This window comes from Polaribacter sp. WD7, assembly GCF_003335085.1.
GTDB lineage: Bacteria > Bacteroidota > Bacteroidia > Flavobacteriales > Flavobacteriaceae > Polaribacter.
In genome coordinates this window covers 346,027-403,697 of the sequence record NZ_QPEJ01000018.1, presented here as the reverse complement: position 1 = coordinate 403,697, position 57,671 = coordinate 346,027, and the positions used below count along the sequence as shown (strand labels likewise).

Annotated in this window: 49 protein-coding genes (2 of these 49 only partly in view); 15 read left to right on the top strand and 34 right to left on the bottom strand. The window is 31.2% G+C overall.

Annotated elements, in window-relative coordinates:
- Together DUT90_RS11035 and uvrC are read right to left on the bottom strand one after the other, a co-directional pair.
- On the bottom strand, window positions 1-595 hold the 5' end (the start) of the coding sequence (locus tag DUT90_RS11035) for a patatin-like phospholipase family protein (protein WP_114427244.1). Its footprint begins 1,616 nt before the window's first position; 595 of the gene's 2,211 nt are visible here — the first part of the coding sequence; its start codon is at window positions 593-595; its stop codon lies off the left edge, out of view.
- Window positions 592-2,391 (bottom strand): excinuclease ABC subunit UvrC, encoded by a 1,800-nt coding sequence (uvrC, locus tag DUT90_RS11030; protein WP_114427243.1) that lies wholly within the window; start codon window positions 2,389-2,391, stop codon window positions 592-594. Before uvrC ends, DUT90_RS11035 begins: the two co-directional genes overlap by 4 nt.
- 173 nt (window positions 2,392-2,564) lie before the next feature.
- On the opposite strand from uvrC, the gene DUT90_RS11025 reads away from it, so the two are divergent.
- From DUT90_RS11025 to DUT90_RS13400, 8 genes are all read left to right on the top strand, one after another.
- Window positions 2,565-2,972 carry a hypothetical protein gene (locus DUT90_RS11025; RefSeq protein WP_114427242.1) on the top strand — a complete coding sequence of 136 codons (408 nt, stop codon included), beginning with the start codon at window positions 2,565-2,567 and terminating at the stop codon, window positions 2,970-2,972.
- Window positions 2,973-3,191: 219 nt separating this feature from the next.
- Window positions 3,192-3,641, top strand: a complete 450-nt coding sequence (locus DUT90_RS11020; RefSeq protein WP_114427241.1) for a hypothetical protein — start codon at window positions 3,192-3,194, stop codon at window positions 3,639-3,641.
- Between the two features lie 92 nt (window positions 3,642-3,733).
- Window positions 3,734-4,537 (top strand): sensor histidine kinase, encoded by an 804-nt coding sequence (locus tag DUT90_RS11015; protein WP_114427240.1) that lies wholly within the window; start codon window positions 3,734-3,736, stop codon window positions 4,535-4,537.
- A 2-nt stretch (window positions 4,538-4,539) separates the two neighbouring features.
- A complete protein-coding gene (locus tag DUT90_RS11010) occupies window positions 4,540-5,220 on the top strand; it encodes a response regulator transcription factor (RefSeq protein ID WP_114427239.1) in 681 nt (226 codons plus the stop codon).
- A 144-nt stretch (window positions 5,221-5,364) separates the two neighbouring features.
- Window positions 5,365-5,718: a hypothetical protein gene (locus tag DUT90_RS11005; RefSeq protein ID WP_114427238.1), complete on the top strand. Its 354-nt coding sequence runs from the start codon at window positions 5,365-5,367 to the stop codon at window positions 5,716-5,718.
- 18 nt (window positions 5,719-5,736) lie between these two features.
- Complete coding sequence (locus tag DUT90_RS11000) at window positions 5,737-6,324, top strand: phage tail protein (protein ID WP_114427237.1); 588 nt, start codon at window positions 5,737-5,739, stop codon at window positions 6,322-6,324.
- A 95-nt stretch (window positions 6,325-6,419) separates the two neighbouring features.
- Complete coding sequence (locus DUT90_RS10995) at window positions 6,420-8,774, top strand: T9SS type A sorting domain-containing protein (protein ID WP_114427236.1); 2,355 nt, start codon at window positions 6,420-6,422, stop codon at window positions 8,772-8,774.
- 18 nt (window positions 8,775-8,792) lie between these two features.
- Window positions 8,793-8,960 (top strand): hypothetical protein, encoded by a 168-nt coding sequence (locus DUT90_RS13400; protein ID WP_181858193.1) that lies wholly within the window; start codon window positions 8,793-8,795, stop codon window positions 8,958-8,960.
- Between the two features lie 41 nt (window positions 8,961-9,001).
- Here the strand turns inward: DUT90_RS13400 and DUT90_RS10990 are convergent, their stop codons facing one another.
- From DUT90_RS10990 to DUT90_RS10955, 8 genes are all read right to left on the bottom strand, one after another.
- Window positions 9,002-9,601 (bottom strand): DUF4230 domain-containing protein, encoded by a 600-nt coding sequence (locus DUT90_RS10990; protein WP_114427235.1) that lies wholly within the window; start codon window positions 9,599-9,601, stop codon window positions 9,002-9,004.
- A gap of 25 nt (window positions 9,602-9,626) precedes the next feature.
- Window positions 9,627-10,241 carry a lipoprotein signal peptidase gene (locus DUT90_RS10985; protein WP_114427234.1) on the bottom strand — a complete coding sequence of 205 codons (615 nt, stop codon included), beginning with the start codon at window positions 10,239-10,241 and terminating at the stop codon, window positions 9,627-9,629.
- Between the two features lie 45 nt (window positions 10,242-10,286).
- A complete protein-coding gene (locus tag DUT90_RS10980) occupies window positions 10,287-10,931 on the bottom strand; it encodes a hypothetical protein (protein ID WP_147266213.1) in 645 nt (214 codons plus the stop codon).
- Window positions 10,932-10,938: 7 nt separating this feature from the next.
- Window positions 10,939-14,973 carry a T9SS type A sorting domain-containing protein gene (locus DUT90_RS10975; RefSeq protein ID WP_114427232.1) on the bottom strand — a complete coding sequence of 1,345 codons (4,035 nt, stop codon included), beginning with the start codon at window positions 14,971-14,973 and terminating at the stop codon, window positions 10,939-10,941.
- Window positions 14,974-15,077: 104 nt separating this feature from the next.
- Entirely contained in the window at window positions 15,078-15,455 is a 378-nt protein-coding gene (locus DUT90_RS10970; protein ID WP_114427231.1) for a TraR/DksA C4-type zinc finger protein, read from the bottom strand.
- Between the two features lie 4 nt (window positions 15,456-15,459).
- On the bottom strand, window positions 15,460-18,864 hold the full coding sequence (ileS, locus tag DUT90_RS10965; protein ID WP_114427230.1) for an isoleucine--tRNA ligase: 3,405 nt from the start codon (window positions 18,862-18,864) through the stop codon (window positions 15,460-15,462).
- 95 nt (window positions 18,865-18,959) lie between these two features.
- Window positions 18,960-20,183, bottom strand: a complete 1,224-nt coding sequence (locus DUT90_RS10960) for an NAD(P)/FAD-dependent oxidoreductase (protein ID WP_114427229.1) — start codon at window positions 20,181-20,183, stop codon at window positions 18,960-18,962.
- Window positions 20,184-20,193: 10 nt separating this feature from the next.
- Window positions 20,194-20,940, bottom strand: coding sequence for a TerB family tellurite resistance protein (locus DUT90_RS10955; protein ID WP_114427228.1), 747 nt, complete (start codon window positions 20,938-20,940; stop codon window positions 20,194-20,196).
- Between the two features lie 318 nt (window positions 20,941-21,258).
- Here DUT90_RS10955 and DUT90_RS10950 point away from each other — a divergent pair, with 318 nt between their 5' ends.
- The 3 genes from DUT90_RS10950 to DUT90_RS10940 all read left to right on the top strand — a co-directional run bounded on the left by DUT90_RS10950 (window position 21,259) and on the right by DUT90_RS10940 (window position 22,709).
- Entirely contained in the window at window positions 21,259-21,669 is a 411-nt protein-coding gene (locus tag DUT90_RS10950; RefSeq protein ID WP_114427227.1) for a BrxA/BrxB family bacilliredoxin, read from the top strand.
- Between the two features lie 63 nt (window positions 21,670-21,732).
- Window positions 21,733-21,972, top strand: coding sequence for a hypothetical protein (locus tag DUT90_RS10945; protein WP_114427226.1), 240 nt, complete (start codon window positions 21,733-21,735; stop codon window positions 21,970-21,972).
- A gap of 77 nt (window positions 21,973-22,049) precedes the next feature.
- The gene (locus DUT90_RS10940; RefSeq protein WP_114427225.1) at window positions 22,050-22,709 is read left to right on the top strand and encodes an HD domain-containing protein; all 660 of its coding nucleotides are present in this window, start codon (window positions 22,050-22,052) and stop codon (window positions 22,707-22,709) included.
- A 124-nt stretch (window positions 22,710-22,833) separates the two neighbouring features.
- On the opposite strand, the gene DUT90_RS10935 is transcribed toward DUT90_RS10940, so the two are convergent.
- On the bottom strand, window positions 22,834-23,706 hold the full coding sequence (locus DUT90_RS10935) for an AraC family transcriptional regulator (protein ID WP_114427224.1): 873 nt from the start codon (window positions 23,704-23,706) through the stop codon (window positions 22,834-22,836).
- Between the two features lie 542 nt (window positions 23,707-24,248).
- Here DUT90_RS10935 and DUT90_RS10930 point away from each other — a divergent pair.
- Together DUT90_RS10930 and DUT90_RS10925 are read left to right on the top strand one after the other, a co-directional pair.
- Window positions 24,249-24,830, top strand: coding sequence for a hypothetical protein (locus DUT90_RS10930; protein ID WP_114427223.1), 582 nt, complete (start codon window positions 24,249-24,251; stop codon window positions 24,828-24,830).
- A gap of 258 nt (window positions 24,831-25,088) precedes the next feature.
- Entirely contained in the window at window positions 25,089-25,670 is a 582-nt protein-coding gene (locus DUT90_RS10925; RefSeq protein ID WP_114427222.1) for a hypothetical protein, read from the top strand.
- Window positions 25,671-25,771: 101 nt separating this feature from the next.
- On the opposite strand, the gene DUT90_RS10920 is transcribed toward DUT90_RS10925, so the two are convergent.
- The 8 genes from DUT90_RS10920 to rimP form a co-directional block, all read right to left on the bottom strand.
- Entirely contained in the window at window positions 25,772-26,548 is a 777-nt protein-coding gene (locus tag DUT90_RS10920) for an enoyl-CoA hydratase/isomerase family protein (RefSeq protein ID WP_114427221.1), read from the bottom strand.
- 12 nt (window positions 26,549-26,560) lie between these two features.
- Complete coding sequence (locus DUT90_RS10915) at window positions 26,561-27,970, bottom strand: ATP-binding protein (RefSeq protein WP_114427220.1); 1,410 nt, start codon at window positions 27,968-27,970, stop codon at window positions 26,561-26,563.
- 49 nt (window positions 27,971-28,019) lie between these two features.
- A complete protein-coding gene (locus DUT90_RS10910; RefSeq protein WP_114427219.1) occupies window positions 28,020-28,484 on the bottom strand; it encodes a hypothetical protein in 465 nt (154 codons plus the stop codon).
- A gap of 93 nt (window positions 28,485-28,577) precedes the next feature.
- The gene (locus DUT90_RS10905) at window positions 28,578-28,832 is read right to left on the bottom strand and encodes a SemiSWEET family sugar transporter (RefSeq protein WP_114427218.1); all 255 of its coding nucleotides are present in this window, start codon (window positions 28,830-28,832) and stop codon (window positions 28,578-28,580) included.
- A gap of 60 nt (window positions 28,833-28,892) precedes the next feature.
- Window positions 28,893-31,871, bottom strand: a complete 2,979-nt coding sequence (locus DUT90_RS10900) for a leucine--tRNA ligase (protein WP_114427217.1) — start codon at window positions 31,869-31,871, stop codon at window positions 28,893-28,895.
- A 136-nt stretch (window positions 31,872-32,007) separates the two neighbouring features.
- On the bottom strand, window positions 32,008-34,839 hold the full coding sequence (infB, locus tag DUT90_RS10895; protein WP_114427216.1) for a translation initiation factor IF-2: 2,832 nt from the start codon (window positions 34,837-34,839) through the stop codon (window positions 32,008-32,010).
- 61 nt (window positions 34,840-34,900) lie between these two features.
- Window positions 34,901-36,157 (bottom strand): transcription termination factor NusA, encoded by a 1,257-nt coding sequence (gene nusA, locus DUT90_RS10890; protein WP_114427215.1) that lies wholly within the window; start codon window positions 36,155-36,157, stop codon window positions 34,901-34,903.
- A gap of 12 nt (window positions 36,158-36,169) precedes the next feature.
- Entirely contained in the window at window positions 36,170-36,631 is a 462-nt protein-coding gene (gene rimP / locus DUT90_RS10885) for a ribosome assembly cofactor RimP (protein WP_114427214.1), read from the bottom strand.
- 176 nt (window positions 36,632-36,807) lie between these two features.
- Between rimP and DUT90_RS10880 the strand changes: the two genes are divergently transcribed.
- The gene (locus DUT90_RS10880) at window positions 36,808-37,635 is read left to right on the top strand and encodes a universal stress protein (protein ID WP_114427213.1); all 828 of its coding nucleotides are present in this window, start codon (window positions 36,808-36,810) and stop codon (window positions 37,633-37,635) included.
- A gap of 70 nt (window positions 37,636-37,705) precedes the next feature.
- Here the strand turns inward: DUT90_RS10880 and DUT90_RS10875 are convergent, their stop codons facing one another.
- The 11 genes from DUT90_RS10875 to DUT90_RS10825 all read right to left on the bottom strand — a co-directional run bounded on the left by DUT90_RS10875 (window position 37,706) and on the right by DUT90_RS10825 (window position 53,549).
- Window positions 37,706-39,112 (bottom strand): rhodanese-like domain-containing protein, encoded by a 1,407-nt coding sequence (locus DUT90_RS10875; RefSeq protein ID WP_114427212.1) that lies wholly within the window; start codon window positions 39,110-39,112, stop codon window positions 37,706-37,708.
- A 60-nt stretch (window positions 39,113-39,172) separates the two neighbouring features.
- Window positions 39,173-40,897 (bottom strand): SulP family inorganic anion transporter, encoded by a 1,725-nt coding sequence (locus DUT90_RS10870; protein ID WP_114427211.1) that lies wholly within the window; start codon window positions 40,895-40,897, stop codon window positions 39,173-39,175.
- 57 nt (window positions 40,898-40,954) lie between these two features.
- Window positions 40,955-41,977, bottom strand: a complete 1,023-nt coding sequence (ruvB, locus tag DUT90_RS10865; protein WP_114427210.1) for a Holliday junction branch migration DNA helicase RuvB — start codon at window positions 41,975-41,977, stop codon at window positions 40,955-40,957.
- Between the two features lie 203 nt (window positions 41,978-42,180).
- The gene (locus DUT90_RS10860; RefSeq protein WP_114427209.1) at window positions 42,181-43,962 is read right to left on the bottom strand and encodes a cbb3-type cytochrome c oxidase subunit I; all 1,782 of its coding nucleotides are present in this window, start codon (window positions 43,960-43,962) and stop codon (window positions 42,181-42,183) included.
- A gap of 35 nt (window positions 43,963-43,997) precedes the next feature.
- The gene (locus DUT90_RS10855; protein WP_114427208.1) at window positions 43,998-45,005 is read right to left on the bottom strand and encodes a cytochrome c oxidase subunit II; all 1,008 of its coding nucleotides are present in this window, start codon (window positions 45,003-45,005) and stop codon (window positions 43,998-44,000) included.
- A gap of 36 nt (window positions 45,006-45,041) precedes the next feature.
- Window positions 45,042-46,487, bottom strand: a complete 1,446-nt coding sequence (locus DUT90_RS10850; RefSeq protein WP_114427207.1) for a quinol:cytochrome C oxidoreductase — start codon at window positions 46,485-46,487, stop codon at window positions 45,042-45,044.
- Between the two features lie 26 nt (window positions 46,488-46,513).
- Window positions 46,514-47,062: a cytochrome c gene (locus DUT90_RS10845; RefSeq protein WP_181858192.1), complete on the bottom strand. Its 549-nt coding sequence runs from the start codon at window positions 47,060-47,062 to the stop codon at window positions 46,514-46,516.
- 10 nt (window positions 47,063-47,072) lie between these two features.
- Window positions 47,073-47,600, bottom strand: a complete 528-nt coding sequence (locus DUT90_RS10840) for a DUF3341 domain-containing protein (RefSeq protein ID WP_114427206.1) — start codon at window positions 47,598-47,600, stop codon at window positions 47,073-47,075.
- Window positions 47,601-47,602: 2 nt separating this feature from the next.
- A complete protein-coding gene (gene nrfD, locus DUT90_RS10835) occupies window positions 47,603-49,060 on the bottom strand; it encodes an NrfD/PsrC family molybdoenzyme membrane anchor subunit (protein ID WP_114427205.1) in 1,458 nt (485 codons plus the stop codon).
- A 57-nt stretch (window positions 49,061-49,117) separates the two neighbouring features.
- Entirely contained in the window at window positions 49,118-52,174 is a 3,057-nt protein-coding gene (locus DUT90_RS10830; protein WP_114427204.1) for a TAT-variant-translocated molybdopterin oxidoreductase, read from the bottom strand.
- Window positions 52,175-52,238: 64 nt separating this feature from the next.
- The gene (locus tag DUT90_RS10825; RefSeq protein WP_114427663.1) at window positions 52,239-53,549 is read right to left on the bottom strand and encodes a c-type cytochrome; all 1,311 of its coding nucleotides are present in this window, start codon (window positions 53,547-53,549) and stop codon (window positions 52,239-52,241) included.
- 194 nt (window positions 53,550-53,743) lie between these two features.
- On the opposite strand from DUT90_RS10825, the gene DUT90_RS10820 reads away from it, so the two are divergent.
- Entirely contained in the window at window positions 53,744-54,112 is a 369-nt protein-coding gene (locus DUT90_RS10820) for an SPOR domain-containing protein (RefSeq protein WP_114427203.1), read from the top strand.
- Window positions 54,113-54,136: 24 nt separating this feature from the next.
- On the opposite strand, the gene DUT90_RS10815 is transcribed toward DUT90_RS10820, so the two are convergent.
- The 4 genes from DUT90_RS10815 to DUT90_RS10795 form a co-directional block, all read right to left on the bottom strand.
- Entirely contained in the window at window positions 54,137-54,697 is a 561-nt protein-coding gene (locus tag DUT90_RS10815) for a DUF2911 domain-containing protein (protein WP_114427202.1), read from the bottom strand.
- Between the two features lie 226 nt (window positions 54,698-54,923).
- Window positions 54,924-57,035: a ferrous iron transport protein B gene (gene feoB, locus DUT90_RS10805; protein WP_114427200.1), complete on the bottom strand. Its 2,112-nt coding sequence runs from the start codon at window positions 57,033-57,035 to the stop codon at window positions 54,924-54,926.
- Window positions 57,035-57,265 carry a FeoA family protein gene (locus tag DUT90_RS10800; protein ID WP_114427199.1) on the bottom strand — a complete coding sequence of 77 codons (231 nt, stop codon included), beginning with the start codon at window positions 57,263-57,265 and terminating at the stop codon, window positions 57,035-57,037. The genes feoB and DUT90_RS10800 overlap by 1 nt, the downstream gene beginning before the upstream one ends.
- A gap of 52 nt (window positions 57,266-57,317) precedes the next feature.
- Window positions 57,318-57,671, bottom strand: partial view of an SCO family protein gene (locus tag DUT90_RS10795; protein WP_114427198.1) — the 3' portion only. It continues 327 nt past the right edge of the window; the window shows 354 of its 681 coding nt (coding positions 328-681); its start codon lies off the right edge, out of view; the stop codon is at window positions 57,318-57,320.

The window sequence follows — 57,671 nt, the reverse complement described above, 5'->3', positions numbered from 1 at the left end:
CATTAATTTCTACTGGAATTAACAAGGTTGGAAAAGACGCACTTGCTCTTATAGAAAGTGGTAAGTCTCCTTTTTCTAAAATTACCTCTCTTCCTGTTTCAACATCTGTGGCTATGCAAAAAAAAGGAATTTCTAGTTTTGCAAAGTCATTTGCCCCTTCTACAGAGGCAAACAATTCTGTTAGCAAATTTAGAATGTTTTGTCCTTTAGAAACTGCTCTAGGTAGACTTGCTTTACCTTTTTTTACAGGTAGCGTTATTACAGTTTTTTCTCCGGTTTCTTTTTCAAAAAAAGGTTTTGTATTACGTGTAAGTTTATCTCTTAATACTGCTTCAAAATCTGTATTTAGTATTATCTGTTCTATGTCGTTACCAGAATAACCAATAGCGTACAAACCACCTATAACAGCACCCATGCTAGTACCGGCTATATAATCTATTTGTAAACCTGCTTTATCTATCTCTTTTAAAATACCAACATGAGCAAAACCTTTTGCACCACCACCACTTAAAACCAATCCAATTTTTGGTTGTTTTTCTTGACTATATAAAAGTGTAGAAATTAATGCAAAAAGTAAGATTAAAAGTTTTTTCATTCTTTAGATTCTGGATGATAGTATTGATATACTTTTACGGCTCTAGAGTTACCAATAACCTCTTTTATACTCTCAAAAGAAGCTTCTTTTACTCTTTTTGCCGATTTAAATTTACGTAATAAAGTTGTAATAGTTTGTTTACCAATGTCTGGTATTTGTTCTAATTCAGATTGTATTGCACTTTTACTACGCTTGTTTCTATGAAATGTTATACCAAATCGGTGAGCCTCATTTCGTAAATATTGCGTTATTTTAAGAGTTTCTGACTTTTTATCTAAATACAATGGAATAGGGTCATCTGGATAATATATTTCTTCTAATCGTTTGGCAATACCAATAATGGCAATTTTTCCTCGAAGACCCAAAATATCTAAACTCTTTAAAGCAGACGATAATTGCCCTTTACCTCCGTCAATTATGATTAACTGTGGTAAAGATTCTCCTTCAGAAAGTAATCGTTTGTATCTTCTGTAAACCACCTCTTCCATAGACGCAAAATCATCTGGCCCTTCAACGGTTTTTATGTTGTAATGCCTATATTCTTTTTTACTTGGTTTACCGTCTCTAAAAACTACACAAGCTGCTACCGGGTTGGTTCCTTGTATGTTAGAGTTGTCAAAACACTCTATATGTCTTGGCTCTTCTTTTAAACGCAAATCTTTTTTCATTTGCGCCATAATACGTTTTACATGTCTATCTGGATCTACAATTTTAATTTGTTTAAACTGTTCTTGTCTGTAATATTTTGCATTTCTTTCAGAAAGCTCTACAATACGTTTTTTATCACCCAATTTTGGGATAGTTACTTTTACACTTTCACCTAAATCTACTTGAAAGGGAACATAGATTTCTGGGGCTTGAGAGTTGAAACGCTGTCTAATTTCTACAATAAACAATTCTAGTAATTCTTGGTCTGTCTCTTCTAATTTTTTTTTGATTTCTGTAGTGTGCGATTGTATAATAGAACCATTAGATAATTTTAAAAAATTTGCATAACCGTGAGTTTCATCAGAAATAATAGAAAAAACATCCACGTTATTAATAGTAGGATTAACTACAGTACTTTTTGCTTGATAATTGCTGAGTCTATCTATTTTTTCTTTTATGTTTTGCGCTTTTTCAAACTCCATTTTTTCAGCAAAATCAAGCATTAAGGTATTTAACCTGTCTAAACTTTCTCTAAAATTACCTTTAATAATGTTTTTAATTTCTTTTATTGAGTTGTTGTAATGTGTTTCTGTTTCCAGAGCTTCACAAGGCCCTAAACAATTGCCTAAATGATATTCTAAACAGACTTTATATTTACCTGTATTAATTTTTTCTGCGCTTAAATCATACTTGCATGTTCGTAATGGGTATAACTCTTTTATCAAATCTAGCAAAGTCCTTACTGTTTTTACAGAAGTATAAGGACCAAAATATTCTGAGCCGTCTTTAATTACCCTACGTGTTAAAAAAACTCTAGGAAAGCGTTCTTTTTTAATACACAACCATGGATAACTTTTATCATCCTTTAGTAGTACATTGTAGCGTGGTTTGTATTTTTTGATGAGATTGTTTTCTAATAAAAGAGCGTCGGTTTCTGTATGAACAACAATGTGCTTGATTGATTCTATTTTCTTTACTAAAACTCTTGTTTTTCCACTATCATGATTTTTGGTAAAATAAGAACTTACTCTTCTTTTTAAGTTTTTTGCTTTGCCAACATAAATAATTATCTGATTTTTATCAAAATATTGATACACTCCTGGTGATTCTGGTAACGTTTTTATTTGTAAATCTAAAGCGGCTGTCATACCACGAAAATACGTTTTTTTAAAGAGTTCTAAAATGAAAGCATCAGTTATTCATATTTAAAATTTCAAGTAATAATACCTGTTTTTTTATCAATTTATAATCATTTAATCTACTTTAGTTCATTTTATATATCTTTAAGGTCTAAACAAATTAATTTAAAAACTTTACTATTATGAGTACAAAAAAACCAAGTGGTGGCCCTAAACCAAATCCTAGAAATACAATTAGTTTAAAAACTGCAAAAAAATGGGCCAAAGAATGGAGAGATGATGAAGCTTCTTACAACAAATATTTTGAATGCAGAGCTTTTAACATTCCTAAAAAAGACCTTATAGAAGTATTGCAAGAAGATAATGTAGCAAGTATTAGAGCTTATATTGGTGTAGAAAAATTAAAAGTTGAAGGAGAAAAAGTGTTTATTGAAAAGTTAATGATAGTAGGAGTTGACAAAAATGGTAAAGACATGTTAACTTTATCATCTGAAGATGAAGATGTGTTAGACCCAATTGGTGGAAGTATTTATGATTTTACAGACCCTTGCCCTGATAATTGTGATAACAGTAGTCCTTTAAATGGTTAAAACTTGGAAAAATCAATTATTTATATAGGCAATTTTATACTCCTTGTTAATACAATCTTATTTTTTAAAAGCTATCGAAGAAATTCGATAGCTTTTAAAATTTTAAACTACTACTTATTTCTATCTTTATCTATCCAGTTAATATCCAGCTATTTAAATCATTCTAAAGTTAATAACTTGTATATTTCTCATTACTATTTTGTTGGTCAATTTATTTTTATGAGCTTGTTTTACTCTAAAATACTTAAGGGAAAAAGATTGGTTGCCGTTATTCAAAAAATACTCATTTTAATCATTATTTTAGTAATTGGATATTATAGTTTATACCCTAAAGATTATTATAAGTGGAATGTTTTTGAAATAGCGATAACTTCTGTACCACTATTAGTCTATAGTTTTTTGTTTTTTACTCAGAAAATAGAAACTAAAACAGGCAATTCTTATATCTATTTTATCTCTGGTTTTTTTATTTACCTATTATCTAGTACACTATTATTTACCCTTGGTAATATAGGGTTAGGAGATTCTACAGTAAAACCCCTTAAACAATTAGTTTGGAAAATAAATAGTATTCTTTATTTAATATATCAAATCTTAGTATTTATAGAATGGTACAAAAACTTTAGAAAACCTCAATCAATAAAAAATAATATAAGTATAAATACCTGATTTATATTTTAGGTTTTTTAATTCTTCTTACATCTACTATCTTTATATAAAAAATTTTTCCGTAATTTCGTTTTGACTTTTCAAAACCCTTGATGGAAGAATTTTTAAGAAAAGATAACCAATTGATAGCTATAGTTTTAACAGGAGTTTTATTACTTCTTTTAATGAGTGCAGCATTATTGTTATTTTTCTTTTTTTCTCGTAAAAAAATAATTGAAAAAGAATTAGAGAAGAAGAATTTACAAATTCATCATCAAAAAGAAATCATACAATCTATAATTGTTACACAAGAAAAAGAACGTAAACGTATTGCACAAGATTTGCATGACGATATTAGTTCTAAACTGAACGTAATAAATTTAAATGCAAACTTACTAAAAGACGGAGATTTAAAACCTCACGAATATTATCAGGTAAATAATACCATATTGTCAGCAACAGACGAAACGTTACAAAGCGCTCGTAAAATTGCTCATAACCTCTTGCCTCCAATCTTAGAGAGGTTTGGTTTAAAAGCAGCCATTGAAGAGCTTGCTGATGCTTTTAGCAATAGCAAAAAAATTAATATAGAATACAGTTTAAATTACTCGAAAAAATATTTATCAGAACAAAATGAACTACATCTTTTTAGAATTGTACAAGAGTTAATTAACAATTCTATTAGACACGGAAAAGCAAAAAATAGTACTATCAATATTGATTGTAAAGACAAACATTTGCTTTTTTATTATACTGATAATGGCATAGGTTTCAACTACAACAACCAAGACCATCAAAAAGGTTTGGGAATGAAAAATATAGATAGTAGAGTAGCATTACTTAACGGCAACTATAAAATAGAAAGTAAAGAAAACAATGGTTTTACTATAAAAATATCCATTATAAATCCCTCATAATTATGGAAAAAATTAATATTGCAATTGCAGATGATGAACAACTGTTTCGAAAAGGAATTCGGTTTTTGTTAGAAAGAGAAGCCAATTTTAATGTCATTTTTGAAGCAGAAAACGGGCAAGAACTTATCGATTTTGTTACCCATACAGAAGAGTTTCCTGATGTTATTTTGATGGATTTAAAAATGCCAGAAGTTAACGGTGTAGAAGCTACAAAAATAATTCATAAAACACATCCTGACATTAAAATTATTGCACTAACCAGTTATGGAGGTAAATCTTTTATTACCAACATGATAGATGTTGGTGCTTCTTCTTATTTATTAAAAAATGCAAGTCCCAAAACTGTAGTAAATACCATAAATGAGGTGTATGATAAAGGTTTTTTTTATGATGAAATTGTATTGAAAATAATTCATGAAAACATTATTTCCTCTAGCGGAAAACGTATAAAAAGCGATTTAGACAAAAAATTATTATCTAAAAGAGAAATAGATGTTTTAGAATTGATTTGCGAACAACTTACTACCGCAGAAATTGCAGACAAACTATTTATTAGTCCTAGAACCGTAGAAGGCCACAGAAACAATCTTTTGCTTAAAACCCAATCTAAAAATGTAGCAGGTTTGGTCATTTATGGCATTCAAAAAAAACTCATAGAAATTACTCCTGATTTTAATCTTTAAAAGTTAGAATAATTTATATAAGATTATGATTATAAAATAGACAAGTATTAACACCTCCTTTTTTTTTCAGTATTTACTACTCTTAAGTACATTATTTTTTATCTATAGTTTTGAATATGTTTAATTAAAACTATAACTAATTTTATGTATACATTAACTGTAAAAAACAACTACGTTTATGATATTGGAGCTTCTAATGGAGTAACCATAAAAACCGGTACTCAACACGTTTTTAATAATAAAGGAAGTATCTATTTTACCTTACCTGGTAGTGGAGAAATCAACTTTATAGACTTAGGAAATAAAAAAATTGAAGGCTATCCAATACCAACAGAAACCTGGGGTGTTTTGGTTAGAATTCATACTACAGAAGCTTATTATAGATATGAAGGTGATGGAGAACTAACTGCCATAATAGATCAATATGGCTCTTTACAACTAACTACATCTAATGGTACTATGATACTAATTAGTCTAGAAGAACTTACTTTAAATTAAATCTTAATCTTATAAACTATGAATGATGAGTATTTAGGAGTTGTAAAAATTTTCGCAGGAAATTTTGCTCCATTAAACTTTGTTTTTTGTCACGGACAATTAATGTCAATTGCACAAAACCAGGCACTTTTTTCACTTTTAGGAACAACCTATGGTGGTGATGGTAGAACTACTTTTGCTGTACCAGATTTAAGAGGTGCTGCACCAATAGGATCAGGAACTGGACCAGGACTTACTCCAAGAAGTGCAGGTCAGAGATTTGGAACTGAAAGAACATCCTTAAATATAGGTAATTTACCATCTCACAACCATATTATAACTGTTAGCGAAACTGCTGGTACAATAGATATACCCGTTAATACAGAAGAAGGTAGTGAAGATGAATCCAACCCTGGTACTGGTTTTTTAGCTAATACAGGTACCGAAAATTTTGTTAGTGAAGCAACCACAGGACAAAAATATGGTGGGCAAAGTATACCTGTAAACGTTGCTGCTACTGCTACGGCTTCTAATACAGGAAATGGTAATTACTTTAATAATATGCAACCATCTTCAGTTGTAAATTATATTATTTGCATACAAGGATTGTATCCATCAAGAAGCTAATAAGAATTAATCTTCCATTAAAAAAAGAGGTATATACACCTGTTTTTTTCTTTGATTATGTTGTTAATTTTGTAATCTAACTAACCAAACAAGTAATGAAAAAAATCAATTTATTAAAAGAAAAAATATTTTTTTTATTATTACTTACATTTCAAGTAATAGTATCTCAAAATAATAATGGTAGTATTGATGTTATGGGAGATATAGCTATCATTGCAGTGAATAGAATTTCTACTCCTTCTTCTCAGTCAGATTATGCTTTTGTTTTACTTGATGATTGTTTAGCAGGTACTAAAATTTACTTTGATGATGATGACTGGACTGGCTCCGCTTTTAGCTCTCTAACAGGAGAAGGAGTTAGTGAATGGACTAACAATACAAATAAAACACTAGGAGCTGGTACTGTAATAAGGGTCAACTTTGCTAATAATAATGGTACTACATCCACAACTAACATTGGAATAACAAATGAAATAAATGGGGGGTTTAATTTAGCCGCTGGAGATCAACTATATGCATATTTAGGTGCCGAAAGAGCTCCTACTGTATTCTTATCTTTTTGGGGAGAAACAAATGCTATAAATGGATCGGAGACTGCTGTTTTAACAGGAACAAAACTTTCAAATGGAGGGCTTGACCTTACAAATGGAACTACTGCAAGGGTAACTGCTAATATAGGTTATTACAACGGCTCGACAGATTGTAATGGTAGCATTTCTGATTGTGCTGCTATGATTAATGGCGGAACAATTGTTAGTGGTTCTTTTACATGGCCTACTGGAGTTAAAACGGCTTTTAAAGGTAGTGCTTTACCAAACAAATTTTTTGGCACTACAAACACAAATTGGAGTACAGCTACAAACTGGGGTTACAAAACTGTTCCTTCTGCTAGTGACCATGTGAGAATACTCAATGTTACTAACAACCCTGTTATTAATTCTAGTACTAGTGGGGTTAGTAACAATATTTTAGTTGATGCAAGTTCAACCCTAACCATTAATGCTGGAGGCTCTTTAACCATTAGTGGAAACCTCACTCAAAATGGAACATTTAACATACTATCTAACGCTTCTACAAACGGATCTTTAATAGTACAAGGTACCTCTACAGGTAATGTGTCTTACTTAAGACATGTTAGTACAAATTGGCATTTAATTGGTGCTCCTGTAGAAGGACAAAGCATAAATAGTTTGTCTGGTGAAGTGGAAACTAACGGGAATAATTTTGCAATAGCTCCTTATCTTAATTCAACTACCTCTCTGTTAAGATGGAATTATTATACTACTAATGCAGGAACTAATGATATTGCTTCATCTGGTAATTTTTTAGCAGCCAAAGGATACACTTTTAAAAAGAAAACTGTTGCAGGAACTGTAACTTTTACAGGTACTATAAATACAGAAGATCAACCAATTTCTATTACTGATGGCGGAGACAATCCTTCAGGAAATAGATGGAATTTAGTTGCAAACCCATACACAGCGGCTTTAAATGCTACTAATGCTGCAGACGCAACTAATAATTTTTTAAAGGTAAATATAGACGCTGGAAATTTAGATCCAACAAAAGCAGGTTTATACCTTTGGACAGGAGCTACTCCTTATGATGTAAAATCTGTTGATGATGCCGCATTTTATATTGCACCTGGACAAGCATTTTTTGTTCACGCTCCAGACGGAGGAGGAACATCGGTATCTTTTACTGAAGCAATGCAAAGTCATCAAACAGGAAATATCTTTTTAAAGAATACTACTTCATATCCAGAAATTATTTTAAATCTTTCTGGTGGTAAATCAAAATCTCTAACAAAGATTAGGTACATACAAGGAAAAACAACTGGTTTAGATGTTGGTTCTGATGTAGGTACATTTACAGGAACAGGTAAAAGCAATTTTGAGGTATATTCTCATTTAGTGAATAGCAAATTTGAAGATGATTTTGCAATACAAGCCTTACCTAATAGTAATTTTGAAGAAATGATAGTTCCTATTGGAGTTTCAGCAAAATCTGGACAAGAAATATCTTTTTCTGCTGCCCTATCTAATCTACCTGTTGGTTTGAGTGTATTCTTAGAAGATAAAGAAAACAATACATTAACTGAGTTGAGTGATGCAGATAGAAACTACTCGATTGCGTTAAACAAAGATTTGAACGGAACTGGAAGATTCTATATACACACAACTTCTAATGCTTTAAGTATAGATAACAATGATGATTTACAGAATATTAATATTTATACGATAAATACATCAACCTTAAGAATTACTGGGTTATCGGTTGAAAAAAATGAGATTGTTATCTTTAATATGTTAGGAAAACAAGTGTTTAGTACTTCTTTTATTGCAAATAATGTAAAAGATATCAATTTACTTAACCTTTCCGCAGGTATTTATTTTGTTCAACTACAAAATAATAGTGGCAAATTAACCAAGAAAATCATCTTAGAATAACAGTAAAGACAGAAGATCATGAAAAAAAATATAGAAAATAACTCCACTATTAGCAGAAAAGAAGCTTTAACTAAAATAGGAAATTACAGTAAGTATGCTGCATTAACTGCTTTAAGCACTTACCTTATTTTAAATCCTCAGAAAACACAGGCACAAAGTCCTGAGGCCCCAGGAACCGGGTTTTAAGTACTTTACATTACGAAGCGAAACGTTTTGTTTCGCTTTTTTTAATCTTTAATGTTTCTTAACAAAAATGAATTGGTTGCATCTATTACTTGCCACCTGTAAATAGAAGAAAGTTGATATATTCTAGACAGTTCTTGTAACAATCTATTTTTTGACTTTTCTTTTAAATTGTCAACTACCATAGAATTTTTTATTTTAGCAATGCTTTTTGAAGTAATTTTATTCAACTCTTCTTTAGAGAAAGAATTAAAACTACTTTGTTGCAAATCAAAATATTTAATATTTGGAGATATTACAATTTCTTCTTCAGGAATCTTAAGAATAATAATTTGTTTAGCAAGAGTATCTACTTCAATTTTTAATTTTGACAAGTCATAGCCCACTTCTACATCAGCATTAACAGATACTATTGCCTTTTTATCAAAAGATATATAATCGTAAAAGTATTTTTTTGAATCTGTATAATTGTAAATTTCTGACAAGCTCCCCTTAGAAACTACGAGTTTATTAAGGTTTTGAATAGAATTTAAAACCACTTGTATTTCTTCTTTTTGATGATTTATTTCTTTTGGCTGATACCAAAATTTAGCTATAAAAAAACCAAACAAAAAAATAAGTAAATAGGCAAGAAAGTGTCTCATACAAATACTTTCTTTAAAGATACGGTTATTCTGCTATTTCTTCTTCTTTAGGAAAAGCTTGTTTGCTAAAAATAAAAAGCAATGCAACTCCTATAGAAATAAAAGCATCTGCAGGATTAAAAATGTATTGAAAAAAAGTATAGGATTCTCCGCCTACAAAAGGGAACCATTCTGGTAATATACCTTCCCAAATTGGGAAATAAAACATATCTACCACTTTACCAAAAAACAATTTACCATCTGTAGTTTCTGGAAAAAGCGTAGCCACCTCGTGCCTTGGATGATTAAATATAACTCCGTAAAAAATAGAATCTATAATGTTACCTACTGCTCCAGAAAATATTAATGAAATGGCAACTATAACGGCATTATGTACTTTTTTCTTTATATTTTGTATTAACCAATAAATTATAGCTCCAACAGCAACTATTCTAAATAACGTTAAAAACAATTTTCCTGCATTACCTCCAAACTCAAAGCCCATTGCCATACCATTGTTCTCAGTAAAATGAATTCTAAACCAATCAAAAACGACAACTTCTTCTCCTAAAATAAAGTTAGTTTTTACATAAATTTTTATAATTTGATCTACTACAATTGCGATAAGAATAGTTGCTATTGCAAGGGTCTTTTTGGACATGTTTTTTGAATATTTTAATACACAAAAATACTAATATTATTGTGTTTATTTAGTAGTTAAGAAAATATTAGCTTTTATACTGTGTACATCTATTTTTTTTGTGAACACCGGTGTTTTTGTTAGATATTTTTTTTTACAAATAGCACTATCAATAAGAATTTTACCCAGGTTAGAAATAATCTTAACATCTGTTTTTTTAGCAGTTGCATATACATTACCAGCGTACAATTTTACAATTGTATTAGCCTTGATTGTATGCAGCTTTACAATTCCGTTATCTATATAAATTGATAAGTTATTGTTGATACTTTTAGATTCAATATCAACATTTTCTCCAAAAACATACACCTGTTTATTTTTCGGAATTTTTACAATTGCGTTTGCTTTCTGTAGTCGTTTTGTAATAAATTTTCTAAAAATAACTTCTCTGGTTTCTGTACCTCTAAAATCAAATTTTACATTTGCCCTCTCTGTGGTATTTTCTATTTCAATTAATTGATCGTCGTAACTTTCTGCACTCAAAAATACCTCTATTAGATCAGAATTTGAATTCTCAATTTGTAAATTATCCAAACCTTTTGTGTAAATATTAATCTCTTTAGATAAACTTTTGAAGGTTTTACTAATTTTCTTTTGTGAAAAAGTAACCCCAAAAATTAGCAGAAAAATAAACCCAAAACTTTTTTTCATAGATGATTTATTCAATAACTATTTTTTGACTGATATTCCCTTTTTCTGTAGCTAAACGCACTATATAATTGCCTTTTACTAAGTTTTTAATAATTATAAAATTGCTAGTTTCTATGTTGCTTTTATGTACTAATTTTCCTAAGATAGAAAAAATTTTAACTGATTTTTTCCCTTCGGGTAAGTTTAAAAATTTTAGTTTATCATCACTTAAAAAGATGTTTATTTTCGATAAAAATTTTTCTTTATTAGTTTGCAATGTTTGGGAAGTAGTGTGTAAAAAAAATCGTCCAGAACCATTAAGGGCAGTACTTGTTGTAAACGTATAAAATGCATTATCATCATTTAACAGTGTAAATACCCCTGTGTCTCTATCTTCTAAATATACATCGTATGTTTCATCTAAGTTTTTAGCATCTATACTTATCTTAAATTCATTATTAGCACTTGCAATTATACCAATAGGTATCACAGGTGATGCATCTTTAGGAATAGATTGTATGGCTAAATGCATCTCTTTTTCTTGATTTATTAATGTGGTATAAATTTCAAAATTATTAGAAAAACCTGTATATACAGAACTATCATAACCATTATCAAAATCCTCAGTGGCTTCATCATTATAAAAAATACTTGTATGTTTTTTTTCTTTTCCTTTACGTAAGATCACTTTAATTTCTGGTCTAAGTTCTTTGTTTTTTAAAAAACTACTATTTTGGTGATTTTGCATTTCTTTAGTAAAAGAAATTATACCTCCCTCTGGTTTTGTATGCACAAAAAAACTTTGTCCTGGAGCAATAAATTGACTTGGTGTAACATGGTTTACGGCCGTATACGAAGAACCGTTCCAAAGCCAAATTGTAAGTTCACTTAACGCATTAACGTTTGTATCTAAAAAATTATTAACTGCATCTGCACCATTATTTAACGGAATATAAGAGGTATACGTATTACCTACTAAATTAAAAGCATTGCTAGTTCCTTTGGTTACACTTTTTGTAGTATTTGTAGTTACAAGTTGCCCTGTAAAACTTAAATTTCCTGAAGAAGTTTTTAATAGAGAATATCCAGTTCCTTTTTTAAAGACTCCAGAATCTCCAGCCGTCATATATTGCCAAGAACCACTGCTATTACTGTAAGTAGCTATACCTCTTAAATTAGGGTTTACAATTCCTGATGCAATGGCATTTACAGAAACCCAATCATCATTATATACTTGATCTGTTACTGGTGCATTTACCAAGTGCCAATTATCTGTTACAAATCTATTATAAGTAATGTTTCCTGTTGATGAACCTTCTACAATTAAACTTCCGGAATTTAATAGTGTACTATTTATAATTAGAGATCCGTTATTGGTTAAGTTATCTTTGATTGTTAATCCTGATGATTCGTTTAATATTAGTTCTGCATCCTTTTCTATTGATAAATTATTTACTGTAACACTACTGTTTAAAATGGGGTTTTTGGAAGTATTGGGTATGTTAACATCTGTATTTATTGTTGGCAAACCATTAGACCAATTGCCTGTGTTTGTCCAATCAGAATTAATATTTCCTGTCCAAATTGTAAGTGAATTTCCTTTAAATTTTCCCGTGTACATTCCTCTTCCAAAAGTAGTGGCCAAAACGGTATTATCTACTTTTCTTAAACTTAAAGACGTTACTGCAACATTAGACATACCATTATAAGCATGTTGCCAATTTGGTGAAGCATCTCTAAAATTTTGAGTAGACCAAACTCCTAACTCTGTACCTATAATAACCTCGCTTGAATTTAACGGATTCATTAAAATACAACGCACAGTAGTATCAGGAAAATTACCTTCTTTATTTTGCCATGTTACTCCTCCATCAGTTGTAAACCAAATATTCTCTACACCAAAATTATAAAAAGTAACCATAATTTCGCTTTCACTAGCACCAAATTCTACTGATGAAATACTACCTAAAAAATTTGCTCCAGAAATATCTGTTATCAGTTGATTTTCTGTTTCGGCATTTTCAATTTTTACTAGCTTTCCTCTTCGTGTACCAGCAAAAACTTTTGATGAAGTTGTTGTAAATGGAGATACTTTAATAGCAGTTATATCATTTAATAAAGCATCTGTAATGTTTGTTCTTAAGGGTGAACTTGTCGTAATATCTGTAAAGCGTGCTAAATGTGAACTTCCGTTGGTGTATAAAATATCTAAATTATCATCCAATGCCATTGCATTGATAAAACTACCTGTAGTACCATCAGAAACAATAGTAATACTATTTCCAGTATAGGGTAAATCAAACCTTCTAATTCTGTTAAATGTAGTGGTAACTATCATGTAAGAATTATCTTTATCTATATAACATTGACCTCCGTCACCACCCAACACCTTTGTTGACGAATTAATTCCGCTAGAAGGATTATTAAGTAAGTGTGAACCATTGTCTTGAGAACCGGCTAAAAAATATGTTGGAGCTTCTGTTTGAGAAATTGAACCGTTATAAAATTGAGCAGTATTGTAATCTTTATTTCTTGAATTGATAGAAATATCTGTAGAAACATCAGAAAGATTTGATGAATAATATACCCCCCCATCATTTCCAAAAATTGCAACATCATTATTTGTTGGATGAAATACCATTGTATGCTGATCTGAATGCACTAAAGAAACATCTAAAGCTGCTAAATTATTATTGTTAGACCATTTGGATATTTGTGTCCAATTTGCACCACTATCTATTGTTTCAAACAAATCTATACCTCCAACATACACTGTTGCATCATTAGTTGGATGAGATTCAATCATTAAATCATAAAACGCTTGACCTCTAGTAAAATCATTTGCAGGTATGCCATTATCAGCATCATTAGGTAAAGCTAGTGATGTTGGTGGCGTTGCAAATGCATCAGTAGTTTTTAAAATAGAAACAAATGGTGCAATTAATTGATTAGAAGGGTTTACATTGTATAATCTTGCTAAAGTGTAAACAGTATTTGCATTTTGTTTAGATAGCGAAATTTCTGTTCTTCTTCCGTTTGCAATGGTATGTTTTAACGTAAAATTTATTCCATCTGAACTACTGTAAATTCTACCTCCACCATCTCCATAAACATTTCTAGTTGTAGCTAACCAAAGCGTATTGTCTAAACCAATTTCAAAATCATTGGGTGCAATGCTATTTCCATTAACATCTAAAGTTACTTGATTCCAAGTATTGCCTTCATCTGTAGATTTAAAAATTCCATAGTCATTAATTCCCACAAAGGTATTTATTGGATTACTTGTATAAAATGAGGCCCCAATACTTGCAAAAACTTCAGAGTCATTAGTTGTATTGGTATCTCCATCCTTATCTCTAACAACAATATCGGTAATATAGTAGGTTCCTGGTACAAAACCATTTGAGGTAGTGCCTCTTGTTCTGTATACGTTAGTCCAAGTATTTCCGCCATCTGTAGATTTCCAAATACCATTACCTAATGCTTGTTGAGGCACATATAATTCTCCTGTACCTAAATACATTATTTGAGTATTATTAGGGTCTACAGCCATACAGGTTACAGATAAATTGTCATCTATACCTACTTGAGTCCAAGAAGAATTAGCATCGGTAATATCATCGTTTACCCAAAGACCTCCGCTAACACCACCTGCAAAAACACGCTTTTGAGAAGCATCGTTTGGATCAAATAACACTACTCTTGTTCTTCCACCAACATTGTTAGGACCTCTTTCTTCCCATTGATTGTCTATAGCGTCTCCTGGTGTTCTTCTATACAGTTTTTTTTGTTCTTTTAACTTTTGTTGAATTTTATAGGTTTCTTCTGGATGTGTTCTACCTGTATGTGGATTCATTTCTAACAAATATTTTTCTTCGTAATATTTGTTTGGTGGTAAATTATAAGCTAATCTTTCTTGATTTGTAAGTTGGAGAAAATAATGGAGCGGATGTTTGTGTAAACGATTATTTTCTACGACATCTTTATTCCTATTTTTAAAAAGTTTTAGTAATAAAATTGTACTAACAACTAAAAAGACAAAACCTAATGTACTCTTCTTCATAATTGTAAAAATAATGCAATTATCTCATTTAAAGCAATTAAAAAAGGCTTTCAAGTGTATTTTACTTAAAAGCCTTTAATTTTATCAAAGATTATGTACGCATTTTATTGTTTGCGTTTTGCCTCAATACTTAAGGTTGCATGAGGTACCAATTTTAAACGTTCTTTTTGAATTAATTTACCAGTTACTCTACACACACCGTAAGTTCCGTTTTCTATACGTAATAATGCATTTTTTAAATCTCTAATAAATTTTTCTTGACGGATGGCCAATTGCACGTTTGCTTCTTTGTTCATTACATCAGAACCTTCATCAAAAGATTTAAATGACGGTGAAGTATCATCTGTACCGTTATTTGCATCATTTTTATATGCGCTTCTTAATATTGCTAAATCTTCTTCTGCTCTTGCTATTTTCTTATCAATAATTGCTCTAAATTCTTGTAAGTCTTCTTCTGAATATTTTACCTTGATATCTGACATATTCTTACATTTTTTCTATTAATATTCTACTTTTTATGGCGTCAAATTCTATTTCTGTACCATTGGTTAATTGATCTACAAAAACCAAATCTTTGGTTAATGTTTCACTCATAATGTAGTCTTTATTATCAATAATAGATTGCTGTAAGTTTTCATAATTTAAAACCGTAAGCTTAATTTTATCTGTTACCTCTAAGCCTGTGTCTTTACGTGCGTTCTGAATTCTATTTACCAATTCTCTGGCTATTCCTTCTTTACGTAAATCTTCTGTTATCGTAACATCTAAAGCAACCGTTAACGATCCTTCATTGGCAACCAACCAGCCTTCAATATCTTTTGATGATATCTCTACATCTGCGCGTTCTAAAATAATATTTTTTCCATTAATTGCAATAGAAATGTTACCTTCTTTTTCTATTTTGTTAATATCTTCTTGGGTAAATTTCTGAACCTCTGCGGCTACAAAACGCATCTCTTTTCCAAATTTAGGCCCCAACGCTTTAAAATTAGGTTTAATTTGTTTGATTAAGATATCTGAAGCATCTTCTAACAATTGAATTTCTTTAATATTTACCTCATGTTTAATTAAGTTAGAAACTGCTATTATTTCTTCTTTTTGTTGTTGATTATCAACAGGAATCATTATTTTTTGCAAAGGTTGGCGCACCTTAATTTTTTCTTTAGCTCTTAGTGATAATACTAAGGAAGATATAATTTGTGCACTTTCCATTTTACGCTCTAAACTTTGATTTACAACGCTTTCGTTAAACTTTGGAAACTCTGATAAATGGATGCTTTCTGATGTTTCTTTACCAGTCACCGAGTTTAAATCTTGATACAGCCTTTCCATAAAAAAAGGAGCAATTGGAGCACCCAGTTTTGCAATGGTTACCATACAGGTGTATAAAGTTTGATATGCAGAAATTTTGTCGGTTTGATAATCTCCTTTCCAAAAACGTCTTCTGCTCAAACGCACATACCAATTGCTTAAATATTCTTGGGTAAAATCTGAAATTGCTCTTGCTGCTCTGGTTGGTTCGTAATCTGAATAGAATTTATCAACTTTATGAATTAAGGTGTGTAATTCTGATAAAATCCACCTGTCTAATTCTGGTCTTTCTTCTAAAGCAATATCTGCTTCACTGTATGAAAAACCATCAATATTAGTATACAAAGAAAAGAATGAATATGTGTTGTATAATGTTCCGAAAAACTTACGCTTAACCTCTTCAATTCCTTCCAAATCAAACTTTAAATTGTCCCAAGGATTGGCATTAGAAATCATATACCAACGTGTGGCATCTGCACCATATTTTCCTAAAGTTTCAAAAGGGTCTACAGCATTTCCTAGACGTTTAGACATTTTTTGTCCGTTTTTGTCTAAAACCAAACCATTAGACACTACATTTTTATAGGCAACAGAATCAAAAACCATAGTTGCTATAGCATGCAATGTATAAAACCACCCGCGTGTTTGGTCTACACCTTCTGCAATAAAGTCTGCAGGATATGATTTATGATTGTCAATTTTTTCTTTGTTTTCAAACGGATAATGCCATTGTGCATATGGCATAGAACCAGAATCAAACCAAACATCAATCAAATCAGACTCTCGTTTCATTGGTTTTCCTGATGCAGATACTAGCGTAATTTCATCAACAATATTCTTATGCAAATCTATTTTTGCATAGTTTTCGTCAGAATTGTTTCCAACTTCAAAGCTTGAGAATATGTCTTTGCTCATTATACCTGCGTCTACGGCACGTAGCATTTCTGCTTTTAATTCTTCTACAGAACCTATACAGGTTTCTTCTTTACCATCTTCTGTTCTCCAAATAGGTAACGGAATTCCCCAGTATCTTGAGCGTGATAAATTCCAATCATTGGCATTTGCTAACCAATTTCCAAAACGACCTTCTCCCGTAGATTTTGGTTTCCAGTTAATGGTTTTGTTTAGCTCATGCATTCTGTCTTTAACATCAGTAACTTTGATGAACCAAGAATCTAATGGATAATATAAAATTGGCTTATCTGTACGCCAACAATTTGGATAACTGTGCTTGTATTTTTCTACCTTAAAGGCTTTATTTTCTATCTTTAATTTAATAGCAATTTCTACATCTACCGATTTTTCTGGTGCTTCTCCTTCTGAATAATATTCATTTTTTACATATTTACCTGCAAAATCTGTAACTTCTGGTCTAAACCTACCTTGTAAATCTACTAACGGAACCAAATTATCGTTCTCATCTTTGACCAACATTGGCGGAATTTCTGGTATTGCTTGTTTTGCAACCAAAGCATCATCTGCTCCAAAAGTTGGTGATGTATGTACAATACCTGTACCGTCTTCTGTAGTAACAAAATCACCAGATATTACTCTAAATGCATCTTGAGGATTGTCATTTGGTAAAACATAATCTAATAATTGTTCATATTTTATTCCAACTAAATCTGTTCCTTTACATTCATCAACAATTAAAAAAGGAATTTTTTTATCTTCTTTAACATAACTACTCAATTCTTCTGCTTTTTCTACTGCAACATATTTTCCTGAGAATTGTTTACCTACTAAATTTTTGGCTAAAATAACATGAATTGGCTCAAAAGTATATTGATTGTAAGTGGCTACGACTACATAGTCTATCTTTGGGCCAACTGTTAATGCTGTATTACTTGGCAACGTCCAAGGTGTTGTTGTCCAAGCAATAAAATTTAAATGGTCGTATTTTTGCAAAAATGCTGGCAACGAATTTTCAATTGCTTTAAATTGAGCTACAATTGTAGTATCTGTTACGTCTTGGTAAGTTCCTGGTTGGTTTAGCTCATGAGAACTTAAACCAGTACCTGCTTTTGGTGAGTAGGGTTGAATTGTATAGCCCTTGTATAATAATTCTTTATTATAAATCTGTTTTAACAACCACCAAACAGACTCCATATATTTAGGTTCATAGGTTATATATGGGTCATCCATATCTACCCAATAGCCCATTTTTTGTGTTAAATCATTCCAAATATCTGTATAACGCATTACTGCTTTTCTACAAGCTGCATTGTATTCTTCTACAGAAATTTTTTGACCAATGTCTTCTTTAGTAATTCCTAACTCTTTCTCAACACCTAATTCTATTGGCAAACCATGAGTATCCCACCCAGCTTTTCGTTTTACTTGATAGCCTTTCATCGTTTTATAACGAGGAAAAATATCTTTAATAGCTCTTGCTAAAACATGGTGAACTCCAGGTAGACCATTTGCAGATGGTGGCCCTTCAAAAAACACATACGGTTTTGCACCTTCTCTAGTAGTAACACTTTTTTCAAAAATGTTATTTTCTTGCCAATACTGTAAGATTTCGTCTGCAACTTTTGGTAAGTCAAGTCCTTTATATTCAGGAAATTTAGCGCTCATTTTCGATCTTTTCTAATAAGGATGCGAAATTAAGGAATTTCTTTAAAAAATAGACATATAGGTATATTTAAAATGAAGTATTCGTATTTGTATACCTAAAATTTTTCTTTTTTAAATAGAAATTGAATTTTTAAGAAGCTGTACTGAAAAATTCGAGTAAAAAGTTTGTTGTATTTAAAATTGAATAGGCTGTCTATCATATCATCAATCGTAAAGTTTTTTCTAAAAAATTTTACTCTATTTTCTATTTGATTATCTGTATATCTGCTATACATTCTTCTTCCAGAGTATTCGCTTAATTTCCATTTTAATAATGTTTTCTTTCGCCATTTTTTTTGATATTCATCAAAATTTTCTTTCCCTGTAGTTAGGTATTCTACAATGTAATTAGACACTAATTCTCCTGTTTGCATTGCATACCTAATACCTTCTCCTCCTCTTGGGTTTATAGCAGATACAGCATCACCAACGGCAACTACTTTATTGTTGTAAAATGTATCTTTTAACCCAATACTGTATCGTAAAATACCTCCGTGTTTGTCTATAATTTTATAATTTGTAGTCTTGATGTATTCTGAGATAATTTTCTCAGTAATTTTTCTTGTTGTTTTATTAGTTTTTTCTTGATCTTTAGATTTGATGTGTGTTTTTCCTGCACCCACTTTTAGCACTCTATTTTGCATGGGGAAAATCCAGGAATATCCTTTAATAGCCCATTTATGTCCTAAAAAGAACAACAATTTGTCTTTAAATTTATCGTAAACTTCTTGTTCCACCTCTATTTCATATTCTGTACCACTTCCTAAAACCATTTCTGGTTGTGTTTCGTTGGCATCGTACATTACTTTTCTTAAAGGCCCTGTTGCATCTACTAATAATTTGGTTTCAATTTTTAAAGATTTTGATTTGTCTGAGTGAGAAAGTAAAACCGTTACCTGATTACCTTGTATTTCTTTACTTTCGTATTTATAGCCCATTAAAACTTTTCCTCCGTGTTTTGTTGTTTCGTCTGCTAAAAATTCTCGTAATTTTTTAAAATCTAACACTACTCCCTTTTTAGTGTTTCCTTGCCAAGTATAGGCTTCTTTTGTGCATTGAATAACCAAATCTTTCCAGTAAGCCCCTACAACACTCTCTGGAATATTGAACTCATCTATAGGTTCTAGGGTCATGCCTGCACTAGAAAAATTGTTTAATGAAAAGTTTTCGTGTTTTTCAACTAATACGACGCTTACACCTTTTTTTGCCAAACTTCTAGCCGTTTGTCCTCCTGCAGGACCTGCACCAATTACTACAACATCAAATCTTTCTACTGTCATTTGGTTTTATTTATATTCCTCTTTCGTTTTTAATTTTCTCGTATGCTTCTTGTATACTTTGAAACTTTTCTTTGGCTCCTTTTATGTGTTCTTCACCCAAATCTCTCAATTTATCTGGATGATATTTTTTAACCATTTTTCTATATGCAGTTTTAATTTCGCTATTGGAAGCAGATTTTTCGATTTCTAAAATTTTGTACGCATTGTCTGTTGCATCGTAAAACATTGCTTTAATAGAGTCAAAATCTCTTTGGTTTATATACAAATAACCCGCTATTTTCTTAATCTCATCTACTTCTGCAGCCACTACAAATTCGTCTGCCTTTGCTATTCCAAAAAGAAAATGTACCAATTGCAAACGAGAGGCATGAGACATATTTTGTCTTATTTGAATACAAACTTGACGCGCAGAAATTTTCTTTTTTACGATTCCTTTAAATAGTTTAAAGGCGTTGTTTGCTCTTTGTTTGCCATACATACTTAAAAATTGTGTACGCACAAAATCTAGTTCGCGTTTGTCTACCTTACCATCAGCTTTTATAACTATTGATGCCAATACCAACAAACTCATTTCAAAATCTCCAGATTGGGTGTCTACAGTCCTTTTATTATTTTGATAGGTTTGTCTTTCTTCTTTTAAGTCATCATCAGAAAAACCATCTACAAAACTACCTAAAGCAAAACCTATTGCTGCTCCTATAGGACCTCCTAAAGTAAATCCTAAGCCTGCGCCTAACCATTTGGAAAAATTCCCCATACAAATATCTATATTAATTTTTCAAAGATAAGGAATCATCAAGATGTGTTAATTTATTTAGTTTTTAAAAATTCATTTTTTTAGCAACTTTACTTAAACACAAAATCTCATTAAAGAGATTTTTTTTTGATTATGCCTTACAATACTATTTTGTACTGTAGTACTTAAAATAAGGAGAACTTACACCTTTAGCGTAACACTTAAAACTTAAAAATTATTATTCTTTATAGTACTATCTAAATTGTTGTTAGTTTGTTATTTATAGTTAACAGTAAATTAATTAAATTTGCACTATTAAAAATCTAAATATTTAGAATTATGTATCCAGAAGAATTAGTAAAACCAATGCGTGACGAATTGATCAATGCAGGTTTTGAAGCATTATATACAAGTGAAGATGTTGAAAAAGCGATGTCTAAAGAAGGAACTACATTGGTAATGGTAAATTCTGTGTGTGGTTGTGCAGCAGGTACTGCTAGACCAGGAGCTATAGCTTCTTTGGGAGCAGATAAAACTCCAACTAATTTAACTACTGTTTTTGCAGGTGTTGAAAAAGAATCTACACAAAAAGCACGTGAATTTATGATTCCTTTTCCTCCATCATCTCCAGCTATTGCTTTGTTTAAAGATGGTAACTTAGTACACATGTTAGAACGTCATCATATAGAAGGAAGATCTGCTCAAATGATTGCTCAAAATTTAGCGCAAGCTTACGAAGAGTATTGTTAAAATTGACTAAAATGAAATCCACGTAAATTACGTGGATTTATTTTTTTTACAAAAAACCAAAATATGCCAACACATTTTACTTCTTACACCACAGAAGAGCTTTCTAAAAAGTTAAAAAAACAAAAAGTAATGGTATTTATTAAAGCTATCGTTGTTATTTTGATGATTGTATTTTCTGTTTTTGTAACGCTAGAAAAAGGCATTTCTTTTCAGACTTTTTTACCTTTATTTTTTTTACCTATGTGGCTTGTTATGGTTTTTGAATTGAAAAAAATTAAACAAGAATTAATTTCTAGAAAATAAATTATTTTATTTTATATACCTATTAATGACATATTTAATATAACCAAAACCTGAGACGCATTTAAAAATAATTGATTATGACTCATGAAAAATTGATAGACACCACAATAGCCTTTGTAAAAGAAGAGTTAAAAAATGCCGAAGGTGGTCATGATTGGTTTCACATAGAACGTGTTTTTAAAAATGCTATATTAATTTCTAGAGAAGAAAAAGTAGATATTTTGGTAGTTTCTTTGGCGGCTTTATTACATGACATTGCAGATCCTAAATTTTATGGAGGAGATGAAGAAATAGGTCCAAAAAAAGCTTCTGAATTTTTACACGCTATAAACGTTGACAACGGAATTATTGCACATGTTATCAATATCATTAAAAACATGTCTTTTAAAAACTCTTTTGAAAAAGATAGTATACCTATAAATTCTAAAGAATTTCAAGTAGTACAAGATGCAGATAGGCTAGACGCCATTGGTGCTATTGGTATTGCTAGGTGTTTTAATTATGGAGGATTTAAGAATAGACCTTTATATGACCCTTCAATTTTACCAAATTTAAATATGTCTAAAGAAGAGTATAAAAACACTAAAGCACCAACCATAAATCATTTTTACGAAAAACTCCTATTGCTAAAAGACAAAATGAATACACAAACTGCAAAACAAATTGCTACTGAAAGACATGTGTATATGGAAAGTTTTTTAAATCAATTTTATGAGGAATGGAATGGTGTGAAATGATATTAGCATTTTAATAAGCTAATAGTGATTTACTTTTTTCTTGTAAACGCAACTCTTTACCTAATTGAATAATTAATTGCTTACTTTAAAATTATCATACTCTAAAGCGTTATCTATATGATAATTATTGAATTAAATTCATCATTTCGTTTCTATATTTAGAAGCTGATTTTCCAGTAAATTCTTTAAACAATTTATTAAAGTGAGAGAAATTATTAAAACCGCATTCAAAACAAATATCTGTAATACTCATTTTACTTTCTGATAGCAATTTTGTAGCGTGTACAACTCTATATTCATTGACCAATTTGGTAAATGTTTTTCCTGTAGTTTTCTTAAAAAAACGGCAAAAAGCAGGTACAGTCATACTTACTAAGTCAGCAATTTCATCTAGACTAATATGTTTATCAAAATTCTCGTTTATAAATTTATAAATTACATCTATCTTAGAACTATCTTGAGGTTGCGCTTCAAAGGCAAAACCATCTGCATTTAATAAAGTATAATCTTCAGATTTAGATAATGTATGTAAAATTTCTAATAACAGTAAAATTTGTTTGAAACCCTTTTTTTCTGCAATTTTTTCAATTTTAGGTCCTAATTTTTGCTTGGTTTTAACTCCAAAAAGAATTCCTTTCTTAGCTTTTTCAAACAATATATGAATGGGTTTCATCTCTGGAACAGAAAAAAAATCATCACCTAAAAAATCTGGTTTAAATTGTATTAATGTCTCAGAACCGTTTGTAGTTAATCTATCTGTAAAACCATTATGAGGTAAATTAGAGCCCAACAATAAAAGTTGACTATTGTTAAAGTAAGACAAATGATTACCAATATGTCTTTTTCCTTTTCCTTTGTTAACGTATACAAGCTCTATTTCTGGATGAAAATGCCAGAAAGCTTTTATTTGTTTTAAAAACTCTGTATGTTTTTTAACCAATATAGAGCTTCCAAAATCTGGACTTATCTTTTCTAATGTAGGTTTTACCTTCAAAATTTCTATTTTGTTACAAATTTACAACACAGTATTGGAATAAAATATATAATATTAACAAAAATATATCCTATTTTAACCTACTTGCATTTTAACATTAGTTAATTTGATAATTTAGCATACAAACTAGCCAATTTAGATGTGTTTCATGTTGTAAAACCAATATATATTTGTAATGTATTTAATAGGAGTATTAAATATATTTGAAAAAAGCAAATAGTAAATTCTTATTTAAATTATTTATTATAGTAAATAGAATTTTATATAGAGTTTTCAATTCAAAATTTAGTTAATTGTTTCATCGAGCTTACTGTAAGTTAGATGTAAAAAGCGAGTCTTTTACGACTCGCTTTTTTGTTGTTTACACTTTACACAAAAAACGATACTCTTAAAAATTAACACATATATATACTAAATTAACACACATTAATGCATTCAACATTAATACCTGTTAAAATGAGACATTTATATGATAAATCTGTTGTTTTTTTAACTCTATAACCTCTTTAACTTTGTAGCGTTATTAATCATTAAATGAGAAAAAAATGAGAACAACAGTAAAAACAATCCTATTAGTAACCTTAATGTTTGGAACATTAATAAGTTACGCGACAGAAATCACTAAACCTATTAAAATAGGCGGAAAGAGAGTTAAAGTACAGTTTAATGCCGTTAAAAAGGGGCAAGCTTTAACTATTAAAGATGTAAACGGAGTTATCATTTATAAACAAGACATTCAAGAGTCTGGTGTCTATTCTAAAATATTTGATTTATCATTATTAAAAGATGGTTATTATACTACAGAATTAGAAAAAGATTTTGAAATAATTATTCAAAAAATCAAAGTAGAAAAAAATACGGTTACTTTATTTAAACAAGAAACAACTAAAGTTTTTAAACCTGTGGTTAGAAATGAAGGTAATATGTTATTAGTTTCTAAAATTGCTTTTAAAAAACAACCAGTTAAAGTAATGCTTTATTACAATAACGATATGATTTTTTCTGAGACATTAGAAGGTAAAAAACTAATTGAAAGAGTTTACAAATTATCGAAATCAGAAAAAGGAAACTATAAATTGGTTTTAGGTACAGACGGAAGAATGTATACAAAAGAGTTTACAATATAATTTAGTTAATTGTTTATAGAGACTTTTATAAGTTGAATGATGAAAGCGAGTCAATTAAGACTCGCTTTTTTTATTTGAAAAAATTTGATAAAGATGTTAGTTACATAATTAACATCTTTATATTCTATTTTAACATAAGTTAAAATTAAACATAATTATATTGATTAAAATAACATACAAAGTTGATAATTCAGTTGTTTTAAGAACTCTATCAGGTCTATATCTTTGTAGTGTTATTAATCATTAAATGAGAAAAAAATGAGATCAACAGTAAAAGCAACAGTAGTATTAGTCTTAATGTTTGGAACATTATTAAGCTACGCAACAGAAATTACAAAACCTATTAAAGTTAGTGGTAAAAAAGTAAAAGTTGAGTTTAATTCCGTAAAAATAGGACAAGCCTTGACTATTAAAGACGAAAATGGAATTACCATTTACAAACAAAATATTCAAGAAACTGGTGATTATTCTAAAATATTTGATTTAACTGCCTTAAAAGATGGTTATTACACAACAGAGTTAGAAAAAGATTTTGAAATTATTGTAAAAAAAATAAAAGTTGAAAAAGGAAGTGTAACACTTTTTGACAACAGTACTACCAAAATATTTAAACCAGTAATTAGAAACGACGAAAATTTATTATTAATTTCTAGAGTTTCTTTTACAAAACAACCCTTAAAAGTTTCTTTGTATTATAAAGATGAATTGATTCTTTCTGAAACTCTTAAAGGAAAAGAATTGATTGAGAGAGCTTACAGATTATCTCAATCAGAAAAAGGAAACTACAAAGTAGTAATTAGTACAGACAATAGAATGTACACAGAAGACTTCGTGATTTAATTTAGTTAATTGTTTCATCAAAACTACTGCTTAATTTTGATGACTAAAAACGAGCCTTTTGGCTCGTTTTTTTGTTTTAGTACTTAAATATTACATATTTTCTAGTCAAAATTTGGTTTTCTTTTTTCTAAAAAAGCTGTAGTGCCTTCTTTAAAATCTTCTGTCCCAAAGCATTCTCCAAATTCTTGAATTTCAATATCAAAACCATTTACTTCTTTTTCATAATTAGCATTAATAGCTCTTATCGCTGCGCTAATTGCAGTAGATGAATTATTTGCTATTCTTGATGCTAATTTTTCTGCTAAAGGTAGCAACTCTTCTTGAGGTACTACATAATTTACTAGTTGATTTACTTTAGCATCTTCTGCGGAAATCATTGCTGCAGTCATAATCATTTCCATAGCTTTTCCTTTGCCTACTAATTGGGGCAAACGTTGTGTACCCCCATAACCAGGTATAACACCAAGAGAAACTTCTGGCAAGCCCATTTTAGCGTTTTCTGAAGCTATTCTAAAGTGGCAAGCCATTGCTAATTCTAAACCACCTCCTAAAGCAAAACCATTTATACAGGCAATTACAGGTTTAAATAAATTTGCCACATAGTCAAACAAGATTTCTTGTCCTTTTTGAGCCAAATGTAGTCCTTCTTGAATACCGAAATTAGAGAATTCAGAAATATCAGCACCAGCAACAAATGCTTTTGTTCCGCTTCCTGTAAGTATAATAACCCTAACAGAATTATCCTCTTCTACATTTTTAAAAGCAGTATGTAATTCTTCAATAGTAGCTTTATTTAAAGCATTTAATTTTTTAGGTCTATTAATAGTAATTACGGCTAATGCTTTCTTTTTTTCAACTAAAATATTTTCAAAATTCATAAACTTAAGTTTTTATGTTTTGGGTAGTATTACCGTGAAAGCTGTTCCAATTCCAATTTTTGACGTAAAAGAAATTGAACCATTGTACGCTTCAATAATATTCTTTATCATTGGCAACCCTAAGCCCATTCCGCTTGTTTTTGTAGTAAATTTAGGTTCAAAAATGAGGTTTTTTACCTCTTCTGAAATTCCTTTTCCGTTATCTTTTACAGATATTATAATTGTATTTTCTTTATTTTCTACTTTTACTTCTATAGAAGGATTTTCTTCTGTATGTGTAGCTTGAATTGCATTTTTTACTAAGTTGGTTACAATTCTAATCAGTTGAGTTTTATCTAATATAGCATACAGTTGTTTCTCTTTAGGTATATACTTAATATAGCTTTCGGTAAAAATATCTAATGCAAATTTTACAACATGTATAACATCTATTTTCTCTTTTTTCTGACTTGGCATTTTTGCAAAATCAGAAAATGCAGATGCTATAGAACTCATTACATCTATTTGTTGCACTAAAGTTTCACTGTATTCATTTAGTTTTTCTATAACATCTTTATCTTTAGGATCAAATTTGCGTTGAAAACTTTGAACAGTTAATCGCATTGGTGTTAGCGGGTTCTTGATTTCATGTGCTACTTGTTTTGCCATTTCTCTCCAAGCTTGTTCTCTTTCACTTTGGGCTAATTTTGCTGCACTTTCTTCTAATTCATCAATCATGTTATTGTATGCGTCTACCAAAATTTCTATTTCAGAACTTGCTTTTTCTAGAATAATTTTCTCATTTCTTTTATTTAAACGAGTTTGTTGCATTTTGTCTGAAATTGTCTTTATAGACCTTGTAATATAACTAGATAAAAAATAGGCAAAGGCAATAGCTATTAAAAACATGAGTACATACACCAAACCTAATCTAGAAATGAACTCTCTAAGTTCTTCTTCTATTTCAGAATTGTCTTGTGTAAACTGAATTTCTAAAATTCCTATTCTTTTAAACTTTGGATCATTTATGTACGAATAGGAAGATTGATATCCAATACCTTCTTCTTCTCTAGATTTTAAAATTCTGTGGTTAGAATTCTGTGCCAACTCTATCAATAAACTTTCTTCTAATGGTTTGGTTTCAATTTTTTCAAAAGCACTTGCTATAGAAGATTTAAGCAGGTTTCCTTTTAAATCGTACAACGCAATATTTAACTTATTTATAGATGAAATTTCATAAATACGTTCTTTAAAAATTTTAGGCAAATTTTCTGTACTAACAGGATAGGTAGTTTTATTTTTTAATTCTAATTCTATCGTTTCTTTAGTGGTAGCTTCTTTACGCTCAAAACGTTGAATATTGTAATCTTGAGTTTGTTCGTCATATTGATAAACAGTAACCACAACAATTAGTATTGATGCTAACAATACCAATAGAATCATGGATAAAAAAATTCTTATCCGTAAAGAAATATTTTTAAATAGAAACAAATTATTTTGTGTTTAGTCTTTTGGTTTTCATCGTTAAAATATCATCAAAATCACCATCTTCATCCCAATCATACTTGCTTTTACCTACAAAACCATCTTTTGTTTTTGTAATATGATAACCCACTTTCATATCTCTGCCACCATAGTTAAATTTTACAAATAAAGAATCATTAAGAACACTCCATGTACCTGTAGATTCTGATACTTTTTTATTCTCTTTGGTAAGAAACCACGCTAAAAATGTTCCATCTTTGTTGTAAATAGATTGCGCTATAAACTCTGGATTATTATCAAATTTATCTTCATAAACTTCTAAAGAATCTGTTTTATGAGCAGTAATCATATCTATCTTTAAGTAGGTAGTTTGCCAAGAATCTGTCATAAATCCTTGTAAAGAAGTTTCTTTTTTACATGATGTAAAATAACACATCAAAAAAACCAAAATTAAATAGATGTTCAGTTTCATTACAAAAATTTGTTTTAGTTGTACAAGATAATCAAATAAAAAAGTCGTTACAAATACTGTAACGACTTTTGGTTTTATTTATGATAAAATACGCTACTTATATTTTAGTTTTAAGCCTATTAAGGTTAATGCAGATATAGCTGTAATTATATTTGCAATTATCATAGGTAAGCTATTTAAGTAAAAACCATAAATTATCCATAAGGTTACCCCAATAAAAAATGCGGTATACATGGTTAATGATAATGCCTTAGTATCTTTAGTTTTCCACGTTTTATATACCTGTGGTAAAAATGCAGTAGTTGTAATTATTGCTGCTAACATTCCTAAAATTTCGAAAATGTTCATCTTATACGTCTTAAATTATACTACAAAAATAACAAAGCTACCTCTTAAAAAGACAAGTATTTAACCTACTATGTTTACAATTTTACCAGGTACTATTATTACTTTTTTAGGTGTTCTGCCCTGTAACTGTGCCTTGGTCTTATCGTGTTCCATCACAATTTTCTCAATTTCTTCTTTACTTAAGTCCAATGATAACTCTAACGTAAAACGCATTTTACCATTGAATGATATTGGATAATTCTTAGCACTTTCTACCAAGTTTTTTGGTTCAAAAACTGGGAATTGAACTGTTGAAATACTTTCTGTATGCCCTAACTGACTCCATAATTCTTCCGCTATATGAGGTGCATAAGGTGAAATTAACACCAATAACGGTTCTAAAATTTTGCGTTTGTTACATTTTTGAGCAGTTAACTCATTTACAGCAATCATAAAGGTAGAAACAGATGTATTAAAAGAGAAATTCTCAATATCCTCTTCTACTTTTTTAATGGTTTTGTGTAGGGTTTTTAGTTCGTCCTTTGTTGGCTTTTCCTCAGAAATCTCTAAATTTTCTCCGCTATAAAATAGCTTCCACAATTTTTTTAAGAAAGAATATACACCAGAGATTCCAGACGTTTTCCAAGGTTTTGTTTGTTCTAAAGGACCTAAAAACATCTCAAATAAACGTAAAGCATCAGCTCCGTATTCTTCGCAAATTAAATCAGGGTTTACTACATTAAATTTAGATTTAGACATTTTTTCTACTTCTCTAGCAACTTTAAAAGTATTGTCTTTTTCAGTGATAAACGCTGCATCTCTGTAATCTTGATTTAAAGGATGATTTTTAAACCCTTCAATATCTAATTCATCAGAAGCATTAACTAAAGAAACATCTGCATGAATGGCATTTTTAGTAATCATTACTAAATCTGCGTAATTAGGATGTAATAATTTTTTGTCTAATAAGTAATTTTTAACAACATTTTCAAACTCATCATCAGAACTAAATAGTGTTTTAGAAACAAAAAGAGTTGGTATATTTTCAATAACATCATCATTTGACTTATCTATAGCACAACCATTTTTTACAAACACAGATGTTTTGTAAACAAATGCACTTGTTCCTAAAATCATTCCTTGATTAATCAGTTTTTTCGCAAACTCATCAACAGGAACAATTTCTTTGTCGAATAAGAATTTTTGCCAAAAACGAGCGTACAATAAATGACCCGTTGCATGTTCTGAACCTCCTATGTATAAATCTACTTCTTTCCAGTAATCAAGAGCTTCTTTACTTGCAAATTCATTAGCATTGTTAGCATCCATATATCTATTAAAATACCAAGAACTTCCTGCCCACCCTGGCATGGTATTTAATTCTAACGGAAAAACTGTTGTGTTGTCTATTTTAGAATTGGCTACCACTTTGTTAGCACTAGTATCCCAAGCCCAAATATCTGCATTACCTAAAGGCGGCTTTCCATCTTCTGTTGGCAAATACTTTTCTACTTCTGGCAAAACAATTGGCAAATACCCTGCATCAATCATTTGTGGCATTCCGTCTTTATAATAGACAGGGAATGGTTCTCCCCAATAACGCTGTCTGCTAAACACTGCATCACGCAAACGATAGTTGGTTTTTCCGTAACCAAAACCTCGTTTTTCAATTTCGTAAATGGCTAATTTTAATGCTTTTTTATATTTTAATCCTGATAAAAAATCTGAATTTGCAATTACTGTTCCTTCTTTATCTGCATGGGCAGCTTCAGAAATATCTACGTTTTCAAAAATATTAGGAATAGGAATGTTAAAGTGTTTTGCAAAATCATAATCTCTTTGATCTCCACAAGGAACTGCCATAACTGCTCCTGTACCATAAGAGGCTAATACATAATCTCCAATCCAAATTTGTATTTTTTCTCCCGTAAACGGATGAATTGCATATGCTCCTGTAAATGCCCCAGAAATAGTTTTTACATCTGCCATTCTATCTCGTTCAGAACGTTTTGCTGTAGCTTCTATATATGTTTTAACTTTTACTCTTTGCTCATCAGTTGTAATTTGTGACACTAATTCATGTTCAGGAGCTAACGTCATAAAACTCACTCCAAAAATAGTATCTGGTCTTGTGGTAAATACAGAAATAGTTTTTGGTTGTTGGTTGTTGGTTGTTGGCTCATCTACCTGAAAGTTTACCATTGCTCCTTGAGAACGACCAATCCAATTGGTTTGAGAATCTTTTAGAGGTTGTGGCCAATCTATAGTTTGTAAACCATCTAACAAACGTTGTGCATAAGCAGAAATTCGCATAGACCATTGGGTCATTTTTTTACGAACCACAGGATGCCCACCACGTTCTGATACTCCATTTACAATTTCGTCATTTGCCAAAACTGTACCCAAAGCAGGACACCAGTTTACCTCTGTATCCGATAAAAAAGTCAATCGATATTGCAACAAAATTTCTTCTTGTTTTACTGATGAAAAATCGTTCCATTCATCACTTGAAAAAGAAATAATATCGTCATCACAAACGGCATTTACGGTTTTGTTTCCTTCCTTTGTAAAAATAGAAATTAAAGAAGTAATATCTTCTGCTTTATCTGCGTCTTTATTGTACCAAGAATTAAACAACTGAATAAAAATCCACTGTGTCCATTTGTAATATTCTGGGTTTGATGTACGTACTTCTCTACTCCAATCAAAAGAAAAACCAATTTGGTCTAATTGCCTTCTATATGTTTTTATATTTACTTCTGTGGTTTTTGCAGGATGCTGCCCTGTTTGAATAGCATACTGTTCTGCTGGTAACCCAAAAGAATCATAACCTTGAGGATGCAGTACGTTAAATCCTTTATGACGTTTGTAACGCGCGTATATATCTGATGCAATATACCCTAATGGATGCCCTACATGTAACCCTGCACCACTTGGGTAAGGAAACATGTCTAGCACATAATATTTAGGTTTATTAGAATTGTTTGAGGCCTTGAACGTTTGTTTTTCTGCCCAAAATTCTTGCCATTTTTTTTCTATTTCTTGATGATTGTATTGCATCGTCTATTCGTTTAAGGATGCAAATTTACGGTTATTCTATAAAAGAGTACATAAACCCTATTAAAATATAGGTATATAAAAAATCGAGATCTCTTGTATAAGAAATCTCGATTTTTATAAATGTTTAAAGTTGTTTTTATTTCAACTTTTTCTTTACAGCAACTTCTTGATAAGCTTCAATTACATCACCTTCTTGAATATCATTATATCCTTTAATTTGAAGTCCACAATCATAACCTTTTGCTACTTCTTTAACATCATCTTTAAAACGTTTTAAAGAGGTTAAGACTCCATCATGTACTACAATACCGTCTCTAATAATACGTACTTTCGAATCTCTATAGATTTTACCAGACATTACCATACAACCTGCAATATTACCTACTTTAGAGATTTTGTACACTTCTCTAATTTCTACATTACCTGTAACTTCTTCTTTCATTTCAGGAGATAACATTCCTTCCATGGCGTCTTTTAAGTCGTTAATGGCATCATAGATGATAGAGTATGTTCTGATATCTACTTCTTCTTTGTCTGCTACGGCTCTTGCATTTCCTTGCGGACGTACATTAAACCCAACAATAATTGCATCTGAAGCTGTTGCTAATAATACATCAGACTCAGTAATAGCACCTACACCTTTGTGTAAAATATTAACTTGAATTTCTTCTGTTGATAATTTTTGGAAAGAGTTGGTTAATGCCTCTACAGAACCATCTACATCTCCTTTAAGGATAATATTTAATTCTTTAAAGTCTCCTAACGCAATTCTACGACCAATTTCATCTAGTGTTAATGTTTTTTGAGTTCTCACAGATTGCTCACGTTGTAATTGAGAACGTTTTGTAGCAATTTGTTTTGCCTCTCTTTCATCATCAAAAACGATAAATTTATCACCTGCTTGAGGTGCTCCATCTAAACCTAATATAGATACTGGTGTTGATGGTCCAGCAACTTTAAGTTTTTTACCTTTATCATCAAACATGGCTTTAACCTTACCACTATTTTTTCCAGCTAAGATATAATCTCCTATTTTTAGGGTACCTCCTTGTACTAAAATAGTAGTTACATATCCACGTCCTTTATCTAATTGTGCTTCTACAACTGCTCCAACAGCATTTTTATTAGGGTTGGCTTTTAATTCTAAAACCTCTGCTTCTAACAATACTTTTTCTAGCAGTTCATCTATTCCTTGACCCGTTTTTGCTGAAATATCTTGAGATTGTATGTTACCACCCCATTCTTCAATCAATAAGTTCATTGAAGAAAGTTGTGTTTTTACGTTATCTGGATTTGCATTTGGTTTATCAATTTTGTTGATTGCAAAAATAATAGGAACTCCTGCTGCTTGTGCGTGAGAAATTGCCTCTTTCGTTTGCGGCATTACATCATCATCAGCTGCTGCTACAATAATTACTAAATCTGTAACCTGCGCTCCACGTGCACGCATTGCTGTAAAAGCCTCGTGACCGGGTGTATCTAAAAATGCTATTTTTTCATCACCTACATTTACTGAATAGGCTCCAATATGTTGCGTGATTCCTCCACTTTCACCATCTACTATATTTGCATTTCTAATATAATCTAGCAAAGATGTTTTACCGTGATCTACGTGACCCATTACCGTAATAATTGGCGCACGTTTTTGTAAATCTTCTGGTTTGTCTTCTACTTCTTCTATAGCTTCTTCTACCTCTGCTCCAATAAACTCTACTTTATAGTTGAATTCTTCTGCAACAATAACCAATGTTTCTGCATCTAATCGCTGATTCATGGTTACCATCATACCTAGCATCATACAAGAAGAAATGATATCGGTTACAGGAACCTCCATCATGGTTGCTACTTCACTAACAGTAACAAATTCTGTTACTTTTAATATTTTATTATCTAATGCTTGTGCTTCTAACTCTGCTTCTGTTTGTTCTCTGTGTGCATCTCTTTTATTTCTACGGTATTTTGCACCTTTACCTTTAGAAGATTTACCTTGAAGCTTCTCTAGTGTTTCTCTAACTTGCTTTTGGATTTCTGCTTCTGTTGGTTCTTCTTTTTTAACAGCTGCTGGTCTGTTTGCTCCTCTACCTTTGTTAAATCTATTTCCTTGACCGCCTCTATTGTTTTGACCTCCTCTTTGATTTCCTCCACTAGAACCTCCAGCTGCTGGTTTGCTAATTCTTTTACGTTTTCTTTTTGTATCTGAATTACCTGCAGTATCTTTTTTCTCTTCTTTTTTCTTTTTTGGTCTTTCAAATTGCTTTAAATCAATTTTCTTACCTGTAAAGTTTGGTCCATCAAGTTTTTTATACTGAGTTTTAATAGTCTCTGCATTTTCTGGAGTAACCTCTTCCTTTTTTTCTACTTTTTTCTCTTCTGCCTGCTTTGGCGTTTCTTTAGCTACAGGTTTAGGTTGTTCTTCTTTTTCCTTTTTTGGAGCTACCTTTGGGGTTTCTGTAATTTTCTTAATGACTTTTAAACCTTCAAGTTTTGGAGCTTTAGCTTCTACTACTTTAACCTCTTCTTGCTTTGGAGCTTCTTTTTTAGGTTCTTCTTTAACCTCTTTTGGTTCCTCTTTAACTGGCTCTTCAACTTTTTCTGCAGGTTTTTTGCCTACATTATCAATGTCAATTTTACCAACAGTTTTAAACTCCAATTTATCTGCTTTGGCTTTTAAAACTTCTTCTTTCTTCTCTTCTTCTGCTCTTTTCTTTTCTAATTTAGCTTCAAGTTCTAAACGAATTGCTTCTTTCTCTTTACGTTTTTCCTCTCCAACTTCTTTAGACGCAGCTTTTTTGTTTGCGTCTGTTTCAAAGCCGTCAAGTAGTACTTGATAAACGTTGTCGGTAATTTTAGTGGTTGGTCTTGCTTCTATATCATGACCCTTATCCGCTAAATACTCGACAGCTCTATCAAGAGAAATATTTAATTCTCTTAACACTTTATTAAGCCTCATTGTTTTGCCTACAGACATATATTTTTTTTAACTTATTACTTGTAAAAATATGACTTTTTACTTTATTTCTTACTATACTTTAGTCTTCGAATTCTTCCTTTAAAATTCGTTGAACATCTATAATGGTTTCTTCTTCTAAATCGGTTCTTTTTACCAGTTCTGCTACAGAAGTTTCTAACACACTTCTTGCAGTATCTAAACCAATATTTTTAAATTCTGCAATTATCCAATCTTCAATTTCGTCAACAAATTCTGTTAACTCTACATCTTCTTCTTCTAAACCTTCTCTTTGAACGTCTATTTCGTATTTGGTTAATTCACTTGCCAAACGAATGTTTACACCACCTCTACCAATAGCTTTAGAAACTTCTTCTGGTTTTAAAAGTACATTTACACGTCCTTTTTTACCATTTTTTTCTTCTTCATACATTTCTATTTCCATAGAAGTTACTTTTGCAGGACTTAAGGCTCTAGAAATGAACAATTGTTCGTTTTTTGTGTAATTGATTACATCAATATTTTCATTTCCTAATTCGCGTACAATTCCATGAATACGAGATCCTTTTACACCTACACAAGCACCAACAGGGTCTATTCTATCATCATAAGAATCTACAGCTACTTTTGCTTTTTCTCCTGGTATTCTTGCAACTCCTTCTACAGTAATTAATCCATCAAAAACCTCTGGAATTTCTTGTTCAAATAATTTTGTCAAGAAAATAGGTGATGTTCTGGATAAAATGATAGCCGGTTTGTTACCTCTTAATTCTACCGATTTAATTACACCTCTTACAGAATCTCCTTTTCTAAAGAAATCTGAACGAATTTGCTCACTCTTAGGCAATACAATTTCGTTACCTTCATCATCCAATAAAATAATTGCGTTATGACGAATATGATGCACTTCTGCACTAAATAATTCTCCTTCTAAATCTTTAAATTGTTTAAAGATATTGGTACTATCATGCTCGTATATTTTAGAAATTAAATTTTGACGCAATGCTAAAATTGCTCTTCTTCCTAAATCGATTAGTTTTACTTCTTCAGAAACATCTTCACCAATTTCAAAATCTGGTTCAATTTTTCTTGCTTCACTTAATTCGATTTCTTCGTTATCATCTTCAGAAAAACCATCTGCAACTACCACTCTATTTCTCCAAATCTCTAAATCTCCTTTGTCTGGGTTTATGATAATATCAAAATTTTCATCTGACCCGAACTTACGTTTTAAGGCAGCTCTAAATACTTCTTCTAAAATAGACATTAGTGTTACTCTGTCTATACTTTTGTTATCTTTAAATTCTGAAAACGAATCAATTAATGCTATATTCTCCATTTCATTCTTTGCTTAAAATACAATCTTCACTTTTGCTTCTTTAATATTTGTATAGGCTATGGTTGCTGTTTTTTCAACCGTAACTTTACCTTTTCCAATTGGTTTTGGTTCTCTTGTTTTCCACTTTAATACAATGTTATTATCATCAGCTTCTATTAAAGTCCCTTCAAATTCTTCTTCTTGCGTTTTTACTTTAAGAATTCTGTCTATATTCTTTTTGTATTGTCTCGTTTCTGAGAGTGGCCTTGAAATATCTGGTGTTGTTACTTCTAGTGAAAAATCCTCTGACTCTCTATCTAAATTATGCTCTACGTTTCTGCTAATTCTAACACATTCGCTTAGCGGAACCCCATGATCTCCATCTACCGTAACTTTTATCTTATTGTCTGATGAGATTGATAAATCTATTAAAAATAAAGATTCATTCTCCAATAAGGCTTCGTCTACTAATTCTCTTACTCTGCTCTCGTTCATTTTTTTTCTTAAAAAAAAGTATAAAAAGAGGGGACTTTCAAGTCCCCTTCCTTATCATTTATCCTTAATTTTCGGTGCAAATATACTAAATCTTTGGCATTTACCAAATTAACTTTAAGTCATTTATTTTTTGTAAATTGTAAGTAGGATAGTATTAACTAAAAATATTTTGTATTATGAAAAAAATTTTAGTTCCCATAGATTTTTCTAAGACTTCTGAATATGCTGCAAAAATGGCGGCAAGAATAGCCAAAGACACAAAAGCAACTGTGTATTTACTACACCTTATTGAACTGCCAAAAGGAGTTGTAGACATGGGTGCTGGAAGTAGATTTAGTATTCCTGAAAGTATGTTGTATTTGAGAAAAGTTAGAGAAAAAGTACTTTCTTTTAAAAATGATTTTTTTGATGTTACAATTGATGTCAAATATTTTATAAAACTGAACAATCCTTTTGAAGGAATTCAAAAATATGCTAATAAGATTGATACAGATATGATTATAATGGGATCTAAAGGACATTCTGAATTTGAAGAAATTATAATTGGTTCTAATACAGAAAAAGTAGTGCGTAGTTCTCACATACCTGTGCTTGTTGTAAAAAAGGATGAAAAAAAATGTAAACTAAAAAAATTAGTTTTTGCCTCAAATTTTAAAAAAGAGAATACAGAGGTATTTCAAAAATTTATTGATTTTGCATCTATTTTTAATAGCAGCATTCATTTAGTAAAAATAAATACGCCATCTAACTTTGAATCTACAGCAGAAGCGAAGCGAAAAATAAAAGAATTTATTGCAGATTTTAAACTCTCTAAATCTAAAATTAATATTTATAGCGATGTTTCTGTAGAAAAAGGAATTTTAAATTTTTCTAGAGAAATAAAAGCCGATTTAATTACCTTAAGTACCCATGGTAGAAGTGGTTTAGCACACTTATTTACAGGGAGCGTTACCAAAAATTTATCAAAAAATGCATTAAAACCGATGATGACTATTAGGGTATAGTGCTTCCTGTTGTATACAACATAAAACTAGTAAACTTGAAAAAACCAAATACATCCAATTTTTCATATTTTTATTTTAATGTTGAAGGACAAACCTCATCTGTTCTGTCTATATTCGTTTTTCTAATAGCCGCATAACCTCCTGATACATCAATAACGTTATGAAAACCACGTGCTTTTAAAATAGATGCTGCGATAACTGAGCGATATCCACCAGCACAATGCACGTAAAAATTTTCTTTTTTAGGAAATTCTGAAATATGGTGATTTAAGAAATCTAAAGGTGTATTTTCTGCAACTCTAATATGTTCTTTTATAAATTCTCCTGGTTTTCTAACATCAAAAACAGCATTATTTTCTTTTATTTTTTGCTCTAAAACATCTGCAGAAACAGATTGTAAAGTATCTATTTCTTTGCCCGATTTTTTCCAAGACTCAAAACTACCTGCTAAATATCCTAACACATTATCAAAACCAACTCTAGATAGGCGAGTTATAGTATCTTCTTCTTTATTTTCTGGGGTTACTAACAAGATTGGTTGATTAATATCTTTAATTAATGCACCTACCCAAGGAGCAAATCCGCCATCAATTCCAATAAAAATAGACTGAGGAATAAAGCCTTTTACAAATTCGGTTTGGTGACGAACATCTAAGATTACAGCATCAGTTTTATTTGCTATATGTTCAAATTCATCTATAGACAAAGGTTTTGCACTGTTTTTAATAACATCATCTACATCTTTATAACCTTCTTTATTAAGTTTCACATTTAATGGAAAATATGCTGGAGGAGGTAACAAACCATCTGTAACTTCTGTAATAAACTCTGTTCTGGTCATATCTAATCTTAAAGCATAATTGGTTTTCTTTTGTTCTCCAATAGTTCCTACAGTTTCTTTACTTAAATTTTTACCACAAGCAGAACCTGCCCCGTGAGCAGGATAAACAATAACATCATCTGCTAACGTCATTACCTTATTGCGTAAACTATCGTACAAAAAACCCGCTAAATCTTTTTCTGTTAGTTTTCCTTTTTGTGCTAAATCTGGACGTCCAACATCACCTAAAAATAATGTATCTCCACTAAACAATGCATGATCTTTTCCATTTTTGTCTTTTAATAAAAAACAAGAACTTTCCATAGTATGTCCTGGTGTATGCAATACTGTAATAGTGATATCTCCTACTTTAAAGATTTGATTGTCTTGGGCTATTATGGCATCAAAATTTGTTTTTGCTGACGGACCATATACAATTTGAGCTCCTGTTTTTTCTGCCAATGTTACATGTCCACTCACAAAATCTGCATGAAAATGAGTTTCAAAAATATATTTGATTTTAGCATTATTTTTAGTAGCTTTATCTATATAGTCTTGTACTTCTCTAAGAGGATCTACAATAGCAACCTCTCCATTACTTTCTATAAAGTATGCTCCTTGAGCTAAACAGCCTGTATAAATTTGTTCTATAATCATTTTAACCTTTATTTGAAATTTAAAATAACATTAAAAATCGTTTATTTTCTATAATATTTATCAATATGCTTGATGTATATATTTAGCATATTTTTCTTGTTTTGATCTGTCTCCCGTTTTGTAAAATTTTACGGCATCATTGGCTCGCATAAAAAAATGGTTAATATCTATAATTGCCAACACGCCACATTTAAACAAATCATCTCTTACAGGTCCTTTAACACCTGCAAAATAGAAAGTTACACCTCTGTTTTTATAGTATTTTACACGTTCTTTTAATACTTCTAGCCCTGTACTATCTACTCTATTAATACTTTCTGCATCTAAAACTATTAGTTTTAATTGATTTCCTTTGTTAGAGGCCATTTCATCTAACCTATCTCTAAAATATGCTGAATTTGCATAAAATAATTGGGCATCGAATCTAAATATTAAAATGTCATTTTCAATGATTACTTCTTCAAAACGACTTTTATTTCTATAAAAATTAGAATTAGGTACTTTACCTAATTCTGCAACATAAGGTCTAGATGTTCTAAAAATTAAAACGATTAATGAAAGCCCTACACCAACCATTATTCCGTATTCTATTCCAAAAAATAATGTAGCTAAAAATGTAGCTAACATTAACCAAAAATCTAATGTATTGGCTTTCCACAAAAAACGAGCTTCTTTTACGTTTACCAATCCAAAAACTGCTACAATAATGATAGCAGCTAAAACCGTTTTTGGCAAATGGTAAAATAAAGGTGTTAAAAATAATAAAGTAAATACGACCATAAGTACAGAAACTATTGCGGCCATTCCTGTTCTTGCACCGCTTTCTTGGTTAATTGCAGAGCGAGAAAAACTAGATGTTGTTGGGTAAGCTTTAAATAATGAGCCTACCATATTTGCCAACCCCAGAGCAATTAATTCTTGATTGGGTCTAATTCTATATTCATCTTGTTTGGCTTCTAAAGACTTACCAATAGAAATTGTTTCTAGATAACCAACCATTACAAGCGTAAATGCAATTGGTAATAGTTCTCGTATTAAATCGATGTCAAATTCTGGTATTGCAAAAATGGGTAAGCCTGATGGAATATCTTTAACAATTGCTACATCTTCAAAAGATTTTCCAAAATACTTCATGATTATAATTCCGACAACGACTACGATTAGTGCATTGGGTATTTTTTTATTTATTTTCCTAAAGAAAATAATAATGAATACAGATATAATACCAATACTTGTTGTATGAAAATTATACTCTAAAAATTGCTGCCAAATATCTTCTATAACGTACTGAATTTGGTCACTTTGCACAAAATTTACCCCTAGTAAGTTACCAAATTGATTGATACCTATGATGAGTGCAACTGCAGAAGTAAATCCTGTAATTACAGGTTTAGATAAAAAATTTACAATGAAACCCAAACTAAAAACACCCATAATGAACTGAATAGTCCCAACAATTAAAGCTAATAAAATAGCTATAGAAATATAACTATCTGAACCCGTTAGAGCCAGTGTAGAAACCCCTGTTGCAACAATTAAAGAATCCATTGCTACCGGACCAATTGCTACTTGTCTAGAAGAACCGAAAATTGCATACATTATTTGAGGTACTAATGCGCAATAAAGACCGTAAATGGGTGGTAATCCTGCAATTAATGCATACGCTATACCTTGAGGAATCAAAATAATACCAACTGTTATTCCTGCTAACATATCTCCTTTTAAAAAGATTGTATTGTAGTTGGGTAACCACTCTAAAATTGGTATAATTTTTTTGATATTCATAAGTCCAATTTTCTTTTCAAGAGAAAAGAACTCTTATTTTGTTACTGTTTTAGACATTTAAAAAAGTTCTCCTTGGTTTGTACCTTTAGTTCTTCCTAAATGCTTGTATGCTAAATCGGTTACTTCTCTTCCTCTCGGAGTTCTCATAATGAAACCCTGTTGAATTAAAAAAGGTTCATAAACTTCTTCTATAGTTTCTGTATTCTCTGAAACTGCTGTTGCTATAGTTCCTAATCCTACAGGTCCACCTTTAAATTTATCGATGATGGTAGATAATATTTTATTATCCATTTCATCTAAACCATGAGCATCTACATTTAGTGCTTTTAAAGCATATTTTGCAATTTCAATACTTATAGTTCCATCTCCTTTAATTTGAGCAAAATCTCTAACCCTTCTTAACAATGCATTGGCAATTCTTGGTGTTCCTCTACTTCTTCCTGCAATTTCTATTGCTGCTTCCATAGATATAGGAACATTTAAAATATGAGCACTTCTTTGAATGATTGTTGTTAGTAATTCTGTAGAATAGTAGTGTAAGCGACTGCTTATACCAAATCTTGCTCTCATTGGAGCAGTTAGCAATCCTGAACGTGTTGTAGCACCTATTAACGTAAATGGTTCTAAATTGATTTGAACTGTTCTGGCATTGGGTCCAGATTCAATCATAATATCAATTTTATAATCTTCCATAGCAGAATATAAGTACTCTTCTACGATGGGACTTAAACGATGTATTTCATCTATAAACAATACATCTCTTTCATCTAAATTGGTCAATAAGCCCGCCAAATCTCCTGGTTTGTCTAATACTGGGCCTGATGTAACTTTTATACCTACACCCAATTCATTTGCCAAAATATGAGCTAATGTTGTTTTTCCTAAACCTGGAGGCCCATGAAATAAAGTATGATCTAATGCTTCTCCTCTTTGATTTGCAGCTTCTACAAAAATCTTTAAATTTTCTATAGCTTGGTCTTGTCCTGTAAAATCATCAAAAGATAAAGGTCTCAGTTTTCTTTCTAAATCTAATTCTTCTGAAGAAAAATTAGTGTTTTCAGGATTAAGATTTTCATTCATAGTTACAAAGATAAGAGATTTTGAATGAGATATTGTGTACCTTTTGTTACACAAAATACAAGTTAATAATAAGATAATGATTATTTATGAATTAAACTTAGTTTATTTTAAAAAGTAAAAACTATACATTTGAATAAACCCTATTATAACAAAAAACCTTTTCGAATATGAAAAGGTTTTTTTGATTATTTGTTGTTATTATTTTAAGATGGTTCTTCACCGTCTAACAATGGAGTTGTTTGTAAAACGAAATCTTGACCGTGTAAGTAGTCGCTATCATCATCTTCTGCATCTACTCTCTTACTATAGTCATAAGCCCATCTATGTACTTCTGGTATTTTACCTGGCCAGTTTCCGTGAACATGTTCTACAGGTGTTGTCCATTCTAATGTATTAGATTTCCAAGGGTTTTGAGAAGCTTTTTCTCCTCTATACATAGAGATAAAGAAGTTTCCGATAAAGATAATTTGGGCTAAACCTCCAACTAAAGCAAACATTGTAATTACAACATTAATATCTGCCAAATCATCAAACATTGGAAAGTTTGTATTTGTATAATATCTTCTTGGTAAACCAGCAAGACCTATAAAATGCATTGGCCAAAAAACGCCGTAAGCACATATAATCGTTACCCAAAAGTGCCAATATCCTAATGTCTTGTTCATCATTCTACCATACATTTTTGGAAACCAGTGATAAATACCTGCATACATCCCAAAAATTGCTGATACACCCATTACTAAGTGAAAGTGAGCCACAACAAAGTAAGTATCATGAATATTAATATCTAATGCAGAATCTCCTAAAACTAACCCTGTTAATCCTCCTGTTACAAATGTAGATACTAGCCCAATAGAAAATAACATCGCTGGGTTTAGCTGTAAATTACCTTTCCACAGCGTTGTAACATAGTTAAATGCTTTTACTGCTGATGGAATTGCAATTAATAAGGTTGTAAATGTAAATACAGAGCCTAAAAATGGATTCATTCCTGAAATAAACATATGGTGACCCCAAACTATCGTTGATAGGAAAGCAATTGCCATGATAGATCCAATCATTGCTCTATAACCGAAAATTGGTTTTCTGGAATGTGTTGATATAATTTCTGAAGTAATTCCTAATGCAGGCAACAGCACAATGTAAACCTCAGGGTGACCTAAGAACCAAAATAAATGTTCAAATAACACTGGTGATCCTCCTTGATAATGTAATACTTCACCTGAAATAAATATATCTGACAAGTAAAACGATGTACCAAAACTTCTATCAAAAACTAATAATAATGCTGCTGATAATAATACTGGGAATGATACTACACCTATAACTGCTGTAATAAAGAAAGCCCAAATTGTTAGTGGCAATCTTGTCATCTTCATTCCTTTAGTTCTTAGATTAAGAACAGTTACTATATAGTTTAATGAACCAATTAAAGACGAAGCAATAAATATAGCCATAGATACTAACCATAAAGTCATACCTGCTCCAGAACCTGGAATTGCTTGTGGTAATGCACTTAATGGCGGATAAATTGTCCATCCTGCAGATGCTGGTCCTGCTTCTACGAACAATGATATAACCATAAGTACTGATGATATAAAGAACAACCAGTATGATAACATATTCATAAAACCAGAAGCCATATCTCTAGCTCCGATTTGCAATGGAATTAATAGATTTGAAAATGTACCACTTAATCCTGCTGTAAGTACAAAGAATACCATTATTGTACCGTGTATTGTAACTAAGGCTAGGTATATGTCTGGGCTCATCACTCCATCTGTTTGATGAGATCCTAAAAAAGCTTCTATTATTGAGAAGGACTTTTCTGGCCACGCCAATTGAAGACGGAATAACATAGACATGAAAACTCCAATAATTCCCATAAACATTCCTGTAACCAAGAATTGTTTAGCAATCATTTTATGATCTTGACTAAAAATATATTTTGTTACAAATGTTTCTTTATGATGATGTTCTGACATAATCTATTATTATTTGTAGTTATTTTTTTATTATTTTATTTAACAACTGACGCTAGAGTTGGTTGCTCAGCTATCCATTTTTCATATTCATCTGGCTCTACAACAGTAATTTTCATTTGCATGTTGTAATGTGATGCTCCACAGATTTTATTACATAATAATAGGTAATCAAAAATATATGGGTCTTCACCCTTAGCTCTTCTTACTTTATTTATTCCTAAAGTTTTTTCTATCACTTCAGGTTGTTGTCTCATTTCTTCTGTAGTATATTTTGGTGTAAAACCAAACTCTGTTACCATTCCTGGAACACAGTTCATCTGAGCTCTAAAGTGAGGCATATATGCAGAGTGTAATACATCTTGAGATCTAAATTTAAAATGTATTTTTCTTCCTTTTGGTAAATATAACTCTGTAACTTGTACATCATCTTGAGCATTTTTATCACTCATATCTACACCCATTGTGTTGATACCTTTAATGTAATTTACGTTTCCTAAACCTAAAGTATTATCTTCACCTGCATAACGAGCATCCCATCTAAATTGTTGAGAGTATACTTCAATTACAATAGGGTCATCTTCTCCAGATAGGTCCATTACGTTGTTCCATTGCCATAGACCGTAACCGATTAATACAACTAAAACTATAGCTGGTGTAACTGTCCAAATGAATTCTAACTTATGACTATCGGCATAAAACTTTGCTTTTCTATCTTTACTTCCTTTATACTTATAAGTAAAGAAAAAGATTAGAAATTGCATGATAAATTGCACAACACCTATCAACCAAAATGTAATACTGAAAAGATTATCGTCATGCTCTCCTTCGTAAGAAGCAGATTCTGGTAGCATAATAACATTCATTGCTATTAAACAATAAACCATCATTACATATAAAAACACCATAAAGTATAAAGCGTTTTTACCTTGTGTTTTATTGTCTTTGTCATTAGCTATAGAACTTCTAAAATTTAGTATTCTTGTTACTTGCCAAAAACTTACACCTATTGCAACACCTATAAAAATATAAAATAGAGCTAGCATATTTATCTCGTCTTAATTATTTAATTTAATTATTTATTAATGATGATCTGAACTTTCTCCACTATGTTCTATATTATAGTAGTGAAAATGTTCGCTTTCTTCTAGAAATGGATTTCCTTCTGGAATTGGTTTTGCCTTAGCAAAGGCACTGAATGTAGCATAGATAAATATACCTACAAAAAGTAATAATGCACTAGCTTCAGGAATACCAAATCCCCATTGACCACCAACAGTTGCTGGCATTACCATGATGAAAACATCTATATAATGACCTGCTAAAATTACAATACCTCCGATGATAACAAACCAAGGTTTACTTTTAAAATCACTATTTAACAATAATAATATTGGGAACACAAAGTTCATACCAACCATGGCTAAAAAAGGTAGTTTATATTCTGTAAATCTTGCTACAAAATAAGTACCTTCTTCAGGTATGTTTGAATACCATATTAACATAAATTGAGCAAACCATAGATACGTCCAGAATACTGAAAAACCGAACATAAATTTTGCTAAATCATGAATGTGACTGTCATTTACAGCAGGTAAAAAGCCTTTAGAACGTAGATATATTGTAACTAAAGCTGTAACCGTTAATGCACTAACTAATAAAGTTGCTAATACATACCAACCAAACAATGTAGAGAACCAGTGTGGGTCTAGTCCCATAATCCAATCCCAAGACATTAGCGTTTCTGTAATCATAAAAACAACTAAGAAAACAACAGATGCATTGTAGTTAAATTTGTATGTTTTACCTCCATCATTAGCAGTATCTTCTTTGATAGAATTTTTACGAATTATCCACCTATAAGCATTCCAAAGTAATAAATAAACAATACTTCTTATGACCCAACCTGGTGTATTTATCCACCAAGACTTTCCATCAACAATTGGATCATAATTTGGGCTAGCAGGATCAAAGGTTCCTGGCGTCATCCATGAAAATAAATGATTGAAATGCATTGCCGTTGCAATAACTATAAGTGCCATTATAATTGATGTTGGTACTAAATTAGCAGTAATTGCTTCAAAAACTCTAAAGATAACGATAGACCAACCAGATTGCGCAACTCTTTGGGCTGCATAAAACGCTAACACAAGTAATGTTAATCCTAAAAAGAAAAATAAAGGTACGTATAACGCAGACCATGGTCTGTTTTGTAACTGATGTAATACATGCTCTGCATGTGAATCGTCATTATGAGCACCATGTGCACTCATTTCTTTATCCACATGAGTATCTGACCCGTGAACTCCACTAGCGCTTTCATGATGGTCATTACTACCATGAGCATTAGATTCTTCAGTAACGTGTGTAGTTCCATGAGCATCTCCATGAGAAGATTGATGTGCTATAATTTCTTTGGCTTCTTCTATCGTTTTTGGGGTCGAAAAAAAGCCATATGCAATTCCTAAAACACCTAATAACATAAGTGCAAGAGAGAAAGTTTTTAATTTACCTGAGAATTGATACATATCTTTAGTATTCTATCTTTTTGTAATTATTTTAATAAATCAGCACGTAATTTTTGTACGTATTGTACAACCTGCCAACGTTCTTTATATGTTAACTGAGACGAATGTGAACCCATCAAGTTTTTACCATACATAAGTACATGGTAAATACTTCCTTCTGTTAAATCTCTATCTTTATAATTTGGTATTCCTAGAAATTTTTCAGCCTCAACAAGATAACCGTTTCCTGCACCTTTTTTTCCGTGGCAAGAAATACAATAGATATCGTACATCTTTTTACCGTTATCTAAATTCTTTTCATTGAAAGCTAACGGATTTTTAAGTGTAGCTTTTGCTAGCTCGTAACCTTCATTAGTATCTGGAATATCATACGCTGGGTGCCCTCCTCTAGGAATTGTACCTGCTACTGGTTTTCTATTTACTGGTTTATCATTTATACCATTTTCAGTATTGGCATTGTAAGGTACGGATTCATACATATCTGGCATGTATTGTACCTGTGGTTTTCTTTTGTTATTACAAGCAACCATGCTTGCAAAAACTACTAAAGCGATAATTAATTTTAAATTCTTCATTATCTATTTTTTAGTGCTTGTCTACTACATTAATTTCTACAGCTCCTGTTGCTGATAATAAAGCAGTTAATTCTTCTTCATTATTATGTACAGGTATTTCCATTAAAAAATGATCGTCTGTTGTTCTTGGATCTGGATTTTCTGCATCTTTGAATGGCCAAATTCTACTTCTCATATAAAATGTAATTACCATTAAGTGAGCCGCAAAAAATACTGTTAATTCAAACATGATTGGCACAAATGCTGGCATATTTTCAAACCATGAAAAACTTGGTTTACCTCCAATATCTTGTGGCCAATTCTGAATCATCATATAATTTGTCATCCAGATAGCAAAAGACAAACCTGTAATTCCATACATAAATGCTGTGATAGCAAGTCTTGTAGGAGCTAATCCCATAGCTTTATCTAAACCATGAACTGGAAAAGGACAAAAAACTTCTTCTATGTGATGGTGTTTTGCTTTAACAGCTTTTACTGCATCTAACAAAATCTCATCATCATTATATAATGCGTGAATAACTTTTGATGATTCCATAATTATTCTTTATCTGATTTATCTTTTTTAACAACCTCATTATTTGCAATTACTATTGCAGGTTTTGTAGGTATACCTTCTTCTCTTCTCTTTTTGTAAAATTCTCCAGAAGACTTTAAAATTGTTTTAATCTCTGCAGTTGGTATTACTGGAAATGTTCTAGCATATAATAAAAATAGCACAAAGAAGAATCCTATAGTTCCTATAAAGATACCAACATCTACAAAAGTTGGTTCAAAACGCCACCATGTAGATGGTAAATGACCTTTACTTAATACAATTGCAATGATATCAAAACGCTCAAACCACATACCAATATTGATAAATATTGAGATGATGAAAGACCATATAAAACTTCTTCTAATTTTCTTAAACCATAATAATTGTGGTGTTAAGATATTAAAGAATAATAATGAATAAAATGCCCAAGCATATGGCCCTGTTGCAGCACCTACAGAAAGATATGTATAATTCTCATATGGAGACCCTGTATACCAAGCAATAAAAAATTCAGTTGCATAAGCCACAGCCACTATACCACCAGTTAAGATGATTACAATATTCATATACTCTACATGTAAACGAGTAATATATGCTTCCATATTTGTAACTTTACGCATAATACCTAATAAGGTCTGCACCATAGCAAATCCTGAAAAGATTGCTCCTGCTACGAAATAAGGAGGGAAAATTGTTGAGTGCCAACCAGGATTTATAGATGTGGCAAAGTCCATAGATACAATAGTATGTACAGAAAGTACTAATGGTGTTGCTAAACCTGCTAACACTAAAGAAACCTCTTCAAAACGTTGCCAATCTTTAGCTCTACCAGACCAACCAAAACTCAATAATGAATATATTTTTTTCTGAAATGGTTTTACTGCTCTATCTCTAATTGTTGCAAAATCTGGTAATAAACCTGTCCACCAGAAAACTAATGATACAGATAAATATGTTGAAATTGCAAAAACGTCCCATAATAATGGAGAGTTAAAGTTTACCCACAAAGAACCGTATTGATTCGGAATTGGTAATACCCAAAACGCATCCCAAGGACGTCCCATATGAATAATTGGAAACAATCCTGCTTGAAAAACTGCAAAAATTGTCATTGCTTCAGCAGAACGGTTAATTGCCATTCTCCATTTTTGACGGAATAACAAAAGTACTGCAGAAATAAGTGTACCAGCATGACCAATACCTACCCACCAAACAAAGTTGGTAATATCCCAAGCCCATCCAATGTTTTTGCTTAATCCCCATACTCCAATACCTGTTCCTATGGTATAAAAAATACATCCAAACCCCCATAGCATTGCTGCTAAAGAAATATAAAATGCCATGTACCAATTTTTATTTGCTTTACCTTCTATAGGTCTAGCAATGTCTTCAGTAATATCGTGATAATTTTTATCACCTAATATTAAGGGTTCCCTGTAGGGTGCTTCGTAATGAGACATATTTTAATTACTTAGTTTTATAATTTTAGTTGAAAGTTGTAAAACTTTCCAACTCATTTAAGCTTCGTTAGTATTTTTTATTTTTACTTGATAGATTACGTTTGGTTTTGTTTGTAAATAATCTAAGACGTTGTATGCTCTTTTGTCTTCTGCAAGTGCTGCAACTTTATCTTTTTTATTATTTACATCTCCAAAAACCATAGCTCCTGTTGTACATGCAGACGAACAAGCTGTTTCAAATTCATCTGTATTAACTAGTCTACCTTCTTTTTTTGCTTTTAGAATAGTTGCTTGGGTCATTTGAATACACATAGAACATTTTTCCATAACTCCTCTAGAACGTACAACAACATCTGGATTTAACACCATTTTACCGTATTCATTATTCATATTGAAGTCAAATTCACTATTGTCAGAATATTTAAACCAATTGAAACGACGTACTCTATATGGACAATTGTTTGCACAATATCTTGTACCTACACATCTGTTATAAGTCATTTGATTCTGACCTTGACGACCGTGAGTGGTGGCTGCTACTGGACAAACTGTTTCACACGGAGCATGATTACAGTGTTGACACATCATCGGTTGGAAAGTAACCTCTGGGTTTTCTGCTTCAGTTTCTAGCTTTCTGTATGTTTCTCCTCTACTTAAACCTAACTCTTTGGCTTCTTCTCTAGTTTCTACTTCAGATGAATAATATCTATCAATACGCAACCAGTGCATATCTCTACCAATTCTTACTTCATTTTTACCTACTACAGGAACGTTGTTTTCTGCATGACATGCTACAACACATGCTCCACAACCTGTACAAGATGTCAAATCTATAGATAGATTAAAATGATGCCCCATATCTCTATTGTGCTCATCCCATAAATCGATAGTATTTGCTTCTACTTCTTGATGATCATAAGACACATACGCAGGTTTATTCCACCCATGGTGATGATCTTTAGGTTCAACAGTTTTATACTCTTTTAAAGAAGCAACTTTTAAGATATCGTGTCGTCCAGCAATTGTTTTTTGTACTTGAGTACATGCAAATTTATGGTTTCCTGACACTTTTTCTATTGCAACTCCGTATTGGATATTATTTCCATTAACATATAAAGGATAAGCATTTACCCCAACTTGCATTTCTTCTTTTAATCCAAAAGTTTTTCCATATCCTAAAGACAATCCTAAAGAACCTTTAGCTTGACCTGGTTGTATCATTACAGGTACAACTACTTCTTTTCCGTTAACAGAAACTTTTGCATAATCTCCATCAATTGCTCCATTGTCTTTTACAGGATTTGAAAAACCTAATTCTTTGGCATCTGCCATAGATATCGTTAGATAATTATCCCAAGAAGCTCTTGTAATTGGATCAGGAAATTCTTGTAACCAAGGATTGTTAGCCTGCTTACCATCACCTAAACCTGTTTTTGTATATAAGTTTAACTCAAAGCCTGATGCTTTTTTTGCTGAACTTGACAAGGCTGCTGCAGCATTTGCTACAGAAACTTCTGCTTTTATATTACTCGCAACAATTTCTCTTTTGAAAAATCCGTTATGCAATGCTTTGTTCCACGAAGATTCGTTAAGAATCGTTGTAGCAGCAAATGCTTTTAAATAATCATAATATTTTGTACTGTTTCCAGACCATTTTAACAAAACATCTTGTACTTGACGTGTATTGAATAATGGTTGAATTGTTGGTTGCATTAAACCATAAGTAGACTCATCAAACTGAGTATCTCCCCAAGACTCTAAAAAATGTGGAGTTGGTAATGCATAATCCATTGCATTAACTGTAGCACTATTTTCTGTTGACAATGCTACTTTTAAAGAAACTTTATCTAAACCAGCTGCAAAATCTTCAGCATTTGATAAAGTATATATAGGATCTACATTGTAAGAAATTACACCTGCTATCTTTCCTGATTTCATATCAGAAACCAACTGAGCTACTTCTGTATCGTTTCCTTGGCGAACATTTAATGTGTTATTTACATCAACAATTTCGCTGTTTAAAGCAGCATTAATTGCCAAAGCAACTAATTGCGCATTTTTATCGTTAAGCCCTGTTAGTACAACCGCTTTAGAACCTGACTTCTTTAATTCAACGGCCATTTTCTTCACTTCAGCATCTACAGGTGTTGCTTTAGATGAAATATTGTTTCCTGTAATTGCATTATACAAGTTAAGTAAAGCAAATACTTGATCTGAAGGCTTTACTACCACTCTTTTATCTGCATTAGCACCAGTCAAAGACATGTTGCTTTCAAACTGAACATGATAAGACATCTGTCCAGTATTTGGATTTCTACCAGCTATATATTGTTTTTCAAAACCACCATGAAAATCCCCTAAAAAGTCTGCACCAAAAGAAACAATTGTTTTAGCTTTATCTAGATGGTAATTTGGCAACGCACGTTTGCCATACATTGCCATAAAAGCATCAGCAGCACCAGACTCTGAAACTGCATCATATACAACATGTTTTATATTTGGATAAACCTCTGTAAAACCTTCAATAATTTTCTGAGTAGAAGGGCTTGCTAGAGTTCCTGTTAAAAGTACAACAGGTTTATTAGCTTCTTTTAATTCGTTTAATTTTACTCCTATTTCTTTATCAGCATCTGCCCAACTAATTTCTTCTCCTGATTTTGATGGATTTTTTAAACGTAGTTTTTCATCATACAAAGAAAGAACAGCAGCTTGCACTCTTGCGCTTGTTGTGCCGTTTGCTTCTTTATTTGGCATGATTTGAATTGGACGCCCTTCTCGTGTTTTAACTAAAACATTTGCAAAATCATAACCGTCTGCTATAGATGTAGCATACCAGTCTGCAACTCCAGGAATTACATCATTTGGTTGTACTACGTAAGGAATTGATTTAACAACTGGTCCTTCACAAGCAGCTAAAGAAGCTGCAGCAGTTGTGAACCCAACATATTTCAAGAAATCTCTACGCGATGTAGACGAATTCTCTAACGTTTCTTTATCACCTAAAAACTGATCTGTTGGAATTTCTTCTACAAACTCGTTTTTACTCAACGTTTCAACAATAGAACTGTCTTTAAGTTCCTCAACACTTTTCCAGTATTTTTTGTTTGAAGCCATTTATATATAGTTATTAGTTGTTAGCTGTAGATATTGTAGTACCCAAAACTATCTTTCTTCTTTGTTAATAGTGACATTTACCACACTCCAATCCACCTAACTGAGCTGCTGTAACTTTTTCTACACCATACTTTTTAGCAAGTTGCTCATGAATTTTAGCATAATACTCGTTTCCTTTTAAATCTACTCTAGTTTCTCTGTGACAATTGATACACCAACCCATAGTCAACTCAGAGTATTGATACATCTCTTCCATCTCCGTAACAGGTCCATGACATTTTTGACAAGCCACATTACCAGCTACAACATGCTGAGAGTGATTAAAATACACAAAATCCGGTAAGTTATGTATACGAACCCATTTAATTGGCTTTGTATCTCCAGTATACTCAAGATTTTCAGCATCCCAACCAGCTGCCTTGTAAACTTTAGCAATTTCATTGTCTAAGTATTCTTTACCATACACTGTTCCGTCTTCCAACTCCACAACTGTATTCTCTGCAACTTCAGAAATATTTTTATGACAATTCATACAAACATTTACAGGAGGTATACCAGAATGCTTACTATGCTTTGCAGAAGAATGACAATATTGACAATCTACCTTATTAGCACCTGCATGAATTTTGTGAGAAAATAATATTGGTTGAATTGGCTGATAACCTTCATCTACACCAACCTTAAATAAGGTTCCGAAGACAACATAAGCACCTACCAACAATAAGAAAATAGTAAACGTTACTTTTAAGAACGTGTTATTTTTTATACCCACCCATAATTCTTGCAAGTCTCTTTTTAGATTAGACTTAACATCTGGTTTTGTATTACCCTTCAATTCATTTACCTGCTTTAACAAGCTTGCTATCATTAGGAAAGCAACTATAATTGCGGCAGCAAGTATGTAGATCAACCACTCAGGAGCACCTCCAGAGGTTGAACCCCCGACAGCTACTGTACTAGAATCTGCTACAACCTCTTTTTTTATCTCTCCTACTGTGGTGTAATATAAAATATCGTTGATATTTTTATCTGTTAATTGAGGGAAAGCAGACATATTAGAGCCATTATACTCTTCATAAATTGCTATTGCATCTTGATCCCCAGAAGCTCTAAGCTCTGCATTATTACGAATCCATGCAAGCAACCAAGCGTTTTCTCTTCGTTCCTCAACACCACCTAAAGCTGGCCCTACTAATTTCTTATCTAATTTATGACAAGAAGCACATAAAGATTTAAACAGTTTTCTACCCTCTCTTTGCTTAGCTTCGTCTACATCTTGAGAAAAAGAAGATATACTAAAACCAAAAAATAAAAGAATTGTAAAGTTCTTAAGAAGAATTGTGGTTAGTCTATTGTGCAATGCTACACTTTTCATATTTAAACTTTGTTTAAAAATATCAATTATAAAATGATATAAAGTCATTTTTTTCGTTCGACAAAAGTACTACATATTGCTAAATTTCGGAAAAGGAAAAGAATCTTAAATAATAATTTATAATAATTCTAAATAAAGAGAGGCTTTAATATATTCAATTCTTAGTCGTTATTTTTGTAGAAACAAATTCAGAGATGAAAAACAATATAAAATTGCCCGTTCTAATCTTCTTTTTAATAGCTATCTCTATAGATTTTTGTGCTCAAAATCAAACTAATGAATCTGCAGAAATTAAAAATATCATAGCTAAAAAAAGAGACTATAATGAAAGGTATGGCTATGGTTTTAGAATACAACTCTATAATGGTAATGAGCAAAAATCCAGAAAAATACGTGCTCGTTTTAGAGCAGAATTTCCTGGATATATTACTAAATTAGTATATAAGTCTCCTGAATGGAAAGTGCAAGTTGGTAATTACAAAACCAAACTAGAAGCAGATAAAGACTTACTTATTTTTAGAGAAAAATTTTCTGGTATTATTGTTATACCTATGGGGAAATAATATTTCCTAAAAGTATAAATATGCCTATTTTGATGTTTTATCTTTTATAGATATCGAAGCAATTGTTTTACCCCACCCTAAATACATCATAACTTTTTCTTCTCTTTCTTCAAAAGTTATTGAAAAGGCTTCAATTGGATCTTCTGATGTTAACACATCACCCTCTACCCTTAAAACATCGTCTTTAACATCATAAGAATAATGACCCCAAACATTTCTAACAGCACTTAACACAAACGTCCAATTGGTCTCACCTGGGATTGTAAATAATGTATATGTACCTGCTTTTACCTCTTTTCCTCCAAAAAGTACATCTTTATAAAAAGTAATTTCTGGTGCTTCATTAGCTCCTGTTCTCCAAACTCCTTTTTTTGACACTTTAGCTAAATCAGCTAATTGTCTTCCTTTTAATTGAGGTCTTCCATAAATAATTTTGACTAATTTGTCTGCATTTCTCCAATTTTTTGGATAAACAGCAGCATCCATTGGACTAGCATCTAATCTTGGGAATTTTTGAGCCCTTGTTTCTGTTGATGTTGCTAATGCAATGGCAAATATAGCAAACGTTATGATTGATTTTTTCATATTACTAGTTTTGTTTTAGTTCTTATATTATGTCTGTAAAACTATAAAACCTTACGAGTACAACTTACTAATTTTGTGTTAAAGAACATATTTATAATGAATTCAAAGTTTTAATGGCAACCGCAGTCTGTATTACAATTTTTGTCTTTTTTTGAAGGAAAAATATATTTTTTTACCAAAAAAAAGACAGCTAGTGCTACTATAATATAAATGATAACTTCTTGCATTAACTTAAAATTTGATATGTAATAAATGATGAAATGTACGCTAGTAAACCCATACCAAATAACTGAATTAATGGCCATTTCCAAGTCTTTGTTTCTCGTTTTACAATGGCTAAAGTTGCCATACATTGCATTGCAAAAGCATAAAAAACCATTAATGACATCCCTACCGCAAAATTGAATCTTTTTTGACCTGTACTTGGATTGATTTCTGATGCCATTTTTTGTTTAATGGTGGTCGTATCTTCATCATCTGCACCTACGCTGTATATAGTAGCTAATGTACCCACAAACACTTCTCTTGCAGCAAAAGAAGTAATTAAAGCTATACCAATTTTCCAATCGTAACCTAGAGGTTTTATAATTGGTTCTATGGTTTTACCTAAAATACCAATGTAAGAATTTTCTAATTTTGCTGAGGCTATTTCTTGTTGCAGCTCTTGTTTTGATACATTTTGATTTGCAACATTTTCTATTGTATTTCGCGCTGCATTATCAAAAGATGATGGCCCGTTTGAAGCCAAAAACCACAAAACTATAGATAAGGCTAAAATAATTTTACCTGCCTCAAAAACAAAAGACTTTGTTTTTTCTAAAACTTCTAAAAAAACATTTTTTACAGAAGGTATTTTGTAGTTTGGCATTTCTACTACAAAAAAAGATTTTGTTTTTAATTTTAGTGTTTTATGTAAAATGTAAGCTGCTAAGACAGCGGTAGCAAACCCCAGACCATATAAAGAAAGTAACACTAAACCTTGTAAATTTAAAAAACCAAAGATTTTTTTACTTGGTATGACTAAAGCTATTAAAATTGCATAAACTGGTAAGCGTGCAGAACAGGTTGTAAACGGTGTTACTAAAATAGTAATTAATCGTTCTTTCCAACTAGAAATAGTTCTAGTTGCCATAATGGCTGGTATGGCACATGCTGTTCCGGAAATTAAAGGAATCACACTTTTGCCATTCATCCCAAAACGACGCATAATTTTGTCCATTAAGAAAACAACACGACTCATATATCCTGTTTCTTCTAGAATGGCAATAAACAGAAATAATATAGCAATTTGAGGAATAAAAATGATAACACCTCCAATACCCGGTATGATACCTTCTGTAATTAAATCTGATAAAAGACCTGCTGGTAATTGCTTTTTTGCATAAGTTGAAATATCAGCAAATGTTGCATCAATAAAATCCATGGGTACAGAGGCCCAATCAAAAATAGATTGAAAAATAAGCAATAATAAAAATACAAAAAAAACGTAACCAAAAATTTTGTGGGTAAAGATCTTGTCTAGTTTACTTCGTAAATCTGAGGCCTTAGTTTTATCTATTATATAGGTTTTTTTTAAGATTTTATTAATCTCTTGGTAACGATAAATAGTTTCTTTGTGTTGGTATTTTTTAAGTGTAGAAATATCTTTTTTAAACTCTATTAGTTTTGTTTTTTCTTCTTTAGAAATAGAATCTGGAAAATTATTTTGTGTTACCATCAACCACAATTCATACATAGAATGGTTTGGACTGATTTCTTTTAATTTCTGAAAATAATTTGGATCTATTTTATTGTCTATATTGCATAGTGGAGAAGCCTTTGCTGCAACATGACAGCGAATTATGGCTTCTTTTAACTCTTTAATACCTTCGTTTTTTCTGGCACTAATTAATACAACTTCTGTATTTAACTCTTCTTTTAAAATAGACAAATCAATAGAAATTCCTTTTTTTACCATTTGATCTACCATATTAATAGCTAATACTGTAGGTATTTCTAAATCTTTGATTTGAGAAAAAAGGAGTAAATTTCTTTTTAAGTTTTCTACATCAGCAACTACCAAAATAACTTCAGGAGAGGTTTCTACATCTTTATGTAAAAGTGTTTTTAAAACGATACTTTCATCAAGAGAAGTAGGGTTTATACTATATGTACCAGGTAAATCTGTAACTAAGGCGTTTTGTGTTGCAGAAAGTTTACTAACTCCTTGTTTTTTATCTACTGTGATGCCTGGGTAATTCCCAACTTTTTGATTTAATCCGGTAAGTTGATTGAATAAAGAGGTTTTTCCTGTATTAGGGTTTCCTATTAAAGCAACTTTTATATCGTTTTTAGACATTAAATATCGCTTTTAAGTATTTTAATTTGAGCTGCAGTTTCTTTTCTAATTGCCAAATGGCTTCCGTTTACACAAATGTAAATTGGATCTTTTAAAGGAGCTATTTGTACCAATTCTATTTCGGCTCCTGGCAAACAACCCATTTCTAATAATTTTAATGGAATAAAGTCTAAGGCTTCTTCAGAAATATACCCTACTTCTCCAATATGTAAAGATGCAATTGTACTCAACTCATTTATTTTGGGAAGCAAATATAGGAATTTAGAATCGTTCTAAACAGTTTTATTGAGTTACATATTCTTCTTTTAACAAAACAATATCGTTTTTTAGTTTTTCCATATCTTCTATATCTGTGCCATCATAATAACCTCTAATACGTCTTTCTTTATCTACCAAAACAAATTGTTCTGTATGTATAAAATCTTGTTCACCCCCATCTCCTTCATCTAAAACTGCAAAATAACTTTTGCGCGCTAACTCGTATATATGTTTTTTACTTCCTGTGGTGACGTTCCATTTTTTATCTATAACTCCTTTTCTTTTTGCATATTCCTTTAATACTGGTACGCTATCCATAACTGGAGTTACTGAGTGAGATAGAAACATAATGTCATCATCATCTTTATAAAACTCTTG

Coding starts and splice junctions, on each gene's coding strand:
- uvrC (WP_114427243.1), bottom strand. CDS start 2,391: ATGACAGCCGCTTTAGATTTACAAATAAAAACGTTACCAGAATCACCA.
- DUT90_RS11025 (WP_114427242.1), top strand. CDS start 2,565: ATGAGTACAAAAAAACCAAGTGGTGGCCCTAAACCAAATCCTAGAAAT.
- DUT90_RS11020 (WP_114427241.1), top strand. CDS start 3,192: ATGAGCTTGTTTTACTCTAAAATACTTAAGGGAAAAAGATTGGTTGCC.
- DUT90_RS11015 (WP_114427240.1), top strand. CDS start 3,734: ATGGAAGAATTTTTAAGAAAAGATAACCAATTGATAGCTATAGTTTTA.
- DUT90_RS11010 (WP_114427239.1), top strand. CDS start 4,540: ATGGAAAAAATTAATATTGCAATTGCAGATGATGAACAACTGTTTCGA.
- DUT90_RS11005 (WP_114427238.1), top strand. CDS start 5,365: ATGTATACATTAACTGTAAAAAACAACTACGTTTATGATATTGGAGCT.
- DUT90_RS11000 (WP_114427237.1), top strand. CDS start 5,737: ATGAATGATGAGTATTTAGGAGTTGTAAAAATTTTCGCAGGAAATTTT.
- DUT90_RS10995 (WP_114427236.1), top strand. CDS start 6,420: ATGAAAAAAATCAATTTATTAAAAGAAAAAATATTTTTTTTATTATTA.
- DUT90_RS13400 (WP_181858193.1), top strand. CDS start 8,793: ATGAAAAAAAATATAGAAAATAACTCCACTATTAGCAGAAAAGAAGCT.
- DUT90_RS10990 (WP_114427235.1), bottom strand. CDS start 9,601: ATGAGACACTTTCTTGCCTATTTACTTATTTTTTTGTTTGGTTTTTTT.
- DUT90_RS10985 (WP_114427234.1), bottom strand. CDS start 10,241: ATGTCCAAAAAGACCCTTGCAATAGCAACTATTCTTATCGCAATTGTA.
- DUT90_RS10980 (WP_147266213.1), bottom strand. CDS start 10,931: ATGAAAAAAAGTTTTGGGTTTATTTTTCTGCTAATTTTTGGGGTTACT.
- DUT90_RS10975 (WP_114427232.1), bottom strand. CDS start 14,973: ATGAAGAAGAGTACATTAGGTTTTGTCTTTTTAGTTGTTAGTACAATT.
- DUT90_RS10970 (WP_114427231.1), bottom strand. CDS start 15,455: ATGTCAGATATCAAGGTAAAATATTCAGAAGAAGACTTACAAGAATTT.
- ileS (WP_114427230.1), bottom strand. CDS start 18,864: ATGAGCGCTAAATTTCCTGAATATAAAGGACTTGACTTACCAAAAGTT.
- DUT90_RS10960 (WP_114427229.1), bottom strand. CDS start 20,183: ATGACAGTAGAAAGATTTGATGTTGTAGTAATTGGTGCAGGTCCTGCA.
- DUT90_RS10955 (WP_114427228.1), bottom strand. CDS start 20,940: ATGGGGAATTTTTCCAAATGGTTAGGCGCAGGCTTAGGATTTACTTTA.
- DUT90_RS10950 (WP_114427227.1), top strand. CDS start 21,259: ATGTATCCAGAAGAATTAGTAAAACCAATGCGTGACGAATTGATCAAT.
- DUT90_RS10945 (WP_114427226.1), top strand. CDS start 21,733: ATGCCAACACATTTTACTTCTTACACCACAGAAGAGCTTTCTAAAAAG.
- DUT90_RS10940 (WP_114427225.1), top strand. CDS start 22,050: ATGACTCATGAAAAATTGATAGACACCACAATAGCCTTTGTAAAAGAA.
- DUT90_RS10930 (WP_114427223.1), top strand. CDS start 24,249: ATGAGAACAACAGTAAAAACAATCCTATTAGTAACCTTAATGTTTGGA.
- DUT90_RS10925 (WP_114427222.1), top strand. CDS start 25,089: ATGAGATCAACAGTAAAAGCAACAGTAGTATTAGTCTTAATGTTTGGA.
- DUT90_RS10920 (WP_114427221.1), bottom strand. CDS start 26,548: ATGAATTTTGAAAATATTTTAGTTGAAAAAAAGAAAGCATTAGCCGTA.
- DUT90_RS10915 (WP_114427220.1), bottom strand. CDS start 27,970: ATGATTCTATTGGTATTGTTAGCATCAATACTAATTGTTGTGGTTACT.
- DUT90_RS10910 (WP_114427219.1), bottom strand. CDS start 28,484: ATGAAACTGAACATCTATTTAATTTTGGTTTTTTTGATGTGTTATTTT.
- DUT90_RS10905 (WP_114427218.1), bottom strand. CDS start 28,832: ATGAACATTTTCGAAATTTTAGGAATGTTAGCAGCAATAATTACAACT.
- DUT90_RS10900 (WP_114427217.1), bottom strand. CDS start 31,871: ATGCAATACAATCATCAAGAAATAGAAAAAAAATGGCAAGAATTTTGG.
- infB (WP_114427216.1), bottom strand. CDS start 34,839: ATGTCTGTAGGCAAAACAATGAGGCTTAATAAAGTGTTAAGAGAATTA.
- nusA (WP_114427215.1), bottom strand. CDS start 36,157: ATGGAGAATATAGCATTAATTGATTCGTTTTCAGAATTTAAAGATAAC.
- rimP (WP_114427214.1), bottom strand. CDS start 36,631: ATGAACGAGAGCAGAGTAAGAGAATTAGTAGACGAAGCCTTATTGGAG.
- DUT90_RS10880 (WP_114427213.1), top strand. CDS start 36,808: ATGAAAAAAATTTTAGTTCCCATAGATTTTTCTAAGACTTCTGAATAT.
- DUT90_RS10875 (WP_114427212.1), bottom strand. CDS start 39,112: ATGATTATAGAACAAATTTATACAGGCTGTTTAGCTCAAGGAGCATAC.
- DUT90_RS10870 (WP_114427211.1), bottom strand. CDS start 40,897: ATGAATATCAAAAAAATTATACCAATTTTAGAGTGGTTACCCAACTAC.
- ruvB (WP_114427210.1), bottom strand. CDS start 41,977: ATGAATGAAAATCTTAATCCTGAAAACACTAATTTTTCTTCAGAAGAA.
- DUT90_RS10860 (WP_114427209.1), bottom strand. CDS start 43,962: ATGTCAGAACATCATCATAAAGAAACATTTGTAACAAAATATATTTTT.
- DUT90_RS10855 (WP_114427208.1), bottom strand. CDS start 45,005: ATGCTAGCTCTATTTTATATTTTTATAGGTGTTGCAATAGGTGTAAGT.
- DUT90_RS10850 (WP_114427207.1), bottom strand. CDS start 46,487: ATGTATCAATTCTCAGGTAAATTAAAAACTTTCTCTCTTGCACTTATG.
- DUT90_RS10845 (WP_181858192.1), bottom strand. CDS start 47,062: ATGAAGAATTTAAAATTAATTATCGCTTTAGTAGTTTTTGCAAGCATG.
- DUT90_RS10840 (WP_114427206.1), bottom strand. CDS start 47,600: ATGGAATCATCAAAAGTTATTCACGCATTATATAATGATGATGAGATT.
- nrfD (WP_114427205.1), bottom strand. CDS start 49,060: ATGTCTCATTACGAAGCACCCTACAGGGAACCCTTAATATTAGGTGAT.
- DUT90_RS10830 (WP_114427204.1), bottom strand. CDS start 52,174: ATGGCTTCAAACAAAAAATACTGGAAAAGTGTTGAGGAACTTAAAGAC.
- DUT90_RS10825 (WP_114427663.1), bottom strand. CDS start 53,549: ATGAAAAGTGTAGCATTGCACAATAGACTAACCACAATTCTTCTTAAG.
- DUT90_RS10820 (WP_114427203.1), top strand. CDS start 53,744: ATGAAAAACAATATAAAATTGCCCGTTCTAATCTTCTTTTTAATAGCT.
- DUT90_RS10815 (WP_114427202.1), bottom strand. CDS start 54,697: ATGAAAAAATCAATCATAACGTTTGCTATATTTGCCATTGCATTAGCA.
- feoB (WP_114427200.1), bottom strand. CDS start 57,035: ATGTCTAAAAACGATATAAAAGTTGCTTTAATAGGAAACCCTAATACA.